Annotated in this window: 53 protein-coding genes and 1 pseudogene (1 of these 54 running past the window's edge); 28 read left to right on the top strand and 26 right to left on the bottom strand. The window is 62.6% G+C overall.

Annotated features, from left to right (window positions below; all coding sequences use genetic code 11):
- The 3 genes from glyS to AC0KW6_RS11575 all read right to left on the bottom strand — a co-directional run.
- A protein-coding gene (glyS, locus tag AC0KW6_RS11585) for a glycine--tRNA ligase subunit beta (protein WP_323779954.1) crosses the window boundary here: on the bottom strand, positions 1 to 2222 show its 5' portion. The gene continues 16 nt to the left of window position 1, outside the view; only the first 2222 of its 2238 coding nucleotides appear in the window; it begins with the start codon at positions 2220 to 2222; its stop codon lies beyond the left edge, outside the window.
- A 73-nt stretch (positions 2223 to 2295) separates the two neighbouring features.
- Positions 2296 to 2850: a DUF6446 family protein gene (locus AC0KW6_RS11580; protein ID WP_323779956.1), complete on the bottom strand. Its 555-nt coding sequence runs from the start codon at positions 2848 to 2850 to the stop codon at positions 2296 to 2298.
- Between the two features lie 16 nt (positions 2851 to 2866).
- On the bottom strand, positions 2867 to 3808 hold the full coding sequence (locus AC0KW6_RS11575; protein WP_323779959.1) for a glycine--tRNA ligase subunit alpha: 942 nt from the start codon (positions 3806 to 3808) through the stop codon (positions 2867 to 2869).
- 248 nt (positions 3809 to 4056) lie between these two features.
- On the opposite strand from AC0KW6_RS11575, the gene AC0KW6_RS11570 reads away from it, so the two are divergent.
- Complete coding sequence (locus tag AC0KW6_RS11570; protein WP_323779962.1) at positions 4057 to 5829, top strand: trypsin-like peptidase domain-containing protein; 1773 nt, start codon at positions 4057 to 4059, stop codon at positions 5827 to 5829.
- A gap of 271 nt (positions 5830 to 6100) precedes the next feature.
- Here the strand turns inward: AC0KW6_RS11570 and AC0KW6_RS11565 are convergent, their stop codons facing one another.
- The 4 genes from AC0KW6_RS11565 to AC0KW6_RS11550 form a co-directional block, all read right to left on the bottom strand.
- On the bottom strand, positions 6101 to 6742 hold the full coding sequence (locus AC0KW6_RS11565) for an SDR family oxidoreductase (RefSeq protein ID WP_474034943.1): 642 nt from the start codon (positions 6740 to 6742) through the stop codon (positions 6101 to 6103).
- 14 nt (positions 6743 to 6756) lie between these two features.
- The gene (locus tag AC0KW6_RS11560; protein WP_323783416.1) at positions 6757 to 7254 is read right to left on the bottom strand and encodes a DUF1178 family protein; all 498 of its coding nucleotides are present in this window, start codon (positions 7252 to 7254) and stop codon (positions 6757 to 6759) included.
- A gap of 67 nt (positions 7255 to 7321) precedes the next feature.
- Positions 7322 to 8095 carry an EcsC family protein gene (locus AC0KW6_RS11555; protein ID WP_323783418.1) on the bottom strand — a complete coding sequence of 258 codons (774 nt, stop codon included), beginning with the start codon at positions 8093 to 8095 and terminating at the stop codon, positions 7322 to 7324.
- A gap of 48 nt (positions 8096 to 8143) precedes the next feature.
- A complete protein-coding gene (locus tag AC0KW6_RS11550) occupies positions 8144 to 8650 on the bottom strand; it encodes a GNAT family N-acetyltransferase (RefSeq protein WP_416361572.1) in 507 nt (168 codons plus the stop codon).
- 91 nt (positions 8651 to 8741) lie between these two features.
- On the opposite strand from AC0KW6_RS11550, the gene AC0KW6_RS11545 reads away from it, so the two are divergent.
- A complete protein-coding gene (locus tag AC0KW6_RS11545; protein ID WP_323783420.1) occupies positions 8742 to 9347 on the top strand; it encodes a flavin reductase family protein in 606 nt (201 codons plus the stop codon).
- A gap of 8 nt (positions 9348 to 9355) precedes the next feature.
- Entirely contained in the window at positions 9356 to 9997 is a 642-nt protein-coding gene (locus tag AC0KW6_RS11540) for a CatB-related O-acetyltransferase (RefSeq protein ID WP_474034942.1), read from the top strand.
- Between the two features lie 106 nt (positions 9998 to 10103).
- On the opposite strand, the gene AC0KW6_RS11535 is transcribed toward AC0KW6_RS11540, so the two are convergent.
- Entirely contained in the window at positions 10104 to 11744 is a 1641-nt protein-coding gene (locus AC0KW6_RS11535; protein ID WP_474034941.1) for a SulP family inorganic anion transporter, read from the bottom strand.
- Between the two features lie 387 nt (positions 11745 to 12131).
- Here AC0KW6_RS11535 and AC0KW6_RS11530 point away from each other — a divergent pair, with 387 nt between their 5' ends.
- Both AC0KW6_RS11530 and AC0KW6_RS11525 read left to right on the top strand, forming a co-directional pair.
- The gene (locus tag AC0KW6_RS11530; protein WP_044008425.1) at positions 12132 to 12995 is read left to right on the top strand and encodes an S-methyl-5'-thioadenosine phosphorylase; all 864 of its coding nucleotides are present in this window, start codon (positions 12132 to 12134) and stop codon (positions 12993 to 12995) included.
- A gap of 432 nt (positions 12996 to 13427) precedes the next feature.
- Complete coding sequence (locus AC0KW6_RS11525) at positions 13428 to 13967, top strand: adenine phosphoribosyltransferase (protein ID WP_323781031.1); 540 nt, start codon at positions 13428 to 13430, stop codon at positions 13965 to 13967.
- A gap of 210 nt (positions 13968 to 14177) precedes the next feature.
- Here AC0KW6_RS11525 and AC0KW6_RS11520 read toward each other — a convergent pair whose 3' ends face one another.
- The 11 genes from AC0KW6_RS11520 to coxB all read right to left on the bottom strand — a co-directional run bounded on the left by AC0KW6_RS11520 (position 14178) and on the right by coxB (position 24162).
- Positions 14178 to 15596, bottom strand: a complete 1419-nt coding sequence (locus AC0KW6_RS11520) for an FAD-binding oxidoreductase (RefSeq protein WP_474034940.1) — start codon at positions 15594 to 15596, stop codon at positions 14178 to 14180.
- Between the two features lie 41 nt (positions 15597 to 15637).
- Complete coding sequence (locus AC0KW6_RS11515; RefSeq protein WP_474034939.1) at positions 15638 to 16468, bottom strand: MBL fold metallo-hydrolase; 831 nt, start codon at positions 16466 to 16468, stop codon at positions 15638 to 15640.
- Positions 16469 to 16653: 185 nt separating this feature from the next.
- Positions 16654 to 17244, bottom strand: a complete 591-nt coding sequence (locus tag AC0KW6_RS11510; protein ID WP_474034938.1) for a GNAT family N-acetyltransferase — start codon at positions 17242 to 17244, stop codon at positions 16654 to 16656.
- Positions 17244 to 18506, bottom strand: coding sequence for a M16 family metallopeptidase (locus AC0KW6_RS11505; RefSeq protein ID WP_323781043.1), 1263 nt, complete (start codon positions 18504 to 18506; stop codon positions 17244 to 17246). Before AC0KW6_RS11505 ends, AC0KW6_RS11510 begins: the two co-directional genes overlap by 1 nt.
- The gene (gene thrC / locus AC0KW6_RS11500) at positions 18503 to 19891 is read right to left on the bottom strand and encodes a threonine synthase (protein WP_474034937.1); all 1389 of its coding nucleotides are present in this window, start codon (positions 19889 to 19891) and stop codon (positions 18503 to 18505) included. The genes AC0KW6_RS11505 and thrC overlap by 4 nt, the downstream gene beginning before the upstream one ends.
- Positions 19892 to 19903: 12 nt before the next feature.
- Complete coding sequence (locus tag AC0KW6_RS11495) at positions 19904 to 20572, bottom strand: SURF1 family protein (protein WP_323781049.1); 669 nt, start codon at positions 20570 to 20572, stop codon at positions 19904 to 19906.
- Between the two features lie 119 nt (positions 20573 to 20691).
- Complete coding sequence (locus AC0KW6_RS11490) at positions 20692 to 21501, bottom strand: cytochrome c oxidase subunit 3 (RefSeq protein WP_323781052.1); 810 nt, start codon at positions 21499 to 21501, stop codon at positions 20692 to 20694.
- 24 nt (positions 21502 to 21525) lie between these two features.
- On the bottom strand, positions 21526 to 22113 hold the full coding sequence (locus tag AC0KW6_RS11485) for a cytochrome c oxidase assembly protein (protein WP_474034936.1): 588 nt from the start codon (positions 22111 to 22113) through the stop codon (positions 21526 to 21528).
- Positions 22113 to 22277, bottom strand: coding sequence for a hypothetical protein (locus AC0KW6_RS11480; protein ID WP_024090954.1), 165 nt, complete (start codon positions 22275 to 22277; stop codon positions 22113 to 22115). The genes AC0KW6_RS11485 and AC0KW6_RS11480 overlap by 1 nt, the downstream gene beginning before the upstream one ends.
- Before the next feature lies 1 nt (position 22278).
- Positions 22279 to 23220, bottom strand: a complete 942-nt coding sequence (cyoE, locus tag AC0KW6_RS11475) for a heme o synthase (protein ID WP_323781057.1) — start codon at positions 23218 to 23220, stop codon at positions 22279 to 22281.
- A 96-nt stretch (positions 23221 to 23316) separates the two neighbouring features.
- Positions 23317 to 24162 carry a cytochrome c oxidase subunit II gene (gene coxB / locus AC0KW6_RS11470; protein WP_323781060.1) on the bottom strand — a complete coding sequence of 282 codons (846 nt, stop codon included), beginning with the start codon at positions 24160 to 24162 and terminating at the stop codon, positions 23317 to 23319.
- Positions 24163 to 24358: 196 nt separating this feature from the next.
- On the opposite strand from coxB, the gene tldD reads away from it, so the two are divergent.
- The 3 genes from tldD to topA all read left to right on the top strand — a co-directional run bounded on the left by tldD (position 24359) and on the right by topA (position 30021).
- Positions 24359 to 25780: a metalloprotease TldD gene (gene tldD / locus AC0KW6_RS11465; RefSeq protein WP_474034935.1), complete on the top strand. Its 1422-nt coding sequence runs from the start codon at positions 24359 to 24361 to the stop codon at positions 25778 to 25780.
- A 236-nt stretch (positions 25781 to 26016) separates the two neighbouring features.
- Positions 26017 to 27198: a DNA-processing protein DprA gene (dprA, locus tag AC0KW6_RS11460; RefSeq protein WP_323784305.1), complete on the top strand. Its 1182-nt coding sequence runs from the start codon at positions 26017 to 26019 to the stop codon at positions 27196 to 27198.
- 195 nt (positions 27199 to 27393) lie between these two features.
- A complete protein-coding gene (gene topA / locus AC0KW6_RS11455) occupies positions 27394 to 30021 on the top strand; it encodes a type I DNA topoisomerase (RefSeq protein WP_474034934.1) in 2628 nt (875 codons plus the stop codon).
- A gap of 293 nt (positions 30022 to 30314) precedes the next feature.
- Here topA and AC0KW6_RS11450 read toward each other — a convergent pair.
- Together AC0KW6_RS11450 and AC0KW6_RS11445 are read right to left on the bottom strand one after the other, a co-directional pair.
- A pseudogene (locus AC0KW6_RS11450) lies at positions 30315 to 30651 on the bottom strand (IS5/IS1182 family transposase); the annotation flags it as partial.
- A 430-nt stretch (positions 30652 to 31081) separates the two neighbouring features.
- Positions 31082 to 31210, bottom strand: coding sequence for a hypothetical protein (locus tag AC0KW6_RS11445; protein ID WP_323784007.1), 129 nt, complete (start codon positions 31208 to 31210; stop codon positions 31082 to 31084).
- Positions 31211 to 31732: 522 nt separating this feature from the next.
- Here AC0KW6_RS11445 and AC0KW6_RS11440 point away from each other — a divergent pair.
- Together AC0KW6_RS11440 and AC0KW6_RS11435 are read left to right on the top strand one after the other, a co-directional pair.
- The gene (locus AC0KW6_RS11440; RefSeq protein WP_474034933.1) at positions 31733 to 32455 is read left to right on the top strand and encodes a CoA transferase subunit A; all 723 of its coding nucleotides are present in this window, start codon (positions 31733 to 31735) and stop codon (positions 32453 to 32455) included.
- The gene (locus AC0KW6_RS11435) at positions 32455 to 33084 is read left to right on the top strand and encodes a 3-oxoacid CoA-transferase subunit B (protein ID WP_024090962.1); all 630 of its coding nucleotides are present in this window, start codon (positions 32455 to 32457) and stop codon (positions 33082 to 33084) included. Before AC0KW6_RS11440 ends, AC0KW6_RS11435 begins: the two co-directional genes overlap by 1 nt.
- A gap of 718 nt (positions 33085 to 33802) precedes the next feature.
- Here the strand turns inward: AC0KW6_RS11435 and AC0KW6_RS11430 are convergent.
- Positions 33803 to 34279, bottom strand: a complete 477-nt coding sequence (locus AC0KW6_RS11430; RefSeq protein ID WP_323782019.1) for a hypothetical protein — start codon at positions 34277 to 34279, stop codon at positions 33803 to 33805.
- A 378-nt stretch (positions 34280 to 34657) separates the two neighbouring features.
- Between AC0KW6_RS11430 and AC0KW6_RS11425 the strand changes: the two genes are divergently transcribed.
- On the top strand, positions 34658 to 35227 hold the full coding sequence (locus tag AC0KW6_RS11425) for a TetR/AcrR family transcriptional regulator (RefSeq protein WP_323782022.1): 570 nt from the start codon (positions 34658 to 34660) through the stop codon (positions 35225 to 35227).
- Between the two features lie 5 nt (positions 35228 to 35232).
- On the opposite strand, the gene AC0KW6_RS11420 is transcribed toward AC0KW6_RS11425, so the two are convergent.
- The gene (locus AC0KW6_RS11420; protein ID WP_323782026.1) at positions 35233 to 36039 is read right to left on the bottom strand and encodes a lytic transglycosylase domain-containing protein; all 807 of its coding nucleotides are present in this window, start codon (positions 36037 to 36039) and stop codon (positions 35233 to 35235) included.
- 355 nt (positions 36040 to 36394) lie between these two features.
- Between AC0KW6_RS11420 and AC0KW6_RS11415 the strand changes: the two genes are divergently transcribed.
- From AC0KW6_RS11415 to AC0KW6_RS11335, 17 genes are all read left to right on the top strand, one after another.
- Positions 36395 to 36577: a hypothetical protein gene (locus AC0KW6_RS11415; protein WP_474034932.1), complete on the top strand. Its 183-nt coding sequence runs from the start codon at positions 36395 to 36397 to the stop codon at positions 36575 to 36577.
- 314 nt (positions 36578 to 36891) lie between these two features.
- Positions 36892 to 37074, top strand: coding sequence for a hypothetical protein (locus AC0KW6_RS11410; RefSeq protein WP_474034931.1), 183 nt, complete (start codon positions 36892 to 36894; stop codon positions 37072 to 37074).
- An 84-nt stretch (positions 37075 to 37158) separates the two neighbouring features.
- Entirely contained in the window at positions 37159 to 37335 is a 177-nt protein-coding gene (locus tag AC0KW6_RS11405; protein ID WP_323782036.1) for a hypothetical protein, read from the top strand.
- Between the two features lie 97 nt (positions 37336 to 37432).
- Positions 37433 to 38290: a Flp pilus assembly protein CpaB gene (gene cpaB, locus AC0KW6_RS11400; RefSeq protein WP_323782039.1), complete on the top strand. Its 858-nt coding sequence runs from the start codon at positions 37433 to 37435 to the stop codon at positions 38288 to 38290.
- A gap of 214 nt (positions 38291 to 38504) precedes the next feature.
- Entirely contained in the window at positions 38505 to 39911 is a 1407-nt protein-coding gene (locus tag AC0KW6_RS11395) for a type II and III secretion system protein family protein (protein ID WP_323782042.1), read from the top strand.
- Positions 39912 to 39926: 15 nt separating this feature from the next.
- The gene (locus AC0KW6_RS11390; protein WP_474034930.1) at positions 39927 to 40556 is read left to right on the top strand and encodes an OmpA family protein; all 630 of its coding nucleotides are present in this window, start codon (positions 39927 to 39929) and stop codon (positions 40554 to 40556) included.
- Between the two features lie 154 nt (positions 40557 to 40710).
- Positions 40711 to 41940 carry a CpaE/TadZ family protein gene (locus AC0KW6_RS11385; RefSeq protein ID WP_323782050.1) on the top strand — a complete coding sequence of 410 codons (1230 nt, stop codon included), beginning with the start codon at positions 40711 to 40713 and terminating at the stop codon, positions 41938 to 41940.
- Between the two features lie 23 nt (positions 41941 to 41963).
- Positions 41964 to 43400 (top strand): CpaF family protein, encoded by a 1437-nt coding sequence (locus tag AC0KW6_RS11380; protein WP_474034929.1) that lies wholly within the window; start codon positions 41964 to 41966, stop codon positions 43398 to 43400.
- Positions 43400 to 44368, top strand: a complete 969-nt coding sequence (locus tag AC0KW6_RS11375; protein ID WP_323782588.1) for a type II secretion system F family protein — start codon at positions 43400 to 43402, stop codon at positions 44366 to 44368. The genes AC0KW6_RS11380 and AC0KW6_RS11375 overlap by 1 nt, the downstream gene beginning before the upstream one ends.
- Before the next feature lie 10 nt (positions 44369 to 44378).
- A complete protein-coding gene (locus AC0KW6_RS11370) occupies positions 44379 to 45350 on the top strand; it encodes a type II secretion system F family protein (protein ID WP_323782585.1) in 972 nt (323 codons plus the stop codon).
- 11 nt (positions 45351 to 45361) lie between these two features.
- Positions 45362 to 45952, top strand: coding sequence for a tetratricopeptide repeat protein (locus AC0KW6_RS11365; protein ID WP_323782582.1), 591 nt, complete (start codon positions 45362 to 45364; stop codon positions 45950 to 45952).
- A gap of 30 nt (positions 45953 to 45982) precedes the next feature.
- Positions 45983 to 46831, top strand: a complete 849-nt coding sequence (locus AC0KW6_RS11360) for a tetratricopeptide repeat protein (protein WP_323782579.1) — start codon at positions 45983 to 45985, stop codon at positions 46829 to 46831.
- A 3-nt stretch (positions 46832 to 46834) separates the two neighbouring features.
- Positions 46835 to 47332, top strand: coding sequence for a prepilin peptidase (locus AC0KW6_RS11355; RefSeq protein WP_323782576.1), 498 nt, complete (start codon positions 46835 to 46837; stop codon positions 47330 to 47332).
- Between the two features lie 153 nt (positions 47333 to 47485).
- Positions 47486 to 48793 (top strand): ATPase, encoded by a 1308-nt coding sequence (locus AC0KW6_RS11350; RefSeq protein ID WP_323782573.1) that lies wholly within the window; start codon positions 47486 to 47488, stop codon positions 48791 to 48793.
- Between the two features lie 90 nt (positions 48794 to 48883).
- Entirely contained in the window at positions 48884 to 51301 is a 2418-nt protein-coding gene (locus tag AC0KW6_RS11345) for a ligase-associated DNA damage response DEXH box helicase (RefSeq protein ID WP_323782570.1), read from the top strand.
- A 37-nt stretch (positions 51302 to 51338) separates the two neighbouring features.
- Complete coding sequence (gene pdeM, locus AC0KW6_RS11340; protein WP_474034928.1) at positions 51339 to 51989, top strand: ligase-associated DNA damage response endonuclease PdeM; 651 nt, start codon at positions 51339 to 51341, stop codon at positions 51987 to 51989.
- Between the two features lie 74 nt (positions 51990 to 52063).
- The gene (locus tag AC0KW6_RS11335; protein ID WP_474034927.1) at positions 52064 to 52471 is read left to right on the top strand and encodes a PaaI family thioesterase; all 408 of its coding nucleotides are present in this window, start codon (positions 52064 to 52066) and stop codon (positions 52469 to 52471) included.
- A 92-nt stretch (positions 52472 to 52563) separates the two neighbouring features.
- On the opposite strand, the gene folD is transcribed toward AC0KW6_RS11335, so the two are convergent.
- The 3 genes from folD to AC0KW6_RS11320 all read right to left on the bottom strand — a co-directional run bounded on the left by folD (position 52564) and on the right by AC0KW6_RS11320 (position 55598).
- A complete protein-coding gene (gene folD, locus AC0KW6_RS11330) occupies positions 52564 to 53454 on the bottom strand; it encodes a bifunctional methylenetetrahydrofolate dehydrogenase/methenyltetrahydrofolate cyclohydrolase FolD (RefSeq protein ID WP_474034754.1) in 891 nt (296 codons plus the stop codon).
- Between the two features lie 99 nt (positions 53455 to 53553).
- Positions 53554 to 53862: a chorismate mutase gene (locus AC0KW6_RS11325; RefSeq protein WP_474034755.1), complete on the bottom strand. Its 309-nt coding sequence runs from the start codon at positions 53860 to 53862 to the stop codon at positions 53554 to 53556.
- A 59-nt stretch (positions 53863 to 53921) separates the two neighbouring features.
- Positions 53922 to 55598 (bottom strand): formate--tetrahydrofolate ligase, encoded by a 1677-nt coding sequence (locus AC0KW6_RS11320; protein WP_474034756.1) that lies wholly within the window; start codon positions 55596 to 55598, stop codon positions 53922 to 53924.
- Positions 55599 to 55601 lie beyond the last annotated feature (3 nt).

The following is a 55601-nucleotide window of genomic DNA, read 5'->3' as shown; positions in this document are numbered from 1 at the left end:
GTGAGATCCGCCACCTGGCCGCAGACCTGGCGGATCTGGCTGAGGAGGTTCAGGCGGTTGCGGCGGATCACTTCGCTGTCAGCATTGACCTGCACCGCTTCAAAGAAGGCATCAATGGGTGCGCGCAGGGCGGCCATGCCACGCATGGCGGCCGCGAAATCCTCGGCCTCGATGGCCGGGGAGATCGCCGCCCCGCCTGCTTCCAGCGCGTCGAACAGTGCGGTCTCGGTGGCATCTTCGGCAAATTTGCGGTCGGCGCCATAGGAATACTCGACGCCGTCTTTTTCCTCGGCCTGGGACAGGATATTGTTGGCGCGTTTGAAGCCCTGCAGCAGGTTGGTGCCGTCTTCAGTCTTCATGAAGTCTTCCAGCGCGCGGGCGCGTTTTACCAGCAGGGTCAGGTCGTCGTTGCCCTCCATCGCGATACAGGCGTCGATCACGTCATGGCGGATGCCCTGATCGCGCAGGAACACCTTGAGACGGTCGTGGAAGAACGAGAGGAGGTCCAGCGATGTATCAGGTAACTCCTTTCGCAATTTCTCGACAAGCCTAAGCTCCGGATCTCCCCGGCTTTCGAGAACAGTTTGCACTGCCGCACCAAAAACACCATGCTGAGCAATTTCATTGAGAATGACACGCAGTACTGAAAGCTCACTGTCTCCAGCATTGCCGGTATTAATAGAGATATTATGGCGTAGCAGCTGTGCATCAAAGAACCGGTCCAAAGGCATCCGCACATCATTCTCCAGCACCAGCCGGATCACCCCCAGCGCCGCACGGCGCAGGGCGAAGGGGTCTTTCGAGCCGGTGGGCTTTTCGTCAATCGCCCAGAACCCGGTCAGCGTGTCCAGTTTGTCGGCCAGCGCCACCGCAACCGAAACCGGCTCCGACGGCACATCGTCACCCGGCCCAAGCGGCGAATAATGCGCTTCGCAGGCGTTGGCCACCTCTTGCGGCAGGCCGGCAGCCTCAGCGTAATAGCGGCCCATCAGGCCCTGAAGCTCCGGGAACTCATAGACCATTTCCGAGGAGAGATCCGCCTTGGCCACCCGCGCCGCCTGCTCCGCCAGATCGGCGTCTGCGCGCACCACCGGCGCGATCTCGCGGGCCAGCGCGGCGATGCGGTCAATCCGCGCCGCCTGGGTGCCCAGCTTGTTGTGGAAGGTCACGTTGCCAAGGTTCTCCACCCAAGCGCTCATGCCCGCCTCGGACTTGGCGGTGCGCAGGTCGTTTTCCCAGAAGAACTTGGCATCCGCCAGACGCGCGCTCAGCACCTTCTGATTGCCCTCCAGGATGGTGGCGCCATTGTCCGCGGTCTCGCGGTTGGCGACGGTGATGAACTTCTCGATCCGGCCGGTCTTGGGGTTCTTCACCGAGAAGAACTTCTGGTGCTCCTTCATGGAGGTCTGCAACACCTCCGGCGGCAGCTCCAGGAACTCTTCGTCGATGGCGCCCATCAGCACCACCGGCCATTCGACCAGACCGGCGACCTCCGCCAGAAGGCCCTTGTCCTCAACCACGTCGAGGCCCGAGGCAAAGGCCTGATTGGTGGCCTCCTGCCAGATCGCCTCGGCGCGCTCGCGGCCGTCCAGCACCACATGGGCGCGCTTCAGCTTTGCGGCATAGTCGTCAAAGCTGGTGACGGAGATCTCAGCCGGCGCCATGAAACGGTGGCCGCGGGTGGTGTTGCCGGACTTGATGCCGTCGATGTCCAGATCAACCACAACGGCCCCGGCCTCATCCGACAGGATGCACATGATCGAATGCAAGGGGCGCACCCAGCGCAAAGAGCCCGCACCCCAGCGCATGGATTTTGGCCAGGGGAAATTGCGGATAGTGGCTTCCAGAACCTCGGCGATGATCTCCGCCGCCGGGCGGCCCGGCTTTTCGATCTGGGCGAAATAAACCGCACCCTTGGGGGTGTCGCGCTCCTCCAGCTGGTCCCGGGTCAGGCCCGCACCGCGCAGGAAGCCTTCGATCGCCTTGTCCGGCGCGCCGACCTTCGGCCCCTTGCGTTCTTCGCGAATGGTCGGGCTTTCGGCGAGCAGGCCGTCGACGGCAAGGGTCAGACGGCGCGGCGTCGACAGCGCCGCGGCACCGGCATAGGTGAGACCCGCCTCGACCAAGCCATCGGTCACGCGTTTCTTCAGGTCCTCGGCGGCGCGCGCCTGCATGCGGGCCGGGATTTCCTCGGAAAAGAGTTCAATCAGCAGATCGGGCATCAGATGTCCTCACGGGTGGCCGCGCGGGCGGGCGCAGCAGAAATTCGGGAAAAGGCCGGTGCAGCGGAGAAAGTCATTCTTCCGCCTGCCCGGTGTCGAATGCCTCGCCTGCCGCGGGGCGGGGCGGGCATTCCTCGCCCACCACGGTGCCGTCATAGGCTTTCTGGCCGCAGTCATTCAGCTCATGCCAGACATAGCCGTGGCCATCATCGGTGACGGCGACAATGCGGTCGACGCCATAGGAGATGTTCTTGACCGACAGGAAGGCTTTGGCCGAACCATCCGCCAGTCTGGCGCCGATAGCTGCTGCATCAAAGCAGTCAAACCAGTCGGGCGCATTGCGCGGCTCCAACTTGTCCGACAGGGTGAAAACCTGCGCCAGTTCGTCCGGCGTCACCATGGTGGTGAAACAGGCGCGGTAGCGGATCGGAGAGCTGCCGGCGTCTATCGCCGCAAACTCCGAATAGGCAATCGGCTGTGCCTCGCCGCCGCCCAGCGGTACCAGGGCAACGTCGCGGCCCGGCTGAAGCTGCACGTCTTCGTAAAAGCCGTAGACCTGCAGGTAGTACATCGTTCCACCGGCGGCGAGCGCCGACAGGATCAGGATCAAAGCAAGGAACTTTCCCATAACGCGCCTACTCTGCTCAGGCCGCGCTTTCGGCGGTATAGCCGCCGGCGCCGGTCAGCACGAATGCATCGGCGCATTGCTTGGCCAGAGCGCGGACCCGGCCGATATAAGCCTGCCGCTCGGTGACAGAGATCACCCCGCGGGCATCCAGCAGGTTGAAGATATGCGAAGCCTTGATGCACTGGTCATAGGCCGGGTGCGCCATGATAATGCGCTTTCCGGTCTTGGGATCCATGTGCTCCTGTGCCAGGATGGCGGCGCATTCGGCCTCGGCCTCTTCGAAATGGCGCAGCAGAACCTCGGTGTTGGCCACGTCGAAGTTCCAGCGGGCGTATTCTTCTTCGGTCTGCTTGAACACATCGCCGTAGGACAGCGGGATCAGTGCATCCGGATCGTTGTAGGGCATGTCCATCACATGGTCGACACCCAGCACATACATCGCCAGGCGTTCCAGACCATAGGTCAGCTCGCCCGAGACCGGGTGGCAGTCATGGCCGCCGACCTGCTGGAAATAGGTGAACTGGCTGACTTCCATACCGTCGCACCAGACTTCCCAGCCCAGGCCCCAGGCGCCCAGCGTCGGCGACTCCCAGTCGTCTTCGACAAAGCGTATGTCATGCATCGCCATGTCGACGCCGATGGCCTCCAGCGAGCCCAGATACAGATCCTGCAGGTTCGGCGGCGAGGGTTTGATCAGCACCTGATACTGGTAATAGTGCTGCAAACGGTTCGGGTTCTCGCCATAGCGCCCGTCGGTCGGGCGGCGCGAGGGCTGCACATAAGCGGCGGCCCAGGGTTTTGAGCCCAGCGAACGCAGCGTGGTCGCCGGGTGGAATGTCCCGGCGCCGACTTCCATGTCATAGGGCTGCATGACGGCACAGCCTTTGGCGGCCCAGTAATTCTGAAGCCTCAGGATTATCTCTTGGAAGGAGCGCGGCGCGCCGTTGGTCTGGGTCATCTCTTATCCCTTTTGGGGCAGCAATTGCGGGGATCTTCCTATGCAAGCCTATGGGCAGGGTCAACGCCCTGCGGGTGCTAACACTGCGCCCTCCGGCCTGAACCAGACCGCGCATCGGCAACAAATGTGCGGGAATGCGGCAACGGGGCGGGAATTCACCCTGCGATGAGGAGTTCCCTTTGCCGCGCCAAAGTGCTTAACCTCCGCGGCAAAGAATAAGAGTTCTTCCGGGATACGAGGCCCTGACAATGAAAAAACTGTTTGCCGCTCTGGCGCTGCCGCTGATTGCGCTGGCCATTGCGTTCACCGCGCCTGTTTCAGCGCAAAGCAGCCGCGATGCGGTGTGGGTCCAGATCGCCGCCCGCCAGTCCCTGCGCGAGGCCGAAACCGAAGCCCGCACCTTTGCCGCGCGCCTGCCCGATGTGTCAGGCTATGCGCTTGGCGGCGGCTGGTACGGGGTGGTTCTGGGCCCCTATGCCCGCGACGATGCCGAACGGGTTCTGCAAGTCTACCGTGCCGAGGGGCAAATCCCCCGCGACAGCTTCATCGCGTTCCGCCGCAACCTGCGCAACCAGTTCTATCCCGTGGCAGCTGATGCATCGGCTCCGGCGCAGCCGGCACCGGCCCCTGCATCGGCAGCCCTTGCAGCAGAAGACCCGGCGCCGCAGCAGGAGGCAGCCCTGCAGTCAAACCTGCCGGATGAGACCCCAGCCGAGGCGCGCCGCAGCGAAAGCGCACTGTCACGTGAGCAGCGGATGCAGCTGCAGGTCGCGCTGAAGGCTGCAGGCTTCTACAACTCGGGCATCGACGGCGCCTTTGGCCGCGGCACCCGCGGCTCGATGAGCGACTGGCAGGCGGCGCGCGGATTTGAGCCGACCGGCGTTCTGACCACCGCCCAGCGCCAGGTCTTGATGGATGAGTACAACGCCCCGCTGATCTCAGTCGGCATGGCCCGCGTGGAAGACGCCAAGGCCGGTATCGCCCTGCAGATCCCGGCGGATGAAGTCGCGTTCGACCGCTATGAATCGCCCTTTGCCCATTATGCTGCCAAGGGTGATCTGGCGGCAGAAGTTCTGCTGATCAGCCAGCCCGGCGATAAACGCACCCTATTTGGCCTCTATGACATCCTTCAGACGCTTGAGATCGTGCCCCTGGAGGGCCCGCGCCAGCGCGGCAAGGACAGTTTCACCATCGAAGGCCGCAACAGCAAGATCGTCTCCTTCACTCAGGCCAGCCTGAAAAACGGCGAATTGAAAGGCTTCACTTTGATCTGGCCGGCCGGCGATGAAGACCGCCGCACCCGCGTTCTGGCAGCCATGCAAGCAAGCTTCACCCGTCTCGACGGGGTGCTGGACCCGGCAGCGGGCGGCGATGAGGTGCAAAACATTGACCTGGTTTCCGGCCTTGAGATCCGCAAGCCGAAACTGTCGCGCTCCGGCTTCTTTGTCGATAGCGGCGGCAGCGTGCTGACCACCTCGGATGTGGTGGCCGGCTGCACCCGGATCACCCTGGATCATGGGTATCAGGCTGAAGTGGCGGCCAACAACACTGCAGACGGCATCGCCATCCTGCGCCCCGCCGAAGCGCTGGCGCCTGCCGCAGTTGCCGAACTCAGCACAGCCTCGCCGCGGTTGCAGTCCGAGGTCGCCGTGTCAGGTTTCTCCTATGAGGGCGTTCTGGGCGCACCGAGCCTCACCTGGGGCAAAGTCGCTGACGTCAAAAGCCTGGATGGCAACACCGGCGTCTCCCGGCTGGAACTGACCGCACAGCCCGGTGACGCCGGCGGCCCGGTCCTGGACAGCACCGGCGCTGTTCTTGGGATGCTGCTGCCGCGCCAAATCGAAGGCAAGCAGCTGCCCGAGGATGTAAGCTTTGCGGTGAAGGCCGAAGCCATCCGCGGTGCGCTGAACAACGCTGGCCTGAGCCCCGCAGCCCAGAGCGCATCGGCAGGCAGCCTGCCCAACGCAGCGTTGACCCGGCTGGCTTCCGGCATGACCGTGCTGGTCAGCTGCTGGGAGTGACAAGTCAGCCGCCACTTGTGGCAGGCCTGATCAGAACGACAAAAGCCGGCGCGGGTTCTGCGCCGGCTTTTTCATGCGCACCATGTCTTCAACGGCACGCAGATTGCAAACAGGCAAAGTCTCCCGCCCGGCTGCGATCCTTGGCAGACCCCATGCCGGTTAGGCATGGCACCGTGCCGGTGCACGGCGCCCGGCCCAAATCCGCAAAGGGGGCTGGCGCAGTCAGCCACCTGCAAGAGCAGGAGCCTCTGCCTGCTTTGCCTCAGCCGGTTCAATAGGGGTGAATGCGGCCGTCCCAGGTGTGGAAACAGCCGGTTGTATCCAGGTTCAGCACTGCGAATTCATTGATCAGCCCGGCGACCGACTCTTCCACCGTGATATCGCCTTCACAACCGCCCATATCGGTGCGCACCCAGCCGGGGTGATAAATGCCTACGGAAATCCCCTCCGGCTGCAGATCGGCCGCCAGATTCCGTCCGATATTCAGCGCCGCCGCCTTGGAGGCGCGATAGGCATAGCTGCCTCCGGGCGCGCGCGCCTGGCTGGCCATTTGCGAGGATAAAATTGCGATCTTCGGCTCTTGTGCCAGCCGCAGATTCGGCAGCATCGCCTGCACCGTCAGAAACACACCGGTCACATTGGCGGCCAGGGTCTTGGCCCAGACCTCAGCCGAATAGTCCTCCATCCCCATCTTCTTGTCGATATAGACCCCGGCATTGCAGACCAGAAGGTCCACCGGCCGGTTCTTGATCTGGGCGGCAAAACGCGCCTGCTGACCGGGATCGGAGACATCCAGTTTCACTCCGGAGGAATGGTCGCGCGAGGTGCCGGTCACCTCATAGCCCGCCTCCTGCAGCCGTTTCACCAGCTCCTTGCCAATGCCGCGGCTGGTTCCTGTTACAACTGCATGCATCTTTGCTCTGCCCTTCAGTTTGATTTGCGCCCGGGACGGAACGGCAGCGGTAAAACCGGCACGCCCTCCTCGATCAGTTCCCGCGCATCTTCCAGCTTTGCCTCACCATGGATCGCCCGCTCCGGCGCCTCGCCCAGATGCATTGCCCGGGCCTCCTGAACAAAGCTGCCGCCGACGTAATCGGAGTTTTCCTCAATCTTCTTGCGGAGATCGGCAATCGCTTGTTCGACCTTCCCAGCGGGGCGGCTCAGCACGCCGGGACCTGCAGGCGGCGCCGGCGCAGCTTCGGGGGCCGCAGGCCGCGCGGCCTGCTGTTCCGGTTCACCCACGGCAGATACCGCTTTGCGGCCTGTCCGGACCCGCGGCGCCATGATGGCTTTCTCCACTTGCGCGCCGCCGCAGACAGCACAGGACACCAGGCCGGCAGCCGCCAGCTTGTCAAAAGCCGCCGCCGACTGGAACCAGCTGTCGAAACTGTGGCCTTCGGAGCATTTGAGGCTGTATTGAATCATGCTTTCCCTCTTAACAGGAAGGGATGATTAAATCCCCCTCTACGGCAAGTGCAAGAGGTGTCTGTTCCTACCGCGCCGCGTCCGGGCTCTGCAGCCGCTGCCGCAGCTTTGCCGCCAGCTCCTCCTGCGGCACATCGGCCTCTACCGCCAGCCGCCTGAGACCGAAATGCACATGTGCCATTTCGCGGTAGTAACCGGCAAAGACATAATTCACAGCGGCCCCTGCCACGGCTCCGGCGACCGGCACCGCCTGGGCCGCCAGCTTTTGCCCCAGCACTGCACCCAGCTTGGGCGCCACCTGAGCTATCAGCTTATGCAAACCACCCGGCAGCCCCAGCCGCACCGAGACAAAGCCCAGATCCGCGCCGTCATCCCCGGCCAGAGGCCCAGCCGCCGCAAACACCTGGATACAGTCAAAGGTCACGCTTTCAGCCTCCGGGTCGAAGCCTTCCGCCGCTGCAGCGCCCTGAATGGTCCGGAGCAGAAACGCCGTGGTTGCAGGCAGCTCCACCAGTGCGCCCGGCAGGCCCGCCGCGCCGCCCGCGGCGCCCATTGCAGCGCTCACCAGCCGGTCAACGCCGGGTTTCTGATCTGCTACCAGGCGGCGTGACTGGCTGGCCCCCTTCATGGCAACCCTGAGGGCGGTTTCCGCCGCGCCTGTCAGCCCGGCCCGCACCGGGTCCGGCAACCGTTCCAGCAGGCTTTCGCCGCTGCCGCCCAGCCGGTTCAGAAGGTCGACGCCAAAACCGCCCGCCGCCCGGTGGCGCTGCGCCAGCGCCTCCAGTTCAGCCTCAATATCCTGCGGGGTAAATTCCCGCGCTGTCGATAGAACGTCCGCCACACGCGCCTCCTTTTCCCGTCTTAAAGATCGGCAGACAAGGGTGGGAATTCAACCCTTCCAGCGGCGCACCTGCCCGTGAACGCCGTCCCAGGCCGCGTCCTGCAGCGCCAGACCCAGCACCCGGTCCGGGTTGGTCGGCGGCGGCATTTCAACCCCGGTCAGTTTCGTGAAGCCAAAGCGCCGGTAGTAGGGCGCATCGCCCACCAGCATCACCCGTGCCCAGCCGGTTTCCTCCGCTTTGGCAACGCTGTCGCGAATCAAAGACCCGCCCAGCCCCTCGCCCTGCCGTGTCGGGTGCACCGCAACCGGTCCCAGCAGCAGCGCAGGCGCCGTGCCGGCCAGAACCGGCCAGAACCGGATCGCCGCAGCCAGAATGCCGTCACTGTCGCGCGCCACCTGGCTGAGACCTGCAACCGGCGGAACCCCGTCGCGCAACCGGTAGGACGACAACGCCTCGCGGCCCGGCGCAAAGCACAGGTCGTACAGCGCCTCGACCTCCCACCGGTCGTCCGGCTGTTCTGCCATTAATTCGATCACGCTGCCCTGTCTCCGCATTCTGCCCCTGCAGGCTGGCATTCGGCCTAACACGCGCGTAAGCCTTGGGCAAACACCTAAGCCGCTGAATAATCCAAAGCAGGAAGCAAGAATGTTCTACCGACCCGAGGACGGCCACGGCCTGCCCCACAACCCGTTCAACGCCATTGTCACACCGCGTCCCATCGGATGGATCTCCTCGCGCTCTGGCGGCGGGGTGAACAATCTGGCGCCCTACTCCTTCTTCAACGCGGTCGCCTATACGCCGCCGCAGGTGATGTTTGCGTCCACCAGCGCCAAGCCCGACCAGCCGGGCACCAAGGACAGTGTCGCCAATATCGAGGCCACCGGCGTCTTTTGCGTCAACGTGGTCTCCTATGCATTGCGGGATGCAATGAACGCCAGCGCCGGCGCGCTGCCCAAGGAGGAGGACGAGTTCGCCCACGCAGGCCTGACCGCGCTGGAATGCGAAACCATCGCCTGCGCCCGCGTCGCCGAATCGCCGGCGGCGCTGGAATGCCGGCTCACCCGGATCGTGACCCTCCCGGGCGAGGCCAACAAGGTGGTGTTCGGCGAAGTGACCGGCGTGCACCTGCGCGACGAGTGCCTGAAGGACGGAACATTTGATGTTACCACCTTCCAGCCCCTGGCCCGCCTCGGGTACCGCGACTATTCTGTGGTGCGCGACCTGTTCCCGCTCACCCGCCCCGACGATTGAGGCCCGCCATGCCGTTACCCGACCCTGCCAGACGCCTCCCGATCATCCTGCCGGACGGCGCGCCGCACGCGGGCACCGTGATGCTGAGCCAGGTGCTGGACCACCCGAATATTCAGACGGGCGATTACAGCTATGCCTCTGATTTCGACCCGCCGGAAAACTGGGCGCAGCATCTTGCCCCCTATCTGTTCCCCGGCGCACGCGAACGGCTGGTGATCGGCCGCTTCTGCCAAATCGCCCATGGGGCGCGCTTCATCACCGCTTCAGCCAATCACGCGCAAGAAGGCCTCAGCTGCTACCCGTTCCCGGTGTTCGACCCGGCGCAGATGGCAAGCTACCAGCCCGACACCCGCGACACCGTGATCGGCAATGACGTCTGGATCGGCTACGGCGCGATGATCCTGCCTGGCGCCCGCATTGGCGACGGCACCATCATCGGCGCCGGTGCCGTGGTGCGCGGCTCTATCCCGCCCTATGCCATCGTCACAGGCAATCCCGGCACAGTGCACAGCTTTCGCTTCTCCAAGCCGCAGATTGCCCGGCTCCTCGGCCTGAAATGGTGGGACTGGCCGCCCGAGCTGATCTCCCGCGCCGAACCTGCGCTGCTGTCCGGCGACGTCGAAATGCTGGAAACCCTCGCCCCCGACTGACCCCCGCGCCAAGCATCTGCCGCTCTGGAGAGCCAAAAGCCCGCTCCAAAACAAAGAAACCCGCAGTTCGCTGGAACTGCGGGTTTCTTGTACAATCCGCTTAATGTCAGTGACCGCCTAGAATCCCGGTCTTGACCGAGTAATCTGCCGCCACCTCATACTCCGGGTCGTCATCGCTATCGACCATCAAGTGGCCCGCTTTGGTCAGCAGCTGATGGCAATCGCGGCTCAGGTGGCGCAGCACCAGTGTCTTGCCCTCGGCCTCGTATTTGCCGGCAATCGTCTCCACTGCCTGCAGCGCCGACTGGTCCACCACCCGGCTGCGGGCAAAGTCCACAATCACATGATCCGGGTCGCCGGTCACATCGAACAGCTCGATAAACCCGTCGGTGGAGCCAAAAAACAGCGGGCCTTCGATCTCATAGACCTTGGCGCCTTTGTCAGACTCAGACTCGCGGGTATAGGCGTGGATACGGCGCGCGTTGTTCCAGGCATACGCCAGCGCCGAGACGATCACGCCCACAACAACCGCAATTGCAAGGTCGGTCATCACTGTCACCACGGTCACCAGCACGATGACAAAGGCGTCCATCAGCGGCACTTTGGTCATCACCTTGAAGCTGTTCCAGGCAAAGGTGCCGATCACCACCATGAACATCACGCCCACCAGCGCCGCCAGCGGGATCTGCTCGATCAGCGGCGAGGCCACGACGATGAAGGCCAGCAGGAACAGCGCCGCTGCAATCCCGGCAATCCGGGTCCGGCCGCCGGATTTCACGTTGATCATCGACTGGCCGATCATTGCACAGCCACCCATGCCGCCAAAGAAACCGGTCACCACATTGGAGGCGCCCTGCGCAATGCATTCCTGCGAGGCACCGCCGCGCTTGCCGGTGATCTCGCCCACCAGGTTCAGGGTCAGCAGGCTCTCGATCAGGCCGATCGCTGCCAGGATCACAGCATAAGGCAGGATAATCCAAAGCGTTTCCAGCGTGAAGGGCGCCAACGCGGTGCCATAAAGCCCCTCACCGGTGCCGAACGGGTTGTGGAACGACGGAAAGCCCCCCTTGATCGAGGCCATGTCGCCAACTGTCGGAACATCAATCCCAACCGCAATCACCAGGCCCGCCACGATGCCGATCCCCGCCAGCGGTGCAGGAATGACCGAGGTCAACTTGGGCACGCCCCAGATGATCAGCATGGTCAGCCCGACCAGCCCCAGCATCATCACCAGCTGCGAATTCGCCAGCCAGGCCTCGGTGTTGTCCGGATCCTTGAACTGGGTCAGCTGCGCCAGGAAGATCACGATCGCCAGACCGTTCACAAACCCCAGCATCACCGGATGCGGCACCAGGCGGATGAATTTGCCCCAATGCATTACCCCCGCGATAATCTGCAGGATCCCCATCAAGACCACGGTGGCAAACAGGTACTCGACTCCGTGATCGGCAACCAGCGCCACCATCACCACCGCCAATGCCCCGGTCGCACCCGAGATCATTCCCGGCCGGCCGCCGAACACCGCGGTGATCAAACCCACCATAAAGGCCGCATAAAGTCCGACCAGAGGATGCACCCCGGCGACAAAGGCAAAGGCCACCGCCTCGGGCACCAGCGCCAGCGCCACCGTGAGGCCGGACAGAAGCTCAGTGCGGACACGGGCCACGGTAAAGCCCTCGTCCTGCATGATCGAGAGGTTGGGCGGGGAAATCTGCTTGGCCAGCAAAGCCATGGCTGCGCGTCTCATCTCAGGTACCTGTGCTCGGGAGGAAGGGTATTCGCTGCCCGCCCCTAGCGGAAATACGCCAATGGGGCAAGGGTGCGGCCGGCCGGCCCACCCCCTCGCCGGCTGCGGCTGCATGTTGTATAGCGCATTTACCGAAACGGAGGGCACCGCCTCCCGTACGAAAACGCCGGCGTCCGCTTCCTGCGCGATTCGTGCCCGCCCTTCATCGTCACCCGCACACTCCCGCCGGAGGGCAGTGCCCTGCCCAAAACACCGCCGAACAGGCGGTGCAGGCGTGTCTGCCCCTGAAGACCACCTTGGGCTTGCCAAATCCGGCCCCGCTTGCGCATATCCCAATCAGCAGCATTAGGAGGGCAGCACGTGACCGCACCAGAACCCCGTGAGACCATGATCGCCGTGATCGGCGGCTCCGGCATTTATGACATCGACGGGCTGGAAGGCGCCGGGTGGGTCTCGGTCGACACGCCTTGGGGCGCCCCCTCGGACCAGATCCTGACCGGCACTTTGGGCGGCGTGAAGATGGCCTTTCTGCCCCGCCACGGCCGCGGCCATGTGCACTCTCCGACCGAGGTTCCCTACCGCGCCAATATCGACGCGCTGAAACGGCTCGGCGTCACAGATGTATTCTCGGTCTCTGCCTGCGGATCGTTCCGCGAGGAAATGGCGCCGGGTGATTTTGTTGTGGTGGACCAATTCATAGACCGGACGTTTGCACGCGAGAAAAGCTTCTTCGGCACCGGCTGCGTCGCCCATGTGAGTGTCGCGCATCCGACCTGCGAACGGCTCTCGAACGCGGCGGAAGAGGCGGGCAAGGATGCTGGTATCAACATCCACCGCGGCGGCACTTATTTGTGCATGGAGGGACCGCAGTTTTCGTCCATAGCGGAAAGCAAACTGTACCGCGAGCAGTGGGGCTGCGACGTCATTGGCATGACAAACATGCCCGAAGCCAAGCTCGCCCGCGAGGCCGAGCTGTGTTACGCCTCCATCGCCATGGTCACCGATTACGATAGCTGGCACCCGGAGCACGGAGCGGTCGAAATCACTGATATCATTGCCACCCTGCAGGGCAACTCCGCCAATGCCCGCGAGCTGGTCCGCCGCCTGCCCGCTTTGCTGGGCCAGGAGCGCGCCGGTTGCCCGCATGGCTGCGACACGGCGCTGGAGTACGCCATTATGACCGCAGCCGAGAAACGCGACCCGGCTCTTCTGGCCAAGCTGGATGCGGTGGCAGGCCGGGTTCTGGGCTGATTCAGGCTTGCAACAATCTTGACTTTCCGGGGTGGCCTCAGCGGGGCCGCCCCTTTTCTTTTCTGCAGCGAATGCCTGTATGGGCACGCTGGAAACACTGGGCCAGATGGGCGGTTCGCTCAGCACCTCTCAGACCGCCGGCTACAGCTTTGGTTTCCGCGCACAGTCGACGGTGCTGGACCGGGTCTGGAATATTTGAGCAAAACGCGGACCACCGGAGGCGCTGGTGCGATGGAGCCCCTGATTCCCCTGCTGGCTTCACGCCGTGCCGCTGCCCAGTCCCCAATCCAGCCCCAACTGGCATTCGGCGGCCTCCCTGAACCGCAGGCCCACGGTTCCCCCTTGCATGACAGCGCTGCATCCGCCAAACCGCCGGTGGCCCGGCGACGCAGCCGGGCTGCTGTCTCAGTTGCGCCAAGGGGAGCCAAGCCGATGCCCAAGAAGCCCGCCGTAAAGGATTACATCCGCACCATCGTCGACTTCCCGCACGAAGGGATCATGTTCCGCGATGTAACCACATTGTTTGCCGATCCGCGCGGCTTCCGCATGGCGATCGACCAGATGCTGCACCCCTATGCCGGTGAGCAGATCGACAAGGTCGTGGGACTTGAAGCGCGCGGCTTTATCCTGGGCGGCGCGATTGCGCACCAGCTGAGCGTCGGTTTTGTGCCGATCCGCAAGAAAGGCAAGCTGCCCGGCACCACCATCAGCCAAGAGTACAAGCTGGAATACGGCGAAGCGATTGTCGAAATCCATGACGATGCAATCAAACCGGGCGAGAAGATCCTGGTGGTGGATGACCTCTTGGCCACCGGCGGCACAGCGGGTGCGGGCATCAAGCTGATCGAGCGGCTGGGCGGCGAGATCGTGTCCTGCTCCTTCATCGTTGATCTGCCGGAACTGGGCGGCCGGAAACTGCTGGAAAGCATGGGCATGGATGTGCATGTGCTGTGCGAGTTCGACGGCCTCTGAGCACTGGTCAGACAGTGTCCGGGCCGGGTCTCCCGCCGGTCAAACGCCAGTCTTTCGAATGGCTCTTCCCGTTGGGCATAGCCCTTTCCGGCCCTAACGGGCCTGAAAGGGCACGCCGCGTGGATGCGCGGCGCCGCGCCCAAAGCCGCCAGGCGGTCCGGCGCAGCCGGGCAGCCGCGGGTGCGGGAGCCCCCCTTTTTTTCAGATTGATCAGCCCGTCTTCAGCACCGCCCCCGGGTTCATGATGCCATTGGGGTCCAGTGCCAGTTTGATCGCCCGCATCGCTGCCAGCCTGACTGGATCGCCGTAACGCTCCAGGTCGCCGGTCTTCATCCGCCCTACACCATGCTCCGCGCTGAAAGAGCCGCCAAAGGCGTGAACCAGATCATGCACGGCTTCCTTCACGGCACCGCGCAGGTGATCGTACTCTTCCCGCATGTGGCCCTTTGACGGGAACACATTGTAATGCAAGTTCCCATCCCCCAGGTGGCCGAAGCAGTTAATGCGGAAGTCGCCCAGGCCTGCAACAACCTCGCTGCCCCGTTCGATGAAGGCGGGAATATCCGAGACCGGCACAGAGATGTCGTGGCTGGAAACGGATCCGATTGCCTTGTTGGCCGCGGGAATGTTTTCCCGCACCGCCCACAGGGCCTGCCGCTGAGAGCCGGATTGGGCAATCACGCCATCGCCTGCCAGCCCTGCTGCCGCTGCGGCTTCGAACAGCTCTGCCAGTGTCTCTTCCGGGTCAAGCCCGCGCGGCAGGCCCAGCTCGATCAGCACGCTCCATTCCGGCGCTTCGGCAAAAGGCTGGCGGATCTGCGGCAAGCAGTCCGACAGGAAGTCCAGCCCCTGCCGGTGGATCAGCTCGAAAGCACTGACCGCTTCGCCTGCGTGGTCACGGGCCAGCGCCAGCAGCGCAATGGCAGCGGCGGGGTCCTTTACCGTGAAAAACGCTGTTCCTTGGCTGACTGGTATCGGTGACAGCTTCAGCGCGGCGGCAGTGATCACCCCCAGCGTGCCCTCGGCCCCGATCAGCAGGTTCTTCAGGTCATAACCGGTGTTGTCTTTACGCAAACGGGACAGCCCTTGCCAGATTTCGCCCGTGGGCAGCACCGCTTCCAGCCCTAGGCAGAGGTCGCGCGCATTGCCGTAGCGCAGCACGTTGACGCCGCCCGCATTGGTCGAAAGGTTGCCGCCGATCCGGGCCGACCCTTCTGCCGCCAGGGACAAGGGAAACAGCCGCCCTGCCCCCTGCGCGGCTGTCTGGATATCCGCCAGAATCGCACCTGCTTCGGCAATCAGGACATTTTCCTGCGGATAAACCGAGCGGATTGCCGTCATGCGCTCCAGCGACAGCACCAGCGGCGCCGGACCGTCCGGCATTACCTGGCCGCCGACCAGGCCGGTGCCGCCGCCATAGGGCACAACCGGCACCCGGGCAGCATTGGCCTCGCGGATCAGGACCGAGACATGCTCCACTGTCTGCGGCAAGGCCAGAACCCCTGCCTGTCCCCGGTAGCGGCCGCGCGGTTCCTCCAGATACCGCGGCTCTGGCGGCCGCAGCACGCCTTCGGGCAGCTGGTTCGCAAGACGGATGGCAAAGGCAGTATCGGCGGGGTTCAAGCTCATGTCTCATCCATGCCGGAAGCCGCTCTGGCTGGCAAGGCAGGTCAGTCTTCTTCCAGCAGGTACTTTGGCTGCAGCACATGGATCGTCGGGCGGCTGGGCAGGCTGCGCAGCGACACCGTCAGCGTGCTGTTGCCTTCACTCACCACATCAAACTCTGGGCCGATCCGGGCCAGGAACTGCTGCAATGACGCGCCGCTGAACCAATGCATCGGGATAATGACTGAGGAACGCAGCCGCCCCAGAACCTCCAGCATTTGGTCCATCGGAAGGGTTATGCCGCCATCCACAGCGGCCATCACAACATCAAGCCGCCCCAGCGCCGCGAACTGTTCCGGCGTCGGCACGTGGTGGAGATGGCCCAAATGGCCGATGCAAAGGCCGGCCGCTTCGAAAACAAAGATTGAGTTGCCTTGCGCCACCACGCCGCCGAACATGTTGCGGATGTCGGTTGAGACATTGCGGATCAGCATTTCGCCAAGATCCAGATGGTGTTCTGCCCCGCTCCCTCCCGGCCCCCAGCCCCGCAGCACATGGGGAATGGCTGGATCGGGATGCGCAGTCCAGTGGGTTTCATGCGCGTGGTTCATGGTGACCACATCCGGGATCAGCGGCGCAGCGCCGGTGAAGCCAGTAAAATCGGTGACCACATTCAACCCGCCTTCGGTGCGCAGCAGAAAGGAGGCATGCGCGATATAGCGGATCTGCACGTTATCCTGCGCAACCGGGTCCTGCCAATTGGCTTTGTGCAGGTACTCGAGACCGGGCGTGCCCTGGGCCAATGCGATGCAGTGGCTTGCCCGGCGCTCCTGAGTTTGAGCGGCGGCGGCTCCGGAAAGCACCAAGGCGCAAGCAAGGGCGGGCAAAACGCGCATAGCAGTGGTTATAGGGCGCTGCCGCGATTCGTCAGCCCCGAGGGGGATCAATTGCAGGCAAAGCACCCGCCTGCACCGGCAGAATTGAACTTTCTGTCTTGTAACTGGTCGGGCGTCACCTAGGCGGAGTATAAACAGCGCACCAGCGACCGGCAGTTATTCCCGGAGAGTCGGCTTGGCTGTGATCAGGCCTGTCCCGTCAGTGTCTTGCCGCGCCGGTCGTGCCGCAGCGAAGCATACAGCACATGGGTCCGCCAGCGGCCGTTGATCTGCAAATAGGACTGGGCAACGCCCTCGTATTTAAAGCCGGATTTCTCCAGCAGCCCGCGGGATGCCTGGTTTTCCGGCAGGCAGGCGGCCTCGATCCGGCTGAGATCCAGCTTACTGAAGGCGTGATGCACCACCGCGCCGATCGCTTCGCGCATGTAGCCGTGACGGGCAAAGGGCAAGCCGGTCCAATATCCCAGTGTTCCGGCCTGCGCCGGTCCGCGGCGGATGTTGTCCAGCGTGATCGCGCCTACCAGCATATTGTCGGCCCGCCGGATCAGGAACAGCGGCAATGCCGTTCCCCCGGCCACTGAGCGGCGGGCCCAATAGATCCTGTTGGTAAAGCTCTTGCGGCTAAGGTGGTCCGCAGCCCAGCTAGGCTCCCACGGCATCAGATATGGCTGGCTCTGCAACCGCAACGCTGCCCAGCTGTGAAAATCCGCATGCACCGGCGGCCTGAGGGTCAGGCGCTCGGTTTCAATGCGGACCTTGCGGCGGTTCAGCAGCATCAGGCGGCGCGCCTCTCCTGCAGCCTTTCCAGTGCCGGAGCGTCTGCCACCGGGCCATAGAGCGCAAGAGCCGCCGGGGCTGAAACCGCCATTTCCTCAGCCATGGCGCGCACTTCACCTGTGGTCACGGCCTCGATCCGTTCAACTGTGTGTTCCAGCGACGGCACCTTGCCCCAGATCTGCACCAGGCGGGCCAGACGTTCAGCCCGGTTCGACGGGCTTTCCAACCCCATCAGCATCCCGGCTTTCATTTGGGCGCGGGCGCGCTCGACTTCGGCCTCAGTCATGTCGTCCGCGGCGCGTTTCATCTCGTCGATGGTGATGCCCGCCAGCTCTTCCAGTTGCTCGCCGGAGGTGCCGGCGTAAACCGTCAGCGCGCCAGTATCGGCATAAGACCCGGCCTGCGCAAAGATCGTGTAGCACAGACCCCTTTTCTCGCGCACCTCCTGGAACAGCCGCGATGACATGCCGCCGCCAAGCGCGCTGGCATAGATCTGCGAGGTGTACATGGACTGGTCGCGATAGCTGGGGCCCTCAAAAGCCAGCGCAAAATGCGCCTGCTCCAGGTCTTTGACCTGCCGCGCCTCGCCGCCGGTGAACCGCGCACCTTCGGCGTTAAACTCGGGCCTTGGTACCATGTGGCCAAACATCTGCTCGGCGAGCTTCACCAGAACATCGTGATCGACACCCCCGGCCGCCGCCAGAATCATCTGGCCAGGGCCGTAATGTTCCGCCACGAAACCTTGCAGGTCTTCCCGGCTGAAGCTGCTGACGCGCTCTGCCGGGCCAAGGATAGTCCGGCCCAAGGGCTGGCCGCGGTAGCTTTCTTCCTGAAGCCAGTCAAAGATCACGTCATCCGGCGTATCCAGTGACTGGCCGATTTCCTGCAGGATCACCCCGCGTTCGACCTCGATCTCACGCTGATCGAACACCGGGTTCAGCAGGATGTCCCCGATCACATCCACCGCCAGCGGCACATCGTTCTTCAGCACACGGGCGTAATAAGCCGTCACTTCCCGCGAAGTGTAGGCGTTGATGTAACCGCCGACATCTTCGATCTCTTCCGCAATTTGCAGGGCCGTGCGGATCTTGGTGCCCTTGAAGGCCATGTGCTCCAGGAAATGGGCAATACCGTTCTGCTCAAGCCGCTCGTGGCGGCCGCCGGCGTTGACCCAGATCCCGACCGCCGCGGATTCCAGCCCCGGCATATGTTCGGAGACGACGCGGAACCCGTTGGCGAGTGTGTGCTGCTGAACTGTCAATTCGCGATGTTCTTTCTGATGTGATCCTCGAGGGCGGCGAGATCATTGGCGATCCGGGTCACCCGTTCCGGCCTGTCATACAGATCCGCCATGCGCGGGGGAAGAGGCGGATGGATGCCGCTTGCATCTTCGACCGCCGCCGGGAATTTTGCCGGGTGCGCCGTGGCCAGCGTGATCATCGGCACCTCTGCCGTGCGGAGCTCATTCGCAACCTTCACAGCCACGGCGCCGTGCGGGCACAGCAGCTCGCCCGAGGCGGCCAGTTCGGATTTGATTGTCGCCAGCGTTTCGTCTTCGGAAGTGCGGCCCGAGATGTAGGTCTCGCTCAGCGCCTGCATCGCGCCTTGGGAGACGTCAAAGCCGCCGGTCTTCAGCTCGTCCATCAGCTGGGCCACGGCGCCGCTGTCCTGGCCGTAAGCGTAGAACAGGGCGCGCTCGAAGTTCGACGACACCTGAATGTCCATCGACGGCGAGATCGAGGGCTGGGTATCACCCTTGTAGTAGCCCTGCCCCGACAGGCAGCGGTGCAGGATGTCGTTCTGGTTGGTGGCGACCACCAGCTGGTCGATCGCCAGGCCCATCTGCTTGGCGATGAAGCCTGCAAAGATGTCGCCGAAGTTGCCGGTCGGCACAGTGAAGCTCACCTTGCGCTGCGGCGCGCCGAGCGACACGGCGGCGGAGAAGTAATAGACCACCTGCGCCAGCACCCGGGCGATGTTGATCGAGTTCACCCCGGCCAGCTTGACGCCGTCGCGGAAGTCGAAGTCGTTGAACATGTCCTTCACGCGGGCCTGGCAGTCATCAAAATCGCCATCGACGGCCAGCGCGTGCACGTTGGCGTCCCGCGGCGTTGTCATCTGGCGGCGCTGCACCTCGGAGACCCGGCCATGCGGATACAGGATGAACACATCCACATTGCTGAGGCCGCGGAAAGCTTCCATGGCGGCTGAACCGGTATCGCCGGAGGTGGCGCCTGCAATGGTCACCCGGTCGCCGCGGCGCTCAAGCGCTGTCTGGAACAGCTGGCCGATCAGCTGCATGGCGAAGTCCTTGAACGCCAAAGTGGGACCGTGGAACAGCTCCAATAGGAAATGATTGGGCGCCAGCTGTTTCAGCGGCGCGCGGGCCGCGTGGCCGAAGCCCTGATAGGCGCGGGTGATGATGGCGCGGAATTCTTCGTCAGTGAAACAATCACCGAGGAAAGGGCGCATCACGCGAAAGGCAGTTTCCTCGTAGGAGAGACCGGCCAGTGCGGCGATGTCAGCCTGGGACATCTGCGGAATTTCGGCCGGCACATAAAGACCGCCGTCACGGGCAAGCCCGGTAAGCATCGCGTCTTCAAAGGTCAGCTCGGGCGCTTGGCCCCGGGTCGAGATATATTTCATCGCCTTGGCTCTCTAGAAATTGGCGCGGTTGCGCCGCAGGAAATAGACAGTCATCGCAGCCCAGATGAAGGCCAGCGAAAACCAGGTGATCGCATATTGCAAGTGGTTGTTGGGGATGGTTCTGGTGCTGATCCCCATCGGCTGGACATTTTCCCCAATAGGCTCGCGGGAGATCACCAGGACCGGCTCTGTCTTTAAAACGGCGGCCATCTCGTCCACATCGCGTGCGTACCAGAAATTTTCAGCCGGATCATTCCGCGGGGTGAAACTGTCGCGCTCATCCGGCCAGTGCAGGTTTCCCGCAACATGGACCGGACCGGTGCTGCGCTGCGCGTCCTTCTCGGTCTCGGTCACGAAACCGCGTTCCAGCAGGATACGGCGGCCTGTCTTGTCTTCCGTCAGGGCCTGAATGATCCGGAAGCCGGCGCCGGTTTCCTTGGAGCTGACCAATAGGTGCAGTTCCGGCCCCGAAACGGTCCCCAACAGATCCACGGCTTGGTATTTATGCTCTGCCGCGTTGGGGGCAGCAGGCAGGGGGACAGGCAACCCGGCCAAACGGGAGAGAATGTCTTCGATGACCTGCTCTTTCCACGCCAGCCGCTGCAGCTGCCAGGTTCCAAGGCCCAGCAGGATCGCGATTCCCAGACCGCTGACCACAACCAAAAAACCGACATGCCGCATCCGGGCTGCTCCGCTTCAACAGTAAAGGCGCGCAGAGCTTGCTGCCCTGCGCGCCTTGCTCATTAAGGTCTGTCTGCGGTTTTTGGAACCGCAATCATGTAACCATTACAATCCGCCTGTTACAGGCCGGAAGTGCCCCAGATGTAGACGGCGACAAACAGGAACAGCCAAACGACGTCTACGAAGTGCCAGTACCAGGCTGCAGCCTCAAAACCGACGTGCTGTTCTGGTGTGAAGTCGCCCTTCATCGCACGGATCAGGCAGACGGTCAGGAAGATGGTGCCGATCACAACGTGGAAACCGTGGAATCCGGTTGCCATGAAGAAGTTCGAGTAGAATTCATCGCCGCCGAACTGCCAGCCTTCGTGCAGCAGGTGGGCGTACTCGTAGCCCTGCAGGAAGGTGAAGGCGATGCCGAAGAGGATGCCGATGGACAGGCCCTGGATCAGCGCCTTGCGGTCGTTGTTGTGGACCAGCGCGTGGTGCGCCCAGGTCACGGCACAGCCCGACAGCAGCAGGATCAGCGTGTTGATCAGCGGCAGGTGGAACGGGTCAACCGCATAGATTTCCGGTGCCACATATTCGGTACCGGCATAGGTCTCCATCGGGTAGATGGCATGTTTGAAGAACGACCAGAACCAAGCGAAGAAGAACATCACCTCGGACATCACAAACAGGATGAAACCGTAGCGCAGACCAATGCGCACAACAGTGGTGTGGTCGCCGACCTTGCTTTCGGCGACAACTTCGGACCACCAGGCAAAAGCCGAGTAGAGAACTGCCACCAGGCCGATCCAGAACATCCAAGCAGTGATCGCGTGCATCCAGAGCACACCGCCAACCAGCATGATAAATGCGCCTAGCGCGCTTGCCAGCGGCCAGATCGACGGCGGCAGAATATGATAATCGTGATTTTTAGCGTGCGCCATTCAAGTGTCCCTCACCAAAGCGGCCTAGTTCGTGGTTGCGCCTGCCCCGGTGTTATCCCCGGTGTCGAGGGCTGCGTAACCCTCGGGCAGATCGATTTCATGAAACGTGTACGAAAGCGTGATCGTATGCACGTATTTTGCGTCCCGGTCATCGATGATTTCCGGGTCGACGTAGAAAGTCACGGGCATCTGCACCCGCTCCCCCGGCTGAAGCACCTGCTCGGTAAAGCAGAAACAGTCGATTTTCTCAAAGAAATACCCGGCCTGATAGGGCGTCACGTTGTAGGACGCCTGACCGGCAACGGGGCGGTCGGTCGGATTGTAGGCCTCATAGAAGGCCAGTCCGGTATCGCCCAGCTTGATCTCCATCTCGCGCTGCGACGGTTTGAATTCCCACGGCATGCCGCGTTGTTTGGAACCATCGAAACGGACGGTGATGGTCTGATCCAGAATGGTGTCGGAGCCGGCATTGGCGACTTGTGTGACACCGCCATAGCCGGTCACCCGGCAGAACCAGTCGTAAAACGGCACCGACGCCCAGGACAGGCCGCCCATCAGGACAACCACGCCCACCAGCTGGAAAACGGTTTTCTGCGGTCCCTGCAACGCCATCAGTTCTGCTCCCCCTGAGCATCCGGGAATTTAAAAGTGGCCGAGGTCACCTTGACCATGGTCAGTGCCATGACCAGCACCACAAATGCAGCGAGAAGGATGCCCACGCCCTTGTTCAAGCCGGAGCGCCGCTTGTGCAGCTCGTGTTCCTTGCGCAGTGCCATCTTACCAGCCTCCCAGGCCGTAGGGCTTCAGCAATGCTTCAGCCAGGATCGCACCGAAATGCAGGAACAGATAGAGCAGCGACAGTTTGAAGAAGCTGCGCTCCACCTTGAAGTTGTCGCCTTCCGAGTCGTCTTCATCGCGGCGGGTGATTTTCCAGGCGCCGTGCAGGAAAAGCGCATTCATTACCAGCGCTGCCGCCAGATACAACGGGCCGCCGATGCCGGAGAAGGCAGTGCCAATGGCCAGGAGCGCCAGCAGGACAGTGTAAACCAGAATATGGGCACGGGTGGCGCGGCGGCCGTGCGTAACGGTCAGCATCGGCACGCCGGCATCGTCATAGTCCGACCGCATGAACAGCGCCAGCGCCCAGAAATGCGGCGGCGTCCACATAAAGGTGAGCAGGAACATCAGCCAGGGTTCAACCGACATGGTGCCGGTGGCGGCAATCCATCCGATCACCGGCGGGAAGGCCCCCGCTGCACCGCCGATCACGATATTCTGCGGCGTCGCGCGCTTCAGCCACATGGTGTAGACCACCACATAAAAGAATATGGTGAAGGCCAGGAACGCCCCGGCAAAGACGTTGGCGGCCAGCGCCAGCATGATCACCGACAGGCCCGACAGCGCCAGTCCCAGTGCCAATGCCTCGCCCGGCTCGACCTTGCCAGCGGGGATCGGGCGGCCCTTGGTGCGCTTCATCACCTTGTCGATGTCCGCGTCCCACCACATGTTGAGCGCCCCGGACGCACCGCCGCCGATGGCGATAAACAGGATGGCACAGAAGCCAATCACGGGATGCACACCAACCGGGGCCGCCAGCAGCCCGACCAGAGCCGTGAACACCACCAGCGACATGACACGGGGCTTCAGCAGGGCGAAGTAATCGCCAAAGCTGGCCTCGTCCTCATAGGCCCGGCTTGCGTTGATGCTTGCGTCGCTCATCTTCAGTCCTTTGGCGGCAACAGATGCGCAACGCTGCGCACCCTATTCTTTTGACTATACCATACGAAGCCTCTTCAAGCTCCGTATGGCTAGTTCTCAGTTGGAGGCGACCTGATAGGCCTGCGGGAGGCCCGCGTATTCTGCCTTGGCGCCTTCCAGCCAGGTGTCGTATTCTGCCTGTGTTACAACCTTGACGGTGATCGGCATATAGGCATGGTCCTTGCCGCACAGTTCGGAGCATTGGCCGAAGTAGATGCCTTCTTTGCCTTCCTCAACGTTGAACCACAGCTCTGCCAGACGGCCGGGAACCGCGTCCTGCTTTACGCCGAAGGCCGGAATGGTCCAGGAGTGGATCACATCAGCCGCCGTCACCTGCATCACAACGGTCTTGCCCGAGGGCACCACAACGGCAGTATCGGTGGCCAGCAGCCATTCATCTTCGGCATAGCCGTTTGCAGCCAGCTGATCCTTGGGCAGCAGGAAGCTCTCGAAACCGAATTCATGGTCGGTGTATTCATAGCCCCAGTACCACTGGTAACCGGTCACCTTGATGGTGAGGTCGGCTTTGGGGATTTCCTGCTGGGCAAACAGCTGCGGCAGCGAGAAGGAACCGATGAAAACCAGCACCAGGATCGGGACAATGGTCCAAGCGATCTCAACCGGGGTGTGGTGGGTGAACTTGGCAGGGGTCGGATTGGCCCGCTTGTTGAAGCGGACAATGGCGTAAACCATCAGACCGGCAACAAAAACACAGATCACGGTGATGATCACCAGGATCATGTAATCCAGTTTCTGCAGGCCATCAGCCAGCGAAGTCGCCGCCGGCTGGAAGTTCAGGCCGCCGTTAACCGGCTTGCCAATGGTTTCCAGACCTTCTTGCGCCATTGCTGGAAGGCTTGAAAGGCCGGCGAAAAGGCCCGAAAGCATCAAAGCGTTTTTCATGTTCTGTCCTGATCGTTTGATCGCATTGTTCCTGCGGCAGCACGAATGCGGGGGAATCATTGATTCCCACAAAACGCACCAGCCCCGTTGTCTTTGACGCCGCTTAAAATCATATTCGGGCGTACAGATAAAGAGGCAGGCAAGCGTCAATCCGTCGCTTTCTTGATTTAGATCAAAAAAATCCGAGGACCGTGCTATGGAAACCCCCGCATTTCGCCCGTTTGAAACCGCGCTCCCCGAGAAGGAGGCCCTCGCCTGCCTGCGCGATGCGCTGAATGGTGCGGAGGACGGGGAGATTTTTGCAGAACGCCGCAAGTCGGAAGCGCTGTCCTTTGATGACGGGCGGCTGCGCAGCGCCAGCTATGATGCCTCCGAAGGCTTTGGCCTGCGGGCGGTAAACGGGGATGTGGCAGGGTATGCGCATTCCACCGATGTCTCCATCGGGTCGCTGAAGCGGGCGGCAGAAACGGCCAAGCTGGCGGTGGGAAACGGCGGCGGTACCTATTCGGATGCCCCCCAGGCGACCAATGCCAAACTCTACACCGATGCCGATCCGATCAGCGCCATGCCGTTTCCGGTGAAGGTGGAGACACTGCGCGAGGTTGACGCCTATGCGCGCGATCTGGATCAACGGGTGGTGCAGGTTTCAGCGTCTTTGGCCGCCTCGCTGCAGGAGGTGGAGATCCTGCGCGCAGACGGGGTGCGGGTGCGCGACATCCGCCCGATGGCGCGTTTCAACGTGTCGGTGATCGTCGAAAAGGACGGCCGCCGCGAAAGCGGCTCGGCAGGCGGCGGCGGGCGGCTGGGTCTCGACGGGCTGGTCGACCCCAAGAACTGGCAGGCACAGGTGCACGAGGCGCTGCGCATTGCGCTGGTGAACCTCGATGCGGTTCCTGCTCCGGCGGGCGAAATGGATGTTGTGCTTGGCCCCGGATGGCCCGGTATTCTGCTGCACGAAGCGATCGGCCACGGGCTGGAGGGCGACTTCAACCGCAAGGGTTCGTCCGCCTTTGCCGGCCTGATGGGCAAGCAAATCGCCGCCAAAGGGGTCACCGTGCTGGACGACGGAACCATCCCGGACCGGCGCGGCTCGATCACCGTGGATGACGAGGGCACGCCCAGCCAGAAGACCACGCTGATCGAGGACGGCGTGCTGGTCGGCTTCATGCAGGACCGCCAGAACGCGCGGCTGATGGGGGTTTCCCCCACCGGCAACGGGCGGCGCCAAAGCTATGCCCATGCGCCGATGCCGCGGATGACCAATACTTATATGCTGGGCGGCGGCGCCGACCCCGGCGATCTGGTGGCAGGTATCAAGGACGGCATCTGGGCAGTGGGGTTTGGCGGCGGCCAGGTCGACATCACCAATGGCAAATTCGTGTTCTCCTGCACCGAGGCCTACAGGGTGAAGGACGGCAAGGTCGGCGCACCGGTTAAAGGCGCCACGCTGATCGGCGACGGCGCTACCGCGCTGCAGCAGATTCGCGGGCTTGGCAATGACATGGCGCTGGACCCCGGCATGGGCAATTGCGGCAAGGCAGGCCAATGGGTCCCGGTCGGCGTCGGCCAGCCCTCGGTTCTGATGGGCGGCCTGACGGTGGGCGGCTCGGCGGCCTGAGGTAGCGAACCTCTCTGTAAAACTTTGTTTTACAACTAAAAACAGGCCCGGGAGCCAGCACTTCCGGGCCGGTTTGCAGTCTGGACAACCGCCAGCCCCCTGGTTGAACCGTCATCTTCCATTTATCCTGATGTCTCGGGAAAATTTTCGTGAAATTGCCCAAAAACGTTCTGCCGTTCACCGCCTGTTAACCCCCTTAAGGTTAATTCTTATTCTGCAAACAGGCGGAGCTGCGGATGACCGAAGAAGCACATTCTTCCACTCACCCCCCACTCCCACCCACCACGGAAGATACCCGGTTTTCCTGGCTTCGCCTTTTGCGCTCTAAACGGGTCGGCCCGGTGACCTTTCACCGGCTGCTCGCCGAATATGGTTCAGCGCAGAACGCGCTGAATGCGTTGCCCGAAGTGGCACGTTCCGCAGGTATCAAAGGGTATGAAACATGCCCCGCCAAGGCGGTAGACGCTGAAATTAGGACCGCAAAAGCCGCCAAAGCGCGGCTTTTGTGCTTTGGCGACCCGGAATACCCCGAACTTCTCCGCAGCCTGAAAGATGCGCCGCCGCTGTTGTGGGCTATTGGCGACCTTGCGGCGCTGCAGCGCCCGATGATTTCCATGGTCGGCGCACGCAACGCGTCTTCGCTGGGGCTGCGCATGGCCAGATCGCTGGCGCAGAACCTGGGCGAGGCTGGCTATACCGTGGTGTCCGGCATGGCCCGCGGCATCGACACCGCTGCACATCAATCATCGCTGCAAACGGGAACAATTGCCGTTCTGGCAGGCGGCGCCGATGTGATCTACCCGGCAGACAACGCCCGGCTTGCCGAAGGCATTATCGAAAACGGGCTGCGCCTGTCAGAGCAGCCTATGGGCAAGACGCCGCAGGCCCGCGACTTCCCCAAACGCAACCGGATCATTGCCGGCCTGTCCAGCGCCGTCGTGGTGGTGGAGGCGGCCGCGAAATCCGGCAGCCTGATCACCGCCCGGGACGCGCTGGATTACGGGCGCGAGGTTCTGGCGGTGCCCGGTCACCCATTTGATGCGCGCAGTTCCGGCTGCAACAAGCTGATCCGCGACGGCGCCCAGCTGGTCCGCAATGCCGCTGACGTGCTGGAGGCGCTGCCGCCGCAAGACCCGCCACAGGACAAAGCGCCATCAGCCGCCAGTCCGCAGCCGGCCTTGGCCGGCCTGCCGCCGCCGCCGCCCGAACGGCGCAGCCTGGCGCAGACCAACGCCCTCCATCAGCAGATCCTCGGCAGGCTGGGCCCCTCCCCGACCTCCGAAACCGACCTGCTGCGCGACCTCTCCCTGCCGCCGCAGCAGCTGGCCCCGGCGCTAACGGATCTGGAGCTTGAAGGCGCGATCCGGCGCCAGCCGGGCGGGCTGCTGCTCAAGGCCTTTCCGGAAAATGAAGACTGACCCAGAACATTCTGCCTTGCCTCTGCCGCCCTCCCCGGACCGCGGCCACAGGCTGGTGTGATCCATCGGAATATCACCGGATATGGCCGGTTGCCCGGTCTGTTCATTGCGCCTGGATTGACAATCTCCCCTTGCGCCCCACATCCTGCCCCGCCATAGAACCCGCAGAAGCGGTCCGAAGAGGGTACAGAATTTATGCCAGTAGTCGTTGTCGAATCCCCGGCCAAAGCAAAGACAATCAACAAATATCTTGGCTCCAACTATACGGTTCTGGCGTCCTACGGGCATGTGCGAGACCTGCCGGCCAAGGATGGCTCGGTCGATACCGAAGCCGATTTCGGCATGACCTGGGAGGTCGGCAATGATTCCCGCAAGCACGTCAAGGCGATTGCCGACGCGCTGAAAGAGGACAATGCGCTGATTCTCGCCACCGACCCCGACCGCGAAGGCGAGGCGATCAGCTGGCATCTGCAGGAGGCGCTGACCAAGCGGCGCTCGATCAAGAAGGACACCGCGGTCAGCCGGGTGACCTTCAACGCGATCACCAAGGAAGCGGTGACCGAGGCGATGCAGAACCCCCGCGAAGTCGACATGCCGCTGGTCGAGGCTTATCTCGCCCGCCGCGCGCTGGACTATCTGGTAGGGTTCAACCTTTCGCCGGTTCTGTGGCGCAAGCTGCCGGGTGCGCGTTCCGCAGGCCGGGTGCAATCCGTCTGCCTGCGCCTGATCGTCGAGCGCGAAATGGAAATCGAGGCGTTCAACGCGCAGGAATACTGGTCGGTGCGGGCCCAGATGGCGACCCCGCGCGGCCAGGAGTTCGAGGCGCGCCTGGCGGTGCTGGGCGGCGACAAGCTGGACAAATACAGCCTGAAAAACTCCACCGCTGCGGAACTGGCGGTTCAGGCCGTGGCATCGCGCCAGCTGTCGGTGCTGTCGGTCGAGGCCAAGCCTGCCTCCCGCAACCCTTCTGCCCCGTTCATGACTTCTACCCTGCAACAGGAGGCCAGCCGCAAATTCGGCATGGGCGCGCGCCAGACCATGAACGCCGCCCAGCGCCTGTATGAAGCCGGCCACATCACCTATATGCGAACCGATGGCATCGACATGGCGCCAGAGGCGGTGCAGGCCGCCCGGGCCGAGATCGAAACACGTTACGGCGCAGAGTATGTGCCATCCTCTCCGCGGATTTATAAGAACAAGGCGAAGAACGCCCAGGAAGCGCACGAATGTATCCGCCCAACGGATATGAGCCGCGACGCGGCCAGCCTGAAAGTCACGGATGACGATCAGCGCAAGCTGTATGACCTGATCTGGAAGCGCACCCTGTCGTGCCAGATGGAAGGTGCCCGTCTGGAACGCACCACTGTCGAAATCGGCTCGGATGACAAACAGGTCGTGCTGCGCGCCACCGGACAGGTGATGCTGTTTGACGGTTTCATGCGGGTTTATGAAGAAGGCCGCGATGATGTGGCCGACGAGGACGACAAGCGCCTTCCGCAGATCATGGAAGGCGAAGCGCTGAAATTTGCGTCTTCGCTGGCGGCCCAGGCTGACAAGGCCGGCAAAGAGGCATCCGTGCTTTCTGAAGACGGTGCCGTGCTGGCGCTGCAGCACCACACCCAGCCGCCGCCGCGCTATACCGAGGCGACACTTGTGAAGCGCATGGAAGAGCTGGGCATCGGCCGCCCCTCGACCTATGCCTCCGTTATCACCACGATCCAGGACCGCGAGTACGTCCGCAAGGACAAGAACCGGCTGTTCCCCGAAGACAAAGGCCGGATCGTCACCATCTTCCTGCTGAATTTCTTCCGCAAATACGTGGGCTATGAATTCACCGCCAATCTGGAAGAAGAACTGGATGACGTCAGCGCAGGACAGCGCGACTACAAGGATCTGCTGGGCAAGTTCTGGCGCGATTTTTCCGCCGCCATTTCGGAAACCTCCGATCTGCGCATCACCGAGGTACTGGACGTGCTGGACGCAGCACTTGCGCCGCAGCTCTATCCGCCGCGCGAAGACGGCAGCGACCCGCGCATCTGCCCCAAATGCGGCGCAGGCCAGCTGCATTTGAAAACCTCGCGCACCGGCGGCTTTGTCGGCTGCGGCAATTACCCGGAATGCACCTACACCCGTCCCATCGCCGGCGAAGGGGCTGATGGCGATGAACGCCTGCTGGGCATGGACGGCGAAGATGAAATCCATCTGAAGGCCGGCCGCTTTGGCCCTTATGTGCAGCGCGGAGAAGCAACCCCTGAGAACAAAAAACCGCCGCGCGCCAGCCTGCCCAAAGGCTGGAACAAGGACGATATGGACCTGGAAAAGGCGCTGACCTTGCTCAGCCTGCCGCGCCAGATCGGCGAACACCCCGAAGGCGGCGTGATTTCTTCCAATTTCGGCCGCTTCGGCCCCTATCTGATGCATCAGCTGCCGGAGGAGGAAAAACCGGTCTACGCCAACCTCAAAGACCCCAATGATGTCTTTGAAATCGGCATGAACCGGGCGGTGGAACTGCTGGCAGAAAAACGCGCCAACCCGGGCCGCCGCGGCAGCCGCGCCGCCGCCAAGCCGCTGAAGGAATTGGGCGATCACCCCGACAGCGGCGGTGCCATCAATATCATGGACGGGCGCTACGGGCCTTACGTCAAATGGGAGAAGGTGAACGCCACCCTGCCTAAGGATGTCGAGCCCAAGGACGTGACCATGGAGATGGCGGTGGAGCTTATTGCGGAAAAATCCGCAAAGGGCGGCAAGAAGAAAGCCACAGCCAAAAAGCCCGCAGCCAAGAAAAAAACCGCGCCGAAGAAGGCCGCGGCCAAGGAGTGACACCCGGCGGCATGGGCCAGGGTGGAGCGCTCCCGCCGGTTCCAGGCGCATTGGCATGCGCCCTCACCGTTGGGCCCGGCGCCGCTGGCGCGGCGCGCCCGCGACTGCCGGACATGTTGCGCAGCGGGTCAAGGCCGGTGCAGCCGCGCCAGCGGCTTGCCCTTGACATGGTGCAGAACAGCTTCAGGTCAGCCGGACGCTGTGTTCCCTGATGGGATGATCCGTCATCGATCTTCCAGGGCATAATCTAGATCGGGTGGCTGGACGCAGGCCCGTGTGCGTTTCATCCAGCCTCAAAGCGCCGGCAAGCGGGGCAGCCGGACGGGATTTCCAGCGGCGAGCGTCCGGGTGAAACGGGACCGCACCCGCTCAACGCCGCGATAGACGGTCTGGGCCATACTGCCAATGGTCTTGGTCCTGCCAAAAGTCTCCCTCGATCCTCTTGCGGTGCTTCTGGGACAGGGCATAGCCTTTGTGCCGGGTTGGGCGCCCGTCGATTGCTGAATGCCTCGCTTTCCTGGCGACGTGCGTGGTGACGCAGGCCTGGCGGAGATCCGCGACGAATTCGGCCGCATCGCATCCCTTGCCGGCCCCCAAGGTCGGCTGACGGGGCGATCCGGGGGAGGGGCGCTACAGCATGTCCAGCGCGGCATAGCTGAACAGCGACCCGCTCGTTTCGTCCGTCCCTCGCATCATCCCCCCGCCAAAATGCTGCTGAGGCTGAATCATGTCCTTCAGGCCGCGTCGAGCCCCGGCTTCTTCAGCGGAATGTTCTCATGATCGTTGTCAAGCCTCTGTTTCATAGCCACTTCTTCCGGCGGGACCGGTCAGGGTGTGATGTGGATGCTCAGGACAGGAGACGGAACTGAGACGACGGTTGAGCAAGCTCTCATGCACGGGTTGGTTACCGCGTGACCGTGGTTTCATCCTGCCGCTGCCTCGCTCCAAGGATCGGGCGTCGACAGTGCCGGCCCATAACAGGGCATTAGGGTTCCCCACCGCGTTCCGTCCCCAACCCTGCGCATCGGAAAGGGTCTAGGCGTCGCTGTTCGTAGTCTCCTCAGGCTTTGGCGGGTGAGATGGTGCGGGCGATCGCCCAGATGAAGCCGGCCATCTCGCACGTGATCGCCGTGATGACCACCACTTTGGCTTTTCCGGCCGCAACCAGATGCCGGTAGCGCTGGCACATCCTGAGCTGTCCTCTCCAGACGATATCGCGGACAGCCTGCGGCAGCTCGGAGCTGATCAGGGCGGTGCGGCACCGCCCCCAGGTGGCGGACCTCTCCGCCCCGTACACCCTCCCTCTGCAATCGCAACCGAGATCGTCGCCTTGTGGACATCCTGCCCGATGAACGTGCTATCCAGCATGTGCTCTCTCCCATTCTTGAGGCACAGCACCCGCCAACCGGGCGCAACCCTCGAACGGAGAATGCCCTGGGAGAGCCCGCTGACCCAGTCTGTTCAGAAACCGTTCATGGCGTCTAAGGCCAAGCCTGAACCTTAAAGGCGCCTCAGGGAAGCCCCCATTTGCGCCGCACAGCGGCGCCACGCTCAAGCTTCATGGTGTTTTTGCCGCAGGCAAAGGCTCCGGGAAGGCGCGGGAGCATCCCCCTCTCTGCCCTCAGTAGAAATACGTGTCACTCTCCGTATTCATTGACTCTGCCCCTGCCGGCAGCCAGAAATCCCGCAACCGGCATACTGGGAGAACTCCATGAAGAAGGTATATTCCAACGCTGCTGAAGCGCTCGACGGGCTGCTTCACGACGGCATGTTCATCGCTGCCGGGGGCTTCGGCCTCTGCGGTATCCCCGAGCTTCTGCTGCAGGCGATCAAGGACGCAGGCACCAAGGACCTGATTTTTGCCTCCAACAACGCAGGTGTCGATGACTTCGGCATTGGCATTCTGCTGCAGACCCGGCAGGTTAAAAAGATGATCTCGTCCTACGTGGGTGAAAACGCCGAGTTCATGCGCCAGTACCTGAGCGGTGAACTGGAACTGGAGTTCAATCCGCAGGGCACCCTGGCCGAGCGGATGCGGGCCGGCGGCGCAGGCATCCCGGGCTTTTTCACCAAGACCGGCGTCGGCACCGTGATCGCCGACGGCAAATACGAAAGGCAGTTCCCCACCGGCCCGGACGGCACCATGGAAGAATACATCATGGAAGAAGGCATTTTTGCCGATCTCGCCATCGTAAAGGCCTGGAAAGCCGATGAGACCGGCAACCTGGTGTTCCGCAAGACCGCCCGCAACTTCAATGCGCCTGCCGCCACCTGCGGCAAAGTCTGCGTGGCCGAAGTCGAGGAAATCGTGCCGACAGGCTCATTGGACCCGGATTCGATCCACCTTCCCGGCATCTATGTGCACCGCATTATTCAAGGCCAACACGAGAAACGCATTGAACAGCGCACTGTCCGCCAGAAGGAGCAAGCATAATGCCTTGGGACCGCAATCAGATGGCGGCACGCGCCGCGCAGGAACTGCAGGACGGCTGGTATGTGAACCTTGGCATCGGTATTCCGACGCTGGTGTCCAACTATATCCCGGAAGGCGTGGAAGTGACCCTGCAATCGGAGAACGGCATGCTGGGCATGGGCCCCTTCCCCATTGAAGGCGAAGAGGACGCGGACCTGATCAATGCCGGCAAGCAGACCATCACCGAGCTGCCGCAGACTGCCTATTTCGACTCTGCACAGTCGTTCGCGATGATCCGCGGCGGCAAGATTGCCATGGCGATCCTTGGCGCGATGGAAGTGGCTGAAAACGGCGATCTGGCAAACTGGATGATCCCCGGCAAGCTGGTCAAAGGAATGGGCGGCGCCATGGACCTGGTCGCAGGTGTCGGCCGCGTGGTGGTGGTGATGGACCACACCAACAAACACGGCGACAGCAAGGTTCTGAAAGACTGCACCCTGCCGCTGACCGGCAAGGGCGTGGTGGACCGGATCATTACCAACCTGGGTGTTCTCGACGTCGTGGACGGCGGTCTGAAGATTGTCGAACTCGCAGATGGCGTCAGCGAAGACGAGATGCGCAGCGCGACCCAAGCCACCCTGGTAAACTGATCCCGGTTCAAACGTGACAAACCGGGACCCCCGGTTTCCGCAACGCATTCCGGGATTCAGGATACTGAGACAGCACCTGCCGGGAAAACCCTCGGCAGGTGTTCTTTTTACGAATTGCATTGGTGTGAAATGATTTGGGCGATGCGGGGCCTCCGTCCTGCTGCCACATTCGAAAGGAATGAGGCCAGGATCAATGATCTGAGCAGGTTTTCATCGCTCACGGATGCCGGAAAGAAATGCGGCATATGCCGGATTTGCAGCCGCCTCACCTGGCCTTCGCGAAGACAGAACTCCGGGAACAGAAAGCGCCAAAAGACGCACCGGATCGCTTGATCCAAGCGCCCTTCATTCTATCCGGCTGTTCCCGTGGAAATCTTCAACATCTGCCGCGTCAGTTACAACTGGTTCGGTCCGTGTCCCGGGTTCGGAGGAGACCCGCAAATCCCGCAGCGCCGTGCCACCGCCCCCGGCAAATCAGACACCGGCCATGCGCCCCGGCGCAAATGCGTGCCCGGGCAAAGCGCCGGCCCCTCGCCGTCTGCTCCACTGGCCATGGCTCATCCAAGGAAAACCGGGTTGGAGCAATTCCGGGCCTGCTTGAATACCACCTCAATCAAGAGGCCCCGGCGAAAAATCTCCGCCAGGGCCCCGCTGCGTCCCAATTCGCGGAATGCGTCACGGTTTCCGGCACGCCTTTCCTGTGAAGACCGTTTTACAGTCAAATCCCGGCTGCGGGCACAGGCCGTGCGGGCGGCCGCTGCGAGTGCCATATGGCGCCCTCCGGCGGGTTGACGATTTCCCACATATAGACCCGCTTGTCGTACCAGTTGACCATTTTCTCCCTGCCGTCTTCGAACACCACTACGCAATAGCTGCCATCGGCCGGATCACAGCTGTCGCGCCCCAGCAGCGTCACGATGACCGGATCCACCAGGTGGCGGCTGACCAGCACCTGCGCCTTGACCATCCTGCCCGACAGATACAGCCCGCCGGCAAACAGCGCCGCCGCCAGCAGGATGAAACCGGGCGCGGTGAAGTTTCTGAACGGGGCCGCCCTGGCAATGCCCGGTGCAAAGGCCACAAAAACCAGCCGCCCGAAAAAACCCGCAAATGCAATAATCCCGATCAGGACAAAGTTGCTGGTCAGCTCTTGCGAACCCGCGGCAACCGCCGACGGGTCAAATCCAAAATTCAAAACCTGCCTCCACTATCGTAAAGCTTGAAAATACCCGCCAGAAATCAATTAAATAGGGCGGAATAATGTCCGCCGCCCGCCGGTTTCGCCAAACTTCTGCAATTTTTTTCAGGCGACGGCACCTTGGGCTGGCCGCCCCCTTTTCAGGTTTGCAAAAGGCCTTGAAATGGCACCGTTCAAAGCTGTTGAGGTGTACCTTTCCGTCAACTCCTACGCCCTGTATTTACCGGCCGGCACGTTAACGTGAGAAAACTGCCGCCGCCTGCATGCAGCAGGACATTCAGACCGCTCACCATTGAAATTACACAACAAAAAATTTTGCGTTTTCGCCTCAAGGAATCAAATGTATGCACAGACCGGTACATATAAGGACGAATCATGCGCCCGAACAAACGAGATGAATTGGTCCGCAAAGCCCTGGAAGTGTTCTACCGCAGCGGATTTCACGCCACGGGAATGGACACGCTGGTCAAGGAAACCGGTGTCTCCAAGACCTCCATGTACAAGCATTTCCGCACCAAGGATGACCTGATCATTGCTGTCCTGCAGCTGCGGGACGCGAACTTCCGCAGCTGGCTGTATGGCCGCATGGAGGAACTTTCGGACACACCGGCGGGACAGCTGATCGGTATTTTCACCGCCCTGCGGGAATGGTTCGGCAAGCCCGAATTTGCCGGTTGTATGTTTGTAAAGGCCAGCTCCGAATTTCAGGACCACGCGCATCCGGTGTACCGGCAGTCCAGCGAACACAAGCAGATGCTGCTGGACCATTTCACCACCCTGGCCAGATCGGCAGGGGCGCCTGATCCGGCGGCATTGGCCCGGCGGCTTTTGATGCTGAAGGAAGGCGCCATTGTCCTGGCTGCCATGTCGGTCACTCCCGATCCGGCAGAGGACGCGCTGCAAACCGCCCGGATGCTGTTGCAGCCTTATTTGAAAAACAGCTGACCGCCCTATTTACCCAGCCGGAAAACGCAACCGTCGGACAGAAACTGCGGCGGTGTCATGCACAGGCCGCGCGCCACCTGATAGGCCGCCAGCACCTTGGGCACGTAATCGCGCGTCTCGGCATAGGGCGGCACCCCTTGATGCGAGCGCACCGCCCCTTCCCCCGCGTTGTAGCCGGCCAGCACCAAAATGGGATCGCCGCCGAATTCCCCCATCAGCCAGTTGAGATACTGAATACCCCCGGCAATGTTCTGCTGCGCCTCCAGTGCATCCCTCACCCCAAAGCGTTTGGCGGTATCGGGCATCAGCTGCATCAGCCCCTGCGCCCCGGCCGAGCTGACCGCATCTGCCTTGCCGGCAGATTCGACTGCGATCACCGCCAGGACCAGGGCCGGCGACACCTCGGTGCCGACGCTTTCGGTCAGGATCTGCACTCCGCGTTCCTGCACTATGTCCTGCATCAGCTGCAAACGCGGGGCGGCCATGCCTTTGGCTCCGCTCAGGGCTTGCAGGGCGTCATCCAGACGCCCCGGCCCTGATCCCTCAAGCCCAAAGGCGACCTTGTCCCAGAACCAGCCATAACGGCCGGCTGGCTTTGCACCGCTGTCTGCGGTAATTGCCGCAGGCGCTGGAAGCTCTTCCTCAGGTTCCGGCTCAATCTGTATGGTAATGCGCTTGCCAGTGCCCGGGGCCGGCGGCTTGATGCGTTTGGCCTCGAACTGGGGAAAGGGCTTTGGCTGCACCTCCTGCGCCACTGCAGCCAGTGGCATGGCACAGGCTGCCAGCGCCAATACTGCGGTCCGGATCAACATTGCCCTGCCTGCCTGTGGTTTCAATCCGTTCCAACCTGAAAAAATTGGCGCCCAAAGGCCAGTATTCCTGCCCCAGAATCTGGCGCAACCGCCTTATTTGCCCCGGACTGGCGCTGAAATATCACGGGACTCGAAACGGTAACAAAAAATTAATCCAGCAAAACCAGATGGATAGAGATTTTATTGCTGAAAAGTAAAAATTGGGCGGCTCCATGCGGATTTCAGCCCAAATCCTGCCACGCTGGACTGGCTATATGTAGTCATCCAAGCCGGACAGTGGTCAAGCAGGTGAGAGAGCAGACCCTGGCGAGAAGGCGGGATGACACATTCAGAGATCCTTTGGAGGGACCGAACCATGATCAAATTCATCAAAAACTTCCGCAAAGACGACTCCGGCGCCGTGACTGTTGACTGGGTTGTTCTGACCGCGGCCGTTGCTGCCCTGGGCGGCGTTGTCTATTCCGCCATCCAAGATGGCGCATCGGACCTGACCAGCAAAACCGGCTCCTATCTGTCGAACACAACCGTCGGCAGCTAAACGCTCCACTAGCATGCAGCACATCCAGAAGAGCCGCCCACAAAGGGCGGCTCTTTTCGTTTCCGCTTCTATCAGTCCACAAGAACTGCAATGCAAAGCGACACGCCAAAAGAACATAATTTAGCTCAACTTCAATACGATAGCACAAAAAAAAATTTTCATTTAGCTGAAGCACGGAATTGCGCCCCATTAACGCCCCATTCACATAGTTTAATAGCCTCATCCCCAGACGGGATGGTCAGAAGGAGAGAGCTGACCAACATAACCAGACTGGGCAGATAACATCACAATCGTTTCCCTTGGAGGGACCAACCATGATCAAGTTTTTCAAAAACTTCCGCAAAGACGACTCCGGCGCCGTGACTGTTGACTGGGTTGTGCTGACCGCAGCTGTGGCCGCCCTGGGCGGCGTGGTCTATACCGCCATCCAAGATGGCGCATCGGACCTGACTAGCAAAACCGGCTCCTACCTGTCCAACACAACCGTAGGCAGCTAAGCGCAGTATGAAACGGTTTGGCGGCGCCAGTTCCATCTGGCGCCGCCTCCACCCCGGAACCGTTTTGGCAGCGAGGTTCAGACTGTGAAAAAGCTACGTTTATATATCGCAAGCGACGACGGAGCGGTTACCGTCGACTGGGTTGTCCTGTGCGCTGCAATCGTCGGGATGGCAGCATTGATTGCAGCGGCAATGGAAGATGGCGCCCTGGGCGCGGCGCAAGCAATTGCCGCCTACATGTCCAACTGGTCGTTCGGCTGAATCCGGCAGAAGCGCGGAGTTCCAGTCACAGCTTGAACAATCCAGCAGCCGGCTCCGCCCCGCGGGGTGCCGGCTGAAATGTATGAGAGGTAACACAATGCGTGCAGTTTTCGGACTTGTGCTGATCGTCGGAGTGGCCCTCGCGGGCGGCGCCGTCATGATGGCCAAAAATTATATCTCGGCCTATCAGAATGAACTGGCCCGCGAACGCGCGGCCCGTGCCGAGGCGGTGCCGATGGTGGATGTCTTCGTCGCCACCAAGCCCTTGAAATACGGCGAGCGGCTGTCCCAGGAAGCCGTGCGTGCCGTGCGCTGGCCGGAGAACGCCATACCCGAGGGCGCCTTTACAACCCTGGAGGCATTGTTTCCACCGCAAGCCGGCGATGATTTGAGAGTGGTTCTGCGCGCCATGGAAGCGGATGAAGCCATCATGGCCGTCAAGGTTACCGCGCCGGGCAAAGACGCCGGCATTACCTCGCGGTTGCAGCGCGGCATGCGCGCCTTTGCGATCAAGGTCGATGTCTCCTCCGGCGTTTCGGGCTTCCTGCGGCCTGGCGACAAGGTGGACGTCTATTGGACCGGCATGATGCCCGGCTCGGCCGGCGCCCGCGGTGAAGTCACCCGCCTGATCCAAACCAATGTGGAACTGGTGGCCGTGGACCAAAGCGCCGGCGGCGACATCAACGAAGCCATCATTGCCCGCACCGTCACCGTTGCCGCCCACCCCAAGCAGGTCGCCGCGCTGGCACAGGCGCAAACCACCGGGCGGCTGTCGCTGGCCCTGGTCGGCGCCGGCGATGACACAATCGCCTCGGTTGTCGAAGTGGACCAGCGCTCCCTGCTGGGCCTGGGTGCCCTGGAAGCGCCGCAAGAAGTGGAAAAGGAAAAAGTCTGCACAATCCGCACCCGCCGCGGAGCAGAGGTTGTGGAGATTCCGATCCCCTGCAGCAACTAGTATTTTGATTTTCGCGCCGCCCTTTACAGGCTCAGCCGTCCTTTCTCAGCAAGGGGCGGCTGTTTTGCCTGTTGCGCAGGCCCCACATTGGCCTCTGGTCAGGAACTCCCCCGAAGCCATTGATTCTTGCAATAATTCGGGATCTGCACCACAGTGCCCGAAAGAGCGGGCAAAAAGACCCGTATTTTGAGGCGTGATCGGAAAGGCAGGTCACATGGCAATTGGACGGTTCGTAGCGGCGGCCCTGCTGGGTCTATCGCTGATTGGTATGCCGCAGGCAGACGGGGCATCAGCGCAATCATTGCGGGTGGTGAAAAAAGGCACGGCATCCAGGCTGGACGTGCCGATGAACCGCGCCGTGGTGGTGGAAAGCGAAATCCCTTTTGCTGAGCTGAGCATTGCCAACCCCAGCATTGCCGATATCTCCTCCCTGTCCGACCGCACGATCTATGTGCTGGGCAAATCGCCCGGCCTGACCACGCTGACGCTGCTGGACGGCTCCGGCCGGCTGATCACCAATGTCGATGTGCGGGTGGCCGCGGATGTGACCGAATTCAAGGAACGCCTGCGCCAGATCCTGCCCAATGAAAAAATCGAAGTCCGCACCGCCAATGACGGCATCGTGCTGTCCGGCACCGTGTCCAGCGCAGTGCGGCTGCAGCGGGCGCTGGACCTGGCTGAACGCTATGCGCCGGAACGGGTCAGCAATCTGATGTCGGTCGGCGGCGTGCAGCAGGTGATGCTCAAAGTCCGCTTTGCCGAAATGCAGCGTTCGGTCTCGAAATCCCTGAGCGCCTCGCTGGGCTTTAACGGCGGCACCGGCAGCGGCCGCACCGGCGGCACCAACACTCTAAACAATGCCCCGGCGCTGGCCAACTCGCTGGCCGGCAACATTCCTGCCGCCAACGAGAACACCGGCGCTTTCCTGTTCGGCTTCAATGCCGGTTCTGTGCAGGTCAGCCTGCTGCTGGAAGCTCTGGAACAGAAGGGCGTCGTGCGAACCCTGGCTGAACCCAACCTGTCCGCTTTGTCGGGGCAGGAGGCGAAATTCCTGGCCGGCGGTGAGTACCCGGTTCCGGTTGCACAGGAAGACGGTGTCATCACGGTTGATTTCAAACCGTTCGGCATCGAGCTGAACTTCATCCCCCGGGTGATCGACGGCGATCTCATCAATCTGGAACTGAACGCGGCGGTCTCGGCCATCGACCCGTCCAATTCGCTTGAACTCAGCGGCCTGACCATCGACGCCTTCTCGCGCCGCGAGACCTCCACCACGGTGGAAATGCGCGACGGCGAGAGCTTTGCCATCGCAGGTCTGATCCGCGACGAATTCCTCGACAATTCCTCGCAGCTGCCCTGGCTGGGCGATGTGCCGGTGCTGGGCGCGCTGTTCCGCAGCGCCGACTACCAGCGCGAGCAGACTGAGCTGGTGATTATCGTCAGCGCCCATCTGGTCACCCCGACCCGCGGTGAGGCGCTGACCCTGCCGACCGACCGGGTGGCGCCGCCGAGCGAAAAGGACCTGTTCCTGTTCGGGCGCACCTCCCGCAGCAAAAACGGCCCGGCTGCCGAAGTGGCCAAACAGGATTTCAATGGCTCTTACGGCTACGTGCTGGACTGATAGGGAGTGGCACAGATGATCAGAACCGCTGCAATTTTCGGCATTCTTCTGGCCGCGGCCGCCTGCGAGCGGGAGGCCGGCCATGAGCTGAACCGTTCGGGGGGTTTAGGCGAGTCGACCCTCAGCAATGCAGCGGTGATGAGCGGCGAACGCAGTTTTGCCATTCAATTGGCCAGCCGGTTCGCCAAGGAAGTGCCCACCACGATCAACTTCGACTTTGACAGTGCCCGGCTGGATCAGACCGCACGGTCGGTCCTGGACCGCCAGGCGGTCTGGATCAGCCAATTCCCCGAAGTGCGCTTCCGCGTCTTCGGCCACACCGACGCGGTCGGCAGCAATGCCTACAACAAATCCCTTGGCCTGCGCCGGGCCCGCGCGGCTGTGAACTATCTGGTGTCCCGCGGCATCAGCCGCAGCCGGCTGGAAGCAGTGGTCTCCTATGGTGAAACCCAGCCGCTGATCCCGACACCGGAGCGCGAACGCCGCAACCGCCGGACGGTGACCGAGGTCAGCGGTTTTCTCAAGCGCCACCCGACGGTGCTGGACGGGAAATACGCCCAGATCATCTACCGCGAATATCTGGAAAGCGCGGTTCCGGGCACCACCCTGACCACTCAGCAGTCGCTGGAGCGCACGCTGCAGTAGCCGGGTTCCGCGGCCAGTTGATTACGAAGTAGTAACAATTCCCCAGATTTGGGGATTTTTGGCCCCAATATCGCCTAGATTGCCACCGACATTGTTTCCAAGAGGCGGACTGTGCCCAAAGCCCGGTCTGCCCATGTGAACAAGGATGATGGCGATGAGCAGCGGAATGCCGCAAACAGAGACACCTGCGATTGTTGCCTGCACGATCAGCCGGGACGTGCAGAATTTCGACCTCCTTATCGAAGACATGGAAGCCGCCCTGGGAGAGGCCTGGGGCGATTTGGGCTTTACCGAGGCGCTGGCTTTCTTCGGCCAGACCGAGGCAGAGCCGCTGCAGTTTGTCGCCTTGGCGATCGACAGCGCCGATGAGGGCGATCTGCCGCTGATGGGCGAAATCATCAGCCAGGCCAAAGTGCGCGGCATCAAGGTGATCCTGATCGCCGAGGACGTGACCCCGGCAGTATTGCACACGCTGCTGCGCCAGGGCGCGGACGAATTTGTTCCCTACCCGCTGCCTGAACAGGAATTGCAGGCTGCCATCGAACGGCTGCAGGCGCCCGCACCGCAAGTTGCGCAGAATCCGCACCAGCTTCAGTCCGGCAGCCAGCGCGAAGGCGCCGTGATCGTCTGCCACGGACTGGCCGGCGGCACCGGATCGACAACCATGGCTGTAAACCTGGCCTGGGAGCTTGCAGCGCTCAGCGAAGATGACGAGCCCACCGTGTGCCTGCTGGATCTGGATCTGCAGCACGGTTCGGTCTCGACCTATCTGGACCTGCCCCGCCGTGAGGTGGTGATGGAAATGCTCAGCGAAACCGACAGCATGGACGAAGACCTGTTCGGCCAGGCTCTGCTGCCGTTCCAGGAAAAGCTGCAAGTTCTGACCGCACCGTCCGAGCTGGTGCCGCTGGATCTGCTGTCGCCCGAGGATATCACGCGGGTGATCGAAATGGCGCGCAGCCACTTCGACTTTGTCGTCGTCGACATGCCCCATACGCTGGTGCAATGGTCCGAAACCGTGCTGCACATGGCGCATGTCTACTTTGCGATGATCGAACTGGACATGCGCTCAGCTCAGAATACGCTGCGCATGAAGCGGGCGCTGCAGTCCGAGGATCTGCCGTTCGAGAAACTGCGCTTTGCCTTGAACCGGGCGCCGAGGTTCACCGATCTTGCCGGTAAAAGCCGGGTCAAACGGATGGCCGAGTCCCTAAGCATCTCCATCGACCTGCAGCTGCCCGATGGCGGCAAGCAGGTCCTGCAGAGCTGCGACCACGGACTGCCGCTGGCCGTTTCGGCAGCGAAGAATCCCTTGCGCAAAGAAATCGCCAAGCTTGCAGCCTCGCTGCACGCATTAGGCCGAAGTGAAGCCGAAGCCGCCTAAGCGGCTGAACCGGGGATGAGTTGATGTTTTCAAAGTACAAAAAGCAAACGGCCAAACCTTCCGCGCCTGCGCCGGTCGCGGCGGCGGCGGCAACAACCACTGCCGCGCCTGCTGTCAGCCTGCGGCGGCCGGTCCAGCGCAAGCCAGCCGAAGCGCAGCCGATGGACAAGGATCGCAAACGCAAGGAGCGTTTGGGCGAAATCAAGATCCAGCTGCACCGCGAGCTTCTGGAAAACCTGAACCTGGCCGCGCTGGAACGCGCAGGCGAGGCGGAACTGCGGTCTGAGATCGCGACCATCGCCACCGAGATTCTGGCCGAGAAAAGCATCGTCCTGAACCGTGAAGACCGCCAGCAGCTGAACAAAGAGCTGTATGACGAGGTCACCGGCCTCGGCCCCCTCGAGGCGCTGCTGCAGGACGACACGGTCAGCGATATCCTGGTCAACGGGCCGCAGCAGATCTTTGTCGAACGTGACGGCAAGCTGCAGATCAGCGACATTACCTTCAAGGATGAGAAGCATCTGATGCGGATCATCGACAAGATCGTCTCGGCTGTGGGCCGCCGGGTCGATGAATCCAACCCGTATGTGGACGCCCGTCTTGCCGATGGCTCGCGTTTCAATGCGATGGTGCCGCCGGTTGCGGTGGATGGCTCGCTGGTATCGATCCGGAAGTTCAAAAAGGACAAGCTGGGGATCGACGATCTGGTGAACTTCGGCGCCTTCACCGAAGAAATGGCCGCCTATCTGCAGGCCGCCGTGTCAACCCGGCTGAATGTCATCGTCTCGGGCGGTACCGGTTCGGGTAAAACCACCACGCTGAATGCGCTGTCCAGCTTCATCGACAATGCCGAACGGATTCTGACGATCGAAGATACCGCGGAATTGCAGCTGCAGCAGACCCATGTGGGCCGGATGGAAAGCCGCCCCCCCAACGTCGAGGGAAAGGGCGAGGTCAGCCCCCGCGACTGTCTGAAAAACGCCCTGCGGATGCGCCCCGACCGCATTATCGTCGGCGAAACCCGCGGCGAGGAAGTGATCGATATGCTGCAGGCGATGAATACCGGCCACGACGGTTCGATGACCACGATCCACGCCAACTCTGCCCGCGACGGGATTTCGCGTCTGGAAAACATGATCGCCATGGCCGGCATCGAAATGCCGATCAAGGCGGTGCGCAGCCAGATCGCCTCGGCGGTAAACCTGATCGTGCAGGCCTCGCGCCTGCAAGACGGCTCGCGCCGGATGACCTCGATCACCGAAATCACCGGCATGGAGGGCGACGTGATCTCGATGCAGGAAATCTTCCGTTTTCAGCGGGTCGGGCTGACCCCGGACAACAAGATCATCGGCCATTTCACCGCCACCGGCGTGCGCAGCCACTATTCCGAACGCTTCCGCCTGTGGGGCTACGACCTGCCGGCCTCGATCTATGAACCTACGGTGATGGAGACGCGCTGATGCAACTGAGTGCCGAACCGCTTATCTATGGCCTGATCTTCTTCGGGGTTCTGGCCCTGGTCGAAGGCCTGTATCTTTTTACTTTCGGAAAATCGATCAGCCTCAACAGCAAGGTGACCCGCCGGCTGGAGATGATGGAGAAGGGCGGCAACCGCGAACAGGTGCTGGAGCAGCTGCGCAAGGAGCTGGGCCAGCATGCCAAATCGCAATCGATCCCGCTCTATTCGCTGCTGTCGGAACGTGCGCAGAAAGCGGCGATCGCCTTTTCACCCAAGCAGCTGATCCTGATTATGGCCGCCTTGGCTGCCGTTGCCTTTGTCGGCCTCAGCATCGGCACTTCGGCCCCGCTTCCCGTCCGGATGCTGGGATCCGTCATCATCGGCGTTGGCGCGGTGTTCTTCTGGGTCAACAAGAAAGCCGCCAAGCGGATGGCCATGATAGAAGAGCAGCTGCCGGATGCGGTGGAGCTGATGGTGCGCAGCTTGCGCGTCGGCCATCCCTTCACCTCCGCCGTGCAGATCGTCGCCAATGAGGTCGAGGACCCGCTGGCTACCGAGTTCGGCATCATCTCCGATGAATGCGCTTATGGCCGCGATGTGGGTGAATCGCTCAAGGAAATGGCCGAACGGCTGGACATGCAGGACATGCGCTTTCTGGCCGTTGCCGTCACCATCCAGCAGCAATCGGGCGGCAACCTGGCCGAAGTTCTGGCAGGTCTGGCCAAGGTGATCCGCGCCCGTTTCCGCCTGTTCCGCAGGGTCAAGGCCATCACCGCCGAGGCGCAGTGGTCGGGCAAGTTTCTGTCGGGTTTCCCGCTGTTCTGCCTGATCGGCATCCTGGTCAAGGACCCTAACTACTATGACGGCGTGCTGGACCATCCCTGGTTCATCCCCGCCTGTTTTGCGGTGGGTGCCATGCTGACAGCCAACCTGATCGTCATGCGCGTTTTGACCAACATCAAAGTATAAGGAGGGGACCGTGGAACTTCTGACCGGAATAAACGAGTACCTGACATCGCAATTCGGCGAGTTCGGCCCGCTCCTGGCGCTTGGCATTGCCGGGCTGTTCATGATCCTGCTGGCGGTTCCGCTGCTGCTGAACCAGCCCGAGGATCCGCTGAAGAAGCTGCAAAAGAACATCGCGCCCGAAACCCGGAACAAACCGCAAAAGCAGCGGCTGCGCCAGGCCGACCGCAACGAGCAGCTGCAGAAATTCGCAGGTTTCCTGGAACCGCAGAACGAAGACGAACTGTCTGCGATGGAACTGAAGCTGCGCCAGGCCGGGTACCACTCCAAGGACTCGGTGCGCCTGTTTCATTTCCTGCAGTTCGCTTTCGGCATCCTGGGCCTGTTGGCCGGGCTGTTCTTTGTTTATGTGCTGAAGGCCGATATCGACTATGACAGCCAGCAGATGGCGATCCGCATCATCGGGCCCGGCGCGGCCGGTTACATGCTGCCGAAATACTGGATCACCCGCCGGATTGAAGAGCGCAAGCAGAAGATCACCGAAGGGTTCCCGGACGCGCTGGACATGATGCTGGTCTGCGTCGAGGCCGGCCAGTCGCTGGACCAGGCCATCGTACGCGTCGCCTCGGAGCTGCACGCCTCCTACCCCGACCTGGCCGAAGAATTCGAGGTGGTCGCCCAGGAAATGAAGGCGGGCAAGGAAAAGGACAAGGTGCTGCGCGACATGGGCACCCGCTGCGGGGTGCAGGATGTCTCCTCCTTTGTGACCGTGATGATCCAGTCCGCCAGCTTCGGCACCTCGATCGCGGACGCCCTGCGGGTTTATGCCGGGGAAATGCGTGACAAGCGTGTGATGCGCGCGGAGGAGGCTGCAAACAAGTTGCCCGTGAAGATGACCCTTGCCACAATGGGCCTGACGGTCCCGCCGCTGCTGATCATTCTGGTCGGCCCGTCGGTGCAGGGCATCATGAACATGGGCAACTGAGGCTACCGAACATGAACTCATCAGGACGGGCCGGGCCGGGCCGTCTCCGCCGTGTTATTGCCGCCGCCAGCGTTGTCGCGCTGGCGGCGGCTTGCGCACCGGGCGGGCTGAAACAGGATAAGGGCAGCCCTTGGGCACCGGGTGGCAATCACCGCCAGCAGGCTGAGGACGGCCTGGTGGTCGGCCACCGGCTGATGGCCGCGGGCGAGCATGAACTGGCGCTGGACGCCTTCACCCGCGCCGCGCTGGACCACGGGCTGACGGCCGAGGTTCTGTCCGGCATGGGCAGTGCCAAACTGGGTCTCAGGCGGCTGGGCCAGGCGGAGGAGCTGCTGCGCCAGGCGGTGGATGCGGATGGCTCCTGGCCTGAACCGATGAACAATCTGGGGGTTGCGCTGATGGAGCGCGGCAAAACCGCCGAAGCGGTGCAGGTGTTCCAGCGCGCTTATGCGCTTGACAATGGCGAAAGTGACGCAATCCGCGATAATTTGCGGCTGGCTCTCGCAAAGCTTGAAAATCCTGCGCATACTGACCCTCAAAATCAAGATTATAAATTGGTGCGGCAGGGCGGTGGCAGCTACCTGATTCGCCAGGCACCATGACAGAGGCAGAGCAGTAAAAAGGACGCACAAATGCGCCAGCAGATTTTTCTATCCGCTTCTCTGGCAGGGGCGCTTGTCCTGTCGGCCTGCGCGGAGAAAGCCGATGAAACCGTGGAACGGGCGTTTCAGGAAGTGAACGTCATCGACGAGAGCAATCTCAACGATGTGATGCTGACCGTGGCCGACCCGAACGAGGCGGTTGCCCATTTCCAGCGGACCTTGAAAGGCAGCCCGGACCGGATTGAACTGCAGCGGGGACTGGCGCATTCCCTGATCCGTGCCAAGCGCACCACCGAGGGCACCGCCGCCTGGAAGAAAGTGGTGTCCATGAAAGGCGCCACCAGCGCAGACCATGTGCAGCTGGCAGGCGCATTCGTGCGCAGCGGTGAATGGGACGCGGCCAAAGCAGAACTGGATCAAGTCCCCCCCACCCATGAAACCTACGAGCGCTACCGGCTGGAGGCTGTGGTCGCCGATGCCGGCAAGGACTGGAAGCGCGCCGACAGCTTTTATGAAATTGCCACCGGGCTGACGACCAAACCGGCCAAGGTTATGAACAACTGGGGCTATTCCAAGCTGACCCGCGGCGATTTCGCCGGCGCCGAGCGGCTGTTCGGCGAAGCGATCCGCCAGAATCACGGGCTGTTCACCGCCAAGAACAACCTGGTTCTGGCCCGCGGCGCGCAACGCAATTACACCCTGCCGGTGATCCCGATGGATCAGACCGAACGCGCACTGCTGCTGCACACGCTGGCGCTGTCGGCTGTAAAACAGGGCGACGTCAAAGTTGGCGAGAACCTGCTGCGCGAAGCAATTGACACCCACCCGCAGCATTTCGAGGAAGCGTCACGCTCGCTGACGGCGCTGGAGAACGGCTGATCCATGCAATTCCCGGCTCATGCTGCCCTGTGGTTCCTGCCTTTTGTGCTGCCGTTGTGCTATACAGTGGCGCTGACGGATCTGCGCGGCATGCGCATTCCCAATTGGGCGGTTGATGTGCTGGCGGTGACCTATGCAGCCGTCGGCGCGGCTGTCATGCCCAGCTGGGCGGATTACGGCTGGCACCTGCTGCACCTGCCGGTCGGCATCGGTCTGGGCTACTTGTTCTACGCTGCCGGCGCTGTGGGCGCGGGTGACGCCAAATTTGCGGGCGCCGCGGCCCCCTACTTTGCGCTTGGCGACCTGAGGCTTTTGATGATCATCTTTGCCGCCACCCTGCTGGCGGGGTTCACCGCCCACCGGATCGCCAAATACACCCCCCTGCGCCAGCTGGCGCCGCAATGGCAAAGCTGGGATACCGGCAAAAGCTTCCCGATGGGCCTGTGCCTTGGCGGCACCCTCGCCCTTTACCTGGTACTGGCGGCGCTGTTCGGCAGCTGACGGCCGCCGCCGGAGTAAAACTGCGCTGGAAATCCGCCGCCTCCGCGGAATTGCTGCAGCTCTGCCCCGCTGTTGCCACAGTCCTGAATAGTCTGTTTCCTTGAAAGCCTCGGCCGCCGGGGCACGGATCCGATCTCAGGGACAGGCACCGCCATGAACATGCAGAACCTCACCGTGATGGCCCCGCCCGCCCCCAAGGGGCTGACACAGATGCAGCTGCCGCTGGTGATGATGCGGGACATCCTGCTGAAGACCATCTTCCGCAAGAACGTCGAGAACGTCACAGAAATCGCAGAGGCAATCTGCCTGCCCGGCGCCGTCACCCAGGAACTGGTGGATATCGCCCGCGAGCAAAAGCTGCTGGAGGCCACCGGCACGCTCAACGCCAACAGCGGCAACGAGATGGGCTACCAGCTGACCGATGCAGGCAAATCGCGGGCGCTGGATGCGCTCAGCCAATCGGAATACTTCGGCGCCATGCCGGTGCCCCTGGATGTCTACCGCGAGCAGGTGAAACGCCAGTCGATCCGCAACATCCAAGTGTCCCGCGACCAGCTGACCAACGCGATGGGGCATCTGATCCTGCCCAGCAGCCTCTTGGACCAACTTGGCCCGGCCGTCAGCGCGGGCCGCTCGATCCTGATGTACGGCCCGCCGGGCAACGGCAAGTCTTCAATTTCCAACGGCATCCGCGACGCCTTGGGGGATCACGTCTATGTGCCGCGCGCCATTGAATATTCGGGCCAGGTGATCACGGTCTATGACCCGATCGTCCACACCGAAGTGGAGCAGGAACCGGAAGACCCCAACGCCCTGCGCCGCCGCCGCCGTTTCGACGAACGTTATGTCATGTGCCAGCGCCCCACCGTGATCACCGGCGGCGAGCTGTCGCTGGACATGCTGGACCTGGTCTATAACCCGACCGCGCGCACCTATCAGGCACCGCTGCAGCTGAAATCCACCGGCGGCATTTTCATCGTCGACGACCTTGGCCGCCAGGCGGAACCGCCGCAGTCGCTGGTCAACCGCTGGATTGTGCCGCTGGAGGAAAGCAAGGACATCCTGGCCCTGCAGTCGGGCGAGAAATTCGAAGTGCCCTTTGACACGCTGGTGATCTTCTCCACCAACTTCCACCCGAACGAGATTTTCGACCAGGCCGCCCTGCGCCGGATCTTCTTCAAGATCAAGATCGACGGCCCGGACCAGGAAAACTACCTCAAGATCTTTGCCATGGTGGCCCGCAAGAAAGGCATGCCGCTGGACGAAGCCGCGCTGGTGCATCTGCTGAAGAAGAAATACCCGACGATCGGCAACGTCTATGCGAACTACCAGCCAGTGTTCCTGATCGACCAGATCATCGCGATCTGCGAATTCGAGGGCATCCCCTATCAGATGTCCCCCGAGCTGATCGACCGCGCCTGGGCCAACATGTTCGTCAAGGACGAGGAGATCGTGAAGTAACCCCGCTGGGAAACAGCCGGCGGCATGAGGTTTCCAAAACTCTTGCTAATACTTTTCGAAAAGTTTCGGGCCTTCCCCTAAAAGGAAGGGATGAGCAAACTTCCCGAGGTCATTCCAGACTGGTTCAGCGCCCGCGGCTGGACCATTCATCCGCATCAGCGCGCCATGCTGGAGCGGGCCGGGGCGCTCTGCACCCTGCTGATCGCCCCCACCGGCGGCGGCAAGACCATGGCCGGTTTCCTGCCCACCCTGGCGGAACTGGCCGATGGCAGCCACCAGGGCCTGCACACGCTCTACATCTCCCCGCTCAAGGCATTGGCCGCAGACATCAAGCGCAACCTGCGCACGCCGGTTGAGGAGATCGGCCTGCCCATCCGCATTGACGACCGCACCGGCGACACCCCCGCCTCCCGCAAGAAACGCCAGCGCGCCGACCCGCCGCATATTCTGCTGACCACACCGGAAAGCCTGGCCCTGCTGACCTCCTACGAAGACGCGCAGCGCACCTTCAAAGGCCTGAAGAGGGTGGTGGTCGACGAGATCCACGCGCTGGCCGAAAGCAAACGCGGCGACCAACTGATGCTGGCACTGGCCCGGCTGCAAACGCTCTGCCCGGATATGCGCCGGGTGGGCCTCTCGGCCACTGTCGACGATCCGCAGGCCATCGCCAGCTACCTCGCCCGCCACCCGGACTCCTGCGAGATCGTGCTGGCAGACCCCGGCCCGGCGCCGGACATCCGAATGCTGGAAACCGAACAGGCGCCGCCCTGGGCCGGCGGCGGCGCGGCCTATGCGATCCCGGCGGTGATGCAGCAGATCAAGGCGCACAAAACCACGCTGATCTTCCACAACACCCGCGCGCAGGCCGAAATCTTCTTTCACAACCTCTGGCTTGCCAACGAGGACGCGCTGCCGATCGGCATCCACCACGGCTCTCTCGACCGGGTCCAGCGCGAACGGGTGGAGGCCGCCATGGTCCGCGGCGAACTGCGTGCCATCGTCTGCACCGGCTCGCTGGACCTCGGCATCGACTGGGGCGATGTGGACCTGGTGATCCAGATCGGCGCGCCGAAAAACGTCAAACGGCTGGTGCAGCGCATCGGCCGCGCCAACCACCGCTACAACGCGCCGTCCAAGGCGTTGCTGGTGCCCGCCAATCGGCTTGAGGTGGTTGAGTGCCGCGCCGCGCTCGAAGCGGTTCGTGCGGGTGATCTGGACGGCGGGCCCCGCGGCCCCGGCCCCCGCGACGTGCTCTGCCAGCACATCCTGATCGCCGCCTGTGCCGGCCCCTTCGACGCCGGCGCGCTTTATGCCGAAATGACCCGGGCCGGCGCCTATGCCGCCCTCTCCCGCGCCGGGTTCGATGCGTGCCTGGACTTCTGTGCCACCGGCGGCTACGCGCTGAAGGCTTATGATCAGTGGCAGCGCTTGCTGCAGCGCCCGGACGGCAAATGGCAGCTGCGCGACCCGCGCGCCGCTGCCCGCATCCGCATGAACCTGGGCACCATCCAGGACACCGGCCTGGTCAAGGTCCGCCTCAAGCGCAGCCGCGGCGGCAAACCTCTGGGCGAGATCGAGGAGGCCTTTGCCGCCACCCTCACCCCCGGCGACACCTTCCTGATCGGCGGCCAGACCGTGCGATACGAGGGCCTGCGCGAAATGACTGTCGAGGTCACCCGGACCCCCGGCAGAAAGCCGAAGATCGCGGTATTCTCCGGCACCAAATTCGCCACCTCCACCCAGCTCAGCGCGCGCATCCTGAAGATATTCAAACAGGACAGCTGGCCCAACCTGCCCCGCCACACCGCCGAATGGCTGGAGCTGCAGCGCGCGGTTTCCGAACTCCCCCGCGCAGGGTCTCTGCTGATCGAAAGCTTCCCCCGCGACGGCCGCGAACATGCCTGCATTTACGGCTTTGCCGGCCGCAACGCGCAGCAGACGCTGGGGCTGCTTCTGACCAAGCGGATGGAGGAGCTTGGCCTCGATCCGCTTGGCTTTGTCGCAAGCGACTACGCCACCTTGATCTGGGGGCTGGAACCCCTGACCGACCCGGCCCCGCTGTTCGATGCCACTGCCCTGCGCGAGGGGCTGGACGGTTGGCTGGCCGGCAACGCGGTGATGAAACGCGCCTTCCGCGGCGCCGCAACCATTGCCGGGCTGATCGAACGCAACACCTCCGGGCACCGCAAGAACGGGCGCCAGGCGGCGTTCTCCTCTGACATCCTCTATGACACCCTCAGAAAATACGACCCGGACCATCTGCTGATCGGCATCACCCGCGAGGAAGCCTTGCGCGGGCTGGTTGACTTTGGCCGCATTGAGGACATGCTGGCACGGATCAAGGGCCGGATCACCTTGCGGCGGCTGCAACGGATCTCTCCGCTCGCCGCGCCGCTGTTGCTGGAGGTGGGCAAGGTACCGGTCAAAGGCGCAGCCGAAGAAAAGCTGCTGCAACGCGAGGCGGAAGCGCTGATGCGGCAATCCGGGCTGGACCGGCTGGGTCAATAACACTTGCCTGTTCCGCCCGCGCGGCTAAGACCGCAGTATGACCGGATTTGATTTCATCCTCGCCGGCGCCCGCCTCACCGCGCTCGGCTCCGGCGCGCTCTGGTGGGCGGGGCACCGCCTGCTCTGCGTCTCCGACCTGCATTTGGGCAAATCCGAACGCCACGCGCGGCGCGGCGGCAGTGCCCTGCCTCCTTACGAGGGGCACGATACGCTCGCCCGGCTTGATAAACTGGTTGCAGACCTCAATCCGGCAACCGTGGTCTGCCTCGGCGACAGCTTCGACGATAACGCCGCCGCGGTTGCATTGCCGGAGGCCGGCAGGACCCAATTCCAGGATCTGATGCGAAACCGCCGCTGGATCTGGATCGAGGGAAACCACGACCCCGCCCCTACCGGGCTGGGGGGGGAGCATCACGCAACCCTCCGGCTTGGCCCGCTGACCTTCCGCCACATTGCCGCGCCGTCAGAGGATGCCGAGGTGTCCGGCCACTACCATCCCAAAGCGCGGCTCCGCAGCACCTCCCGCCCGGCCTTCCTGCTGGACGCTTGCCGCCTGATCCTGCCGGCCTTCGGCACCTATACCGGCGGCCTGCGCAGCACCAATCCGGCCCTCACGTCACTGATGGCGCCGAACGCCCTGGCCATTCTGACTGGCCCGCAAGCCCTGCCGATACCGATGCCCCGCTAAATGGCGCAGCGTCACGGCCCTCTGATGGCTCAGCCTCTTCTATGCTTGGCCACAGCAAAAGAAGGACCTTCGAAATGATCGACCGCATCCGCAGCAGTTTCGCCCGGCAAAGCATGATGCAGACCTTCGGCGCGGAAATCGACAGCATCTCACCCGGCGAAGTGGTGATCAGCGCTCCGATCCTGCCTGGCAGCCGCCAGCAGCATGACGTGGCCCATGCCGCGCTGAGCTTTGCTCTCGGCGACACAGCCGCGGGCTATGCCGCACTCACTATGATGCCTGGGGACTGCGAGGTGATGACGGCGGAGATGAAGATCAACCTGCTGGCTCCCGGTGCCGGAGACCGCCTGCGCGCTTCCGGCAGGGTCATCAAACCAGGACGCCGTCTGATCATCGTCACGGCGGAGGTCCACGCCGTTTCAGCAGACGAGGAAAAGCTGATCGCCCTCCTGCAAGGCACGATGGTGCCGGTGACGGCCTAAGGCCTGCCAGCCATCATCTTTCCAAAAAATACTCCCGCCGGAGGCGGTCCGGCGGGAGCATATCAGTCAGGCGGTCAGCGGTCAGCGCTGGGTCAGGCGGTCAGGCCTTCGGGTTCCTTGAGGCCGTTGGCGCGGCAGGCCGCAGTGACGGTGTTGGCAAGCAGGCAGGCGATGGTCATCGGGCCGACGCCGCCCGGCACCGGGGTGATGGCGCCCGCGCGCTCGGCCGCAGTGGCAAAATCAACGTCGCCGACCAGCTTGGTCTTGCCGTCGCGCTCGATGCGGTTGATGCCGACGTCGATCACGGTCGCGCCCTCCTTGATCCAGTCGCCCGGCACCATTTCCGGACGGCCGACCGCCGCCACCACGATGTCGGCGCGGCGCACCGCATCGGGCAGATCCTTGGTGCGCGAATGCGCGATGGTCACCGTGCAGCTGTCGCCCAGGAGCAGCTGCGCCATCGGCTTGCCGACGATGTTGGAGCGGCCGATCACAACCGCATCCATGCCCGACAGCGACCCATGGTGGTCGCGCAGCATCATCAGGCAGCCCAGCGGCGTGCAGGGCACCATCGATTTCTGGCCGGTGCCCAGCAGGCCGACGTTGGAGATGTGGAAACCGTCGACGTCCTTCTCCGGCGCAATCGAATTGATCACCAGATCCTCGTTCATATGCTTCGGCAGCGGCAGCTGCACCAGGATGCCGTGGATCGAGGGATCGTTGTTCAGCTGGTCGACCACCGCCAGCAGATCCGCCTCGGAAGTCTCCGCATCCAGCTTGTGCTCGACCGAGTTCATGCCGACCTCGACGGTCTGCTTGCCCTTGGAGCGCACATAGACCTGGGAGGCCGGGTCTTCGCCGACCAGAACCACCGCCAGGCCGGGGGTGATGCCGTGTTCCTCTTTCAGCCGCGCCACATGCTCAGCCACCTGGCCGCGCACCTTGGCCGCAAAGGCCTTGCCGTCAATCAATGTTGCTGCCATTTGATCTCTTCCTCTTTGCCGCAGGCACGGATCGCCCTTGAAGCCTGCCTGTCCATCTCAGTCGCTCGCGATGCCCGCGCCGCAGGCCCCCGCTCAGCCTCACTCTTCCCGGATCACCCGCGCCTCGCGGGCAATCGACCACTCCACCAGCTGCCGCCACAGGTGCCCGGCCAGACCGGGGTCCAGCCCCTGTTCCGCGGCCGCGGCACGGGCATTCAGCACCACTTCCTCGACCCGTTCCGGGATCCGCGCCGGCCAGCCGTTTGCCTGCTTCAGCGCAATCGCCCGGTCAATGTATCCGGCCCGCTCGGCCAGCAGCGCGATCAGCTCCCGGTCGAGGTGGTCGATCTGCAGCCGGAGGCTTGCCATATCGCTGCAGGCATCTGGCGGGGTGCGTGTGGTGCTCATGTCTCAAAACTCTCACGGCCCGGGATGGGTCCCGGGCCGTGAATGTCGCATATCGCCGTTTAGAACAAGCCTTCGATCTGGCCGTCGTCATTCAGGCGGATGGTTTCCGACGCCGGTTTGCGCGGCAGGCCGGGCATCGTCATGATCTCGCCGCAGACCGCAACGATGAAGCCGGCACCGGCCGAGAGGCGCACTTCGCGCACCGGCACCGAATGGCCCACCGGCGCACCGCGCAGCGACGGGTCGGTCGAGAAGGAGTACTGGGTCTTCGCCATGCAGACCGGCAGATTGCCGTAGCCCGCCTCTTCCCATTCCTTCAGCTGGTTGCGGATCTTGTTGTCCGCCAGCACCTCGTCGGCGCGGTAGATCCGCTTGGCGATGGTGTCGATCTTGTCGAACAGGGACATCTCGTCCGGGTAGATCGGCGAGAAGTTGGCCTGGCCCGCATCGACGATTTCCACAACCTTCTGCGCCAGCGGCGCCGAGCCTTCCGACCCCAGTTCCCAGTGGCGCGACAGCACCGCCTCGACGCCATGGGTGGCGGCATAGGCTTTGACAGCCTCCACTTCGGCATCGGTGTCGGTCACAAAGTGGTTGATCGCAACCACAACAGGAACCCCGAAGGATTTGATGTTCTCGATGTGGCGGCCGAGGTTGGCACAGCCCGCGTTGACCGCGTCGACATTCTCGGCGCCCAGATCCGCCTTGGCAACGCCGCCGTTCATCTTCATCGCCCGCACGGTGGCCACCAGCACCACTGCCGACGGCGCGATGCCTGCCTTGCGGCATTTGATGTTCATGAACTTTTCAGCCCCCAGATCGGCGCCGAAACCGGCCTCGGTCACCACGTAGTCGGCGACTTTCAGGGCGGTCTTGGTGGCGATCACCGAGTTGCAGCCGTGGGCGATATTGGCAAACGGGCCGCCATGCACAAACGCCGGGTTGTTTTCCAGGGTCTGCACCAGGTTCGGCTGCATCGCGTCTTTCAGCAGCACGGTCATCGCGCCTTCGGCCTTGATGTCGCGGCAGTAGACCGGGGTCTTGTCGCGGCGGTAGGCCACGATGATGTCGCCGAGCCGCTTTTCCAGGTCTTTCAGGTCGTTGGCGAGGCACAGGATCGCCATCACTTCCGAGGCCACGGTGATGTCAAAACCGGCTTCGCGCGGGAAGCCGTTGGAGACGCCGCCCAGAGAGGCGGTGATCACCCGCAGGGCGCGGTCGTTCATGTCGACAACCCGGCGCCAGGCGACGCGGCGGGTGTCGATCTCGCACTCGTTGCCCCAGTAGATGTGGTTGTCGATCATTGCCGACAGCAGCGAATGGGCCGAGGTGATGGCATGGAAATCGCCGGTGAAGTGGAGGTTCATCTCCTCCATCGGCACCACCTGGGCGTAGCCGCCGCCTGCGGCGCCGCCCTTCATGCCGAAGTTCGGGCCGAGCGAGGCTTCGCGGATGCAGATCATCGCGTTCTTGCCGATCCGGTTCAGACCGTCGCCCAGGCCCACGGTGGTGGTGGTCTTGCCTTCGCCCGCCGGCGTCGGGTTGATCGCGGTCACCAGGATCAGCTTGCCGTCTTCGCGGTCCTGCACCGAGTTGATGAAGGACTGCGACACCTTTGCCTTGTCGTGGCCGTAGGGCAGCAGATCGCTGTCCGAAATCCCGATCTTCGCACCAATCTCCTGGATCGGTTTCTTCTGCGCTTCACGCGCAATCTCGATGTCACTCTTGTAGCTCATGGC

This window comes from Leisingera sp. SA215, from assembly GCF_055902035.1.
This window is presented reverse-complemented; position numbering and strand designations above follow the sequence as displayed.

Excerpts from the sequence above, each read along its gene's own strand:
- pdeM (WP_474034928.1), top strand. The coding sequence starts at position 51,339 with ATGACCGGATTTGATTTCATCCTCGCCGGCGCCCGCCTCACCGCGCTC.
- AC0KW6_RS11440 (WP_474034933.1), top strand. The coding sequence starts at position 31,733 with ATGAAGAAGGTATATTCCAACGCTGCTGAAGCGCTCGACGGGCTGCTT.
- AC0KW6_RS11360 (WP_323782579.1), top strand. The coding sequence starts at position 45,983 with ATGCGCCAGCAGATTTTTCTATCCGCTTCTCTGGCAGGGGCGCTTGTC.
- AC0KW6_RS11410 (WP_474034931.1), top strand. The coding sequence starts at position 36,892 with ATGATCAAGTTTTTCAAAAACTTCCGCAAAGACGACTCCGGCGCCGTG.
- AC0KW6_RS11520 (WP_474034940.1), bottom strand. The coding sequence starts at position 15,596 with ATGAGCTTGAACCCCGCCGATACTGCCTTTGCCATCCGTCTTGCGAAC.
- AC0KW6_RS11560 (WP_323783416.1), bottom strand. The coding sequence starts at position 7,254 with ATGATTCAATACAGCCTCAAATGCTCCGAAGGCCACAGTTTCGACAGC.
- AC0KW6_RS11530 (WP_044008425.1), top strand. The coding sequence starts at position 12,132 with ATGATCGCCGTGATCGGCGGCTCCGGCATTTATGACATCGACGGGCTG.
- AC0KW6_RS11435 (WP_024090962.1), top strand. The coding sequence starts at position 32,455 with ATGCCTTGGGACCGCAATCAGATGGCGGCACGCGCCGCGCAGGAACTG.
- AC0KW6_RS11375 (WP_323782588.1), top strand. The coding sequence starts at position 43,400 with ATGCAACTGAGTGCCGAACCGCTTATCTATGGCCTGATCTTCTTCGGG.
- AC0KW6_RS11355 (WP_323782576.1), top strand. The coding sequence starts at position 46,835 with ATGCAATTCCCGGCTCATGCTGCCCTGTGGTTCCTGCCTTTTGTGCTG.
- AC0KW6_RS11515 (WP_474034939.1), bottom strand. The coding sequence starts at position 16,468 with ATGCGCGTTTTGCCCGCCCTTGCTTGCGCCTTGGTGCTTTCCGGAGCC.
- AC0KW6_RS11420 (WP_323782026.1), bottom strand. The coding sequence starts at position 36,039 with ATGTTGATCCGGACCGCAGTATTGGCGCTGGCAGCCTGTGCCATGCCA.
- AC0KW6_RS11445 (WP_323784007.1), bottom strand. The coding sequence starts at position 31,210 with ATGTGCCAGCGCTACCGGCATCTGGTTGCGGCCGGAAAAGCCAAAGTG.
- AC0KW6_RS11550 (WP_416361572.1), bottom strand. The coding sequence starts at position 8,650 with ATGCGGAGACAGGGCAGCGTGATCGAATTAATGGCAGAACAGCCGGAC.
- thrC (WP_474034937.1), bottom strand. The coding sequence starts at position 19,891 with ATGAAATATATCTCGACCCGGGGCCAAGCGCCCGAGCTGACCTTTGAA.
- AC0KW6_RS11575 (WP_323779959.1), bottom strand. The coding sequence starts at position 3,808 with ATGACCCAGACCAACGGCGCGCCGCGCTCCTTCCAAGAGATAATCCTG.
- AC0KW6_RS11385 (WP_323782050.1), top strand. The coding sequence starts at position 40,711 with ATGAGCAGCGGAATGCCGCAAACAGAGACACCTGCGATTGTTGCCTGC.
- AC0KW6_RS11395 (WP_323782042.1), top strand. The coding sequence starts at position 38,505 with ATGGCAATTGGACGGTTCGTAGCGGCGGCCCTGCTGGGTCTATCGCTG.
- cyoE (WP_323781057.1), bottom strand. The coding sequence starts at position 23,220 with ATGAGCGACGCAAGCATCAACGCAAGCCGGGCCTATGAGGACGAGGCC.
- AC0KW6_RS11320 (WP_474034756.1), bottom strand. The coding sequence starts at position 55,598 with ATGAGCTACAAGAGTGACATCGAGATTGCGCGTGAAGCGCAGAAGAAA.
- AC0KW6_RS11345 (WP_323782570.1), top strand. The coding sequence starts at position 48,884 with ATGAGCAAACTTCCCGAGGTCATTCCAGACTGGTTCAGCGCCCGCGGC.
- AC0KW6_RS11485 (WP_474034936.1), bottom strand. The coding sequence starts at position 22,113 with ATGGCGTTGCAGGGACCGCAGAAAACCGTTTTCCAGCTGGTGGGCGTG.
- topA (WP_474034934.1), top strand. The coding sequence starts at position 27,394 with ATGCCAGTAGTCGTTGTCGAATCCCCGGCCAAAGCAAAGACAATCAAC.
- AC0KW6_RS11535 (WP_474034941.1), bottom strand. The coding sequence starts at position 11,744 with ATGAGACGCGCAGCCATGGCTTTGCTGGCCAAGCAGATTTCCCCGCCC.
- tldD (WP_474034935.1), top strand. The coding sequence starts at position 24,359 with ATGGAAACCCCCGCATTTCGCCCGTTTGAAACCGCGCTCCCCGAGAAG.
- folD (WP_474034754.1), bottom strand. The coding sequence starts at position 53,454 with ATGGCAGCAACATTGATTGACGGCAAGGCCTTTGCGGCCAAGGTGCGC.
- AC0KW6_RS11415 (WP_474034932.1), top strand. The coding sequence starts at position 36,395 with ATGATCAAATTCATCAAAAACTTCCGCAAAGACGACTCCGGCGCCGTG.
- dprA (WP_323784305.1), top strand. The coding sequence starts at position 26,017 with ATGACCGAAGAAGCACATTCTTCCACTCACCCCCCACTCCCACCCACC.
- AC0KW6_RS11580 (WP_323779956.1), bottom strand. The coding sequence starts at position 2,850 with ATGGGAAAGTTCCTTGCTTTGATCCTGATCCTGTCGGCGCTCGCCGCC.
- AC0KW6_RS11490 (WP_323781052.1), bottom strand. The coding sequence starts at position 21,501 with ATGGCGCACGCTAAAAATCACGATTATCATATTCTGCCGCCGTCGATC.
- AC0KW6_RS11325 (WP_474034755.1), bottom strand. The coding sequence starts at position 53,862 with ATGAGCACCACACGCACCCCGCCAGATGCCTGCAGCGATATGGCAAGC.
- coxB (WP_323781060.1), bottom strand. The coding sequence starts at position 24,162 with ATGAAAAACGCTTTGATGCTTTCGGGCCTTTTCGCCGGCCTTTCAAGC.
- AC0KW6_RS11545 (WP_323783420.1), top strand. The coding sequence starts at position 8,742 with ATGTTCTACCGACCCGAGGACGGCCACGGCCTGCCCCACAACCCGTTC.
- AC0KW6_RS11540 (WP_474034942.1), top strand. The coding sequence starts at position 9,356 with ATGCCGTTACCCGACCCTGCCAGACGCCTCCCGATCATCCTGCCGGAC.
- AC0KW6_RS11510 (WP_474034938.1), bottom strand. The coding sequence starts at position 17,244 with ATGCTGCTGAACCGCCGCAAGGTCCGCATTGAAACCGAGCGCCTGACC.
- AC0KW6_RS11480 (WP_024090954.1), bottom strand. The coding sequence starts at position 22,277 with ATGGCACTGCGCAAGGAACACGAGCTGCACAAGCGGCGCTCCGGCTTG.
- AC0KW6_RS11390 (WP_474034930.1), top strand. The coding sequence starts at position 39,927 with ATGATCAGAACCGCTGCAATTTTCGGCATTCTTCTGGCCGCGGCCGCC.
- AC0KW6_RS11570 (WP_323779962.1), top strand. The coding sequence starts at position 4,057 with ATGAAAAAACTGTTTGCCGCTCTGGCGCTGCCGCTGATTGCGCTGGCC.
- AC0KW6_RS11365 (WP_323782582.1), top strand. The coding sequence starts at position 45,362 with ATGAACTCATCAGGACGGGCCGGGCCGGGCCGTCTCCGCCGTGTTATT.
- cpaB (WP_323782039.1), top strand. The coding sequence starts at position 37,433 with ATGCGTGCAGTTTTCGGACTTGTGCTGATCGTCGGAGTGGCCCTCGCG.
- AC0KW6_RS11380 (WP_474034929.1), top strand. The coding sequence starts at position 41,964 with ATGTTTTCAAAGTACAAAAAGCAAACGGCCAAACCTTCCGCGCCTGCG.
- AC0KW6_RS11525 (WP_323781031.1), top strand. The coding sequence starts at position 13,428 with ATGCCCAAGAAGCCCGCCGTAAAGGATTACATCCGCACCATCGTCGAC.
- AC0KW6_RS11350 (WP_323782573.1), top strand. The coding sequence starts at position 47,486 with ATGAACATGCAGAACCTCACCGTGATGGCCCCGCCCGCCCCCAAGGGG.
- AC0KW6_RS11565 (WP_474034943.1), bottom strand. The coding sequence starts at position 6,742 with ATGCATGCAGTTGTAACAGGAACCAGCCGCGGCATTGGCAAGGAGCTG.
- AC0KW6_RS11495 (WP_323781049.1), bottom strand. The coding sequence starts at position 20,572 with ATGCGGCATGTCGGTTTTTTGGTTGTGGTCAGCGGTCTGGGAATCGCG.
- AC0KW6_RS11335 (WP_474034927.1), top strand. The coding sequence starts at position 52,064 with ATGATCGACCGCATCCGCAGCAGTTTCGCCCGGCAAAGCATGATGCAG.
- AC0KW6_RS11425 (WP_323782022.1), top strand. The coding sequence starts at position 34,658 with ATGCGCCCGAACAAACGAGATGAATTGGTCCGCAAAGCCCTGGAAGTG.